We start from the raw sequence: 57,532 nt of genomic DNA, 5'->3' as shown, positions 1-57,532 counted from the left end.
CAAGCAATTGATATAAAATAATTTTATTTAATTTTTCTTTCCTGTAGCCGAATAGATGTTTACCGAGAATGAAATATGTTAATCTTTAATTAATAAATGCTTCATACATATAACAACTGTAAATAAGAGGAATAACATTATGAATTACCAACATATTATTGTACCAGTCGATGGTTCGGAAATTTCTTTAGCGGCAGCAAGACAAGCAGCTCATATTGCCAAGGCATTTGGGAGCAAATTGACCGCTATTAGCTTAGTTGCGGTAGATCCTTTCAGTGGCGTAGATTTTTATTACATCTCACCTGTTGTAAAAGATTATTTTGTTGAAGCACGAGCAAATGCAGAAAAAACACTCGCAACTGTAAAAGCTTTATGTGCCGAAGAAGGTATTGATGCCGAAACTCAAATCATCCAAGGTGAAATTTCTTCAGATGGCATTTTAAAAGCTGTCGAAGGCTTAGGTTCCGATTTGATTGTGATTGGTTCTCATGGTCGTAAAGGCTTCCAAAAACTTATTTTGGGTAGTTTTGCTCAAGATGTTTTAAACAGCACCAAAATTCAGGTATTGGTTGTAAAAGAATAAACTTTTTAGATGCAAAAAAACCCAATCCAAGGATTGGGTTTTTTAATAAAATAGATTGCATAAATTTTACACTAATCAAAAACCCAGCTAGAATAGCCCCTTATTCATCCAATTTCGTGAGTCACGCCAATGAAGTAAGTCTTGTTTTCTCATCAATTTTTCTTTTTTTTGATGTGCAAAATAGACTATTTTTTTGTGATTTAACGTCTCTGCTTAAAACTACTTTTCCTATTTTGTACATCCTGTATTTATGAGGTTTTTTATGACTCAGCAGGCATGTGTAATAGCACAACTCACTTTAGAATTTTCATCTAAAGTCATGTTCCAACAACTAAATTTTAGTCTTGAACCGAATCAAGTCTCTGCTTTAATTGGCCGTAATGGTCAAGGCAAATCTTTGCTTATACAAATGTTAAATCAGACGCTTAAATCAGATTCAATTCTTACATCTGGGCAAATATTTTGGCATGTAAAGCATGCATATTTACCTCAGTTACATCGTTTGACAGCACTGACTATTGCTGACGCATTAGATATCTTAGATGTTTATCAAGCTTTTAAAAGAGTTGAACAAGGTGTTGCGGACTTTGATGATTATGATTTGTTAGAAGGTAAATGGGACCTCCCCACCTTATGGAATAATTTATTGGAGTCTGCGGGTTTACCAACAGATTTAGACCTTCCAGTGAAAAACCTAAGCGAAGGTCAAAAAACTAAATTGGCATTAAGCTGTTTATTTCTAAAATCAGATCATTATTTACTACTTGATGAACCCAGTAATCATCTAGATCAAGAATCGAGAAACTGGTTAATTGATCATTTAAAGAAACACCCAGCAGGTGCGCTTATCATTAGTCATGATCGTAGTTTATTGAATGAAGTAGATCATATTTATCATTTGAATGAACATGGTTTACATCACACAACCGGAAATTATGAGAAATTTAATGAGCAATATCAGATTCATGTTGCAGCTTTAGAGCAATCTGTTCAACAAGGCCAACGCGACGTCAAACACATGAAGCAAAAGCAGCATGAAGTATTAATGAAAGCTCAAAAACGTGAACGTGCTGGAAATAAATTACGCGAATCAAATTCTCAAGCCAAAATTTTGCTCGATTTTAAAAAGGAACAAGCAGGTCAAAGTATTGCTGCCATACAGTCTCAGCACCAACGACAAATTTTGAACAGTCAAAATGATTTAACAGACAAAAAAATGCGTCTTGAAACCGTCAAAGCGCAACAGTTTGTCTTCCCTACCTTTCATAAAAAATCTGGAGAAATTCTTCGAATTAAAGGGCTTAAACTGAAATATGGAACGCAAAGGTCCATAGATTTAGCGGTACAGGCAGCCGAAAAAATCCATATAACTGGCCAAAATGGTATTGGCAAATCGACACTACTTAAAGCAATTCATGCTCAAAACAAACAGCCATGTGACAGCATTCACTTATTTGTAGAGTGCTTTTATCTGGACCAAAATTTTAGCTTTTTATGTGATGAAATGACGGTGATTGACAATCTAACCTACATGAATAGTGAGCTTTCAGAACTAGACTGGAGAAATTTATTAGGTCAACTTCGAATTCGTGGTGATAAAGGTACGCAACTCTTGTCCCAGCTCAGTGGCGGTGAAAAACTCAAAGTAGCCCTATTGGCGCTTAGCCAGATACACCCTACCCCTGAACTGCTGTTATTAGATGAACCAGAAAATCATTTAGATATTGAATCTAGAGAACTATTAGCTACCGCTATTCGAAGCTATGAAGGCGCTGTATTACTCATTTCACATGATCAAACATTTGTTGAAAGCTGCGCTATTCACGAGTCCTTTGCTTTAGCTAAATAATCATTCTTGATGCCTTTTTCAAATGTACTAGTTCTCATCTGAAAGCTAGTACATTTATCAATTATTATCTTTTTACTTTGTTCAATATTTCGATGTCTAAATTATATTTCACAGTTTTATTTTTACGAGCACTATTTCGCATTTGATAAACCTGAACAATATAATCACCATCAACTGGTAAAGTAAGTTCTCCTTTCGACCCTAAAGTTGAACCAATTAATAATGCATTATCTTTACCTGGTTTTTTCCCTGGTGCAAAAATATTAACATAGGCTAAATTACCAAGACTATTAATATTAAATTTTAATATTTGTCCATTCTTTGCATAAACGCTATATCTCACATCATCATAACCCTGAAATTTTCCAGTTAATGTTGTATGTGTGGAGCCTTGTAAAAAATTAACTTTCTTCTCAACATTCTTAGCTAAAACTGAGAATGATGCAGTTGAAATGAGTGTAGATAATAATAAAGTTTTAATGATTTTTTTCAATTCCTAATCCTCAAAATTATTTTTAAATTATTATATTAAAAATAATTTTTATAAAATTTTACTTTATGTATGAGTTTGATAAGTAGTAGTTGCTTTTTATAACCTGTAACAAATAAGCTATCTTAAAAATCCTAAATTACCATTTTACTTACTAAAGAATTTACATCGTATAGCCAATCAATAAATCTGGAAGAATTTTTGATGAATATTATTATTCGTGATGAGCAAGTTGAAGATATTGAAGCCATCGAAAAACTAACGAAAGCAGCTTTTCAAAATGCTGAGCACACGAGTCATACTGAACATTTTATTGTGAATAGTTTAAGAAACCACGGACAACTGACCATTTCTCTAGTAGCAGTTGAAGATAGCTCTATTATTGGACATGTTGCTATTTCTCCAGTTCAAATCAGTTCAGGGGAAAGGGGTTGGTATGGTTTAGGCCCTATTTCTGTTGATCCAAATAAACAAGGGCTTGGTATTGGTTCCCTATTGATGAATAAATCACTAGAAAAATTAAAAAACTTAGGTGCAAAAGGATGTGTTTTATTAGGTGATCCCAACTATTACAGCCGCTTTGGTTTTAAAAACTGTCCTGAGCTAATTTTGCCTAATGTACCGAGTGAGTATTTCCAAGCCTTAAGCTTCTTAGGCCATTTTACTAAAGGCTATGTAAGCTATCATGAAGCATTTAATGCAACGCAATAATAAAATTTATCATCTTTCAAAAAACTCCTAAAAATAGGAGTTTTTTGTTTGCTCTGAGCAATATTTATATTAATGATCTAGTTTTATTTAACACGCTCAATCTTAAAAACTTCAATGTCGGTAGGCTTAATTCGATGTGTATCCACCTCTCCTACAACACGCACTTTATCTCCAGCTTTTAGTTGCAGAGGTTTCCACAAGTCATCATCAATATCAATTACAATTGAACCCGTAGCATCTTTAAACTCAAAATGATCACCAGCAATATGCTTTACGATTGTACCCGTTAAAGTTACTCCAGATTCATCAGCCAAAGTTTTTGCTTTAGACACCGTGACTACATTTTTTGTCGCTTCTTTTATTAAGGTAGCATCAGGTTTAGCCAAGACTACATTACTACCCAATAAAGCCAATCCTGTGAAGGTTGCTAAGAATATTTTTTTCATTACGATGACCTACTTTTAATGTTCTTAGTTATATAAACAAATTCTTTTAAAGTTATAGATTTAGCTTTTGTGATTTTTTGTATCTTATAAGAGAGTTTCTTTAATCATGACATATAGAAACATCAAATAATTTTTTAAGTTTTCTCTTTTAAAAACTATTTCCGGGCCTTTGGTTTGGTCGTGAATTTACTTAAGAAACACTTTTCTTAAGTAAATTAAACTGCGTACTAAAAGATATCACTTAATTGTTAAGCAACCAGTTGTCCTAAATTCAATAAAATATTAATAGCTTCCGCCTCATCCTCTGTTTGCCCAACAATCATTCGGTCATATGAAATTCCGCCAATCTCAATATAAATCTTTGGGTGAGGAAGCTGAGGAATATAAACGTTGAGTGGTTGATAAAGAGCAAGAAGATAGCCAAATGAATCATAAGGATAATGATCATTTTTTAATGTCTTCTTTATCACCATGTAAGTGTTCAATATATCTAGAATAAAACCATATTCATTTTCAGAATGAAATTTAGCATCCATACCTACCTCCTTGATTAATTAATATTTTTATAATCAAATTTAAAGGTTAAATTTCTGATCTGACGACACTTGAATCAATTTACTTTAAATATAGATTTATATTTAAAGTGATTCGTGTTGGATTTAAATATATTTAAAACCAAGCATATTAGTCAACATATTTTGAACAGTACCATTAAAAATAAATTTAGTGAGTTACAAATCACACTTTAAGACAAAAAATAGAAAGATATAAAAAGCCCATCTTTCGATGGGCTTCGGCAGTTATAGATTAAGAATCTTTGTCCATTGAATGTGGAGTGGTCGTTTTATCTTGCTGTTTTGTGTCATTTTCACCTTGGCAAGCACTCAAACTTATAGAAATAATGGCAGCTAAACCCAAGGTAGCCATAATTTTTGTCATATTGCACCTCATGAATTATTTAGATAGTGAGTTAATAAATACTTTTTATTCGTTTTACGATCAGCATAGGTTTCTAGACTTTTTTGTAGATTTAACGCAAAAATGTAAAGCTCTTCAGTTTCACCTTTAAATATCAACTTAAGATTTGGTCATTAAACATTCACTGAGTGTCTGAGCGTTTTAATGAGTAATTCATATAGGTGATCTACAGCTTTTGACTCTAAAGATGCCCTACTCCGATAAACAGCGGCTTCCATGGGTTCTAAAGGTCCAAGGCCGTGATCAGCCCCCAAGATCGTTAAATGTTCAGGTGCACTGCACTGTGTGAACACGGCAATTGCTAACCCACTTTCTACTGCTGCAATTTGCCCAGCTAAACTTGAACTGTTGTATACCACACGATAACGGCGCCCTTGTAATGCCAAAGAATGAATAGCACTCTTCTTGGCTTGGCTGGTACTTTCGTAAACTGCAATTGGTAGCGGATCTTCTCGCCAGAGTTCAAACTGTGGAGAACCTACCCACACCATCGGTTCATGGAATAGCAGTGTTCCTTGACGCGCGTTATCTCTTGAAATTAATGCCAAGTCTATATCCCCACTTTCTACTCGCGGAATTAACGAAGTCGACTGCTCACAGATCAATTCAATTTCAACACCTCCGTAACGTGGCGCAAACCGTTTGAGTACTGGTGTTAAATATTTAGCGGCATAGTCATCAGGTACGCCAAGGCGTATACGGCCCTTTAATTCATCTCCATGAAATGCCATTTGAGCTTCTGCATGTAAGTCAAGAATTCGGCGCGCATAACCTAAAAGTAGCTGTCCTTGCGACGTTAATTCAATTTGTCGATGTGTTCGTATTAAAAGTTGGCAATGCAGCGCTTCTTCTAGTTTTTTCAGTTGCATGCTAACCGCAGACTGAGAGCGATATAACTCGGGTGCTGCATTCGACAATGAGCCTGTATCTACGACTGTGACAAAGCATTTTAGCCAATCAATCTGTAAGTTTTTTATATTCATTACGATTTATCTATTCGATTTTCAAATAGTATATAAAAGAATTATGCGCTTTTCTTTATTTATTCTCTCTTTCATACTGAATTTAGAAGAAGTTAAAACAATTCATTTATCTGAAAGAAACTATCTGTGAATTGATTAATGTCTCAATAACACGTTAATAGCGACACCTACTAACAATTTCATCACTTCGTATTTCTTAGATATACGCACTAGGAGGAGGTTTTATGCGCCTAAATAAACAGATGCTTGCATCACAAAGTGCGACATCTATTTTCGTTTTACTTTGGGGAAGTGCTGCAATTTTTACTCGTTGGGGACTAGATAATGCCTCGCCAATGGCATTATTAATTCTACGCTTTTCTACCGCTTTGATTGTTCTTTCACTACTGGCTATTTTTAGAAAAAGACTCTTACCCAAACATGGAACCCGAAAGCAAGTTCTGCTTACTGGACTGCTTATGATTGCAGGTTATTCAATTTGCTATTTTAAAGCGATGGCTCATGGAGTTACTCCAGGCTTAATGGCTACAATCATGGGAATACAACCCATTTTGACGCTTTGCCTTCTAGAAAAGAATTTACAAAAAGAAAGACTATTCGGTTTATGCATTGCTTTAGCTGGGCTTATTCTTTTAGTCTGGAAAAGCCTGACGATGTCGTTTATAGCTCCAATCGGGATACTCTTTGCTTTGACAGCCCTCATCTGTATAACTTTTGGTGCCATCATGCAAAAGAACATTCAGCAAGCCCCTACAGATGTCTTACCGCTACAATATATAGTTAGTCTTGTGGTCTGCCTGTTTATAGTTCCGTTTGAACATTTTGAAGTAACGTGGAATTCACAACTGATTATTTCAGTCTTATTTCTTGGAATTTTAATTTCTGTAGTTGCGCAGCTTTTACTTTACCGGCTTTTAAGTCAGGGCAATATTGTCAATGTGACAAGCCTATTCTATTTAGTCCCTGTCGTTACTGCACTTCTAGATTTTCTAATTTTAAAAAATAAGTTGCCAGTTGCAGGTTTAATCGGAATGATTGCGATTCTGCTAGGCTTAATGCTTGTATTTAAAAAGAAATAACTCATACAAACAATCTAAAACCCTCGACTGAGGGTCTTAGATTGAGTAAAAATTTAATCTAAATTTTTCCAGTCTGTCCCAATTTGAGCTAATGCTGGAAGTTCATCACTATTAAAAACATTAGAATTTTGGTCAATAGCAAATCGATAGATGGGCATAGAATCAGCTTCAGTTTTCTTAAAAAATCTGAAATTTTCAGTAGGGTGATAATTGCCAGCCTCTGTAGATTTCACTGTTGTTCCTGACGGTATATGAATATAACTTTCACACGCGACTTCAACATTATTTCCAGCAAGATCTTGGTAAGAAAATTTCATGTTTTAATCCTTTTTAAATTTTTATGATTGAGAAAAACTTAACATGCTATCTGGCTAGATTATTGAAACTTTTTTCAACTAATTGTTTAAGTGTGTAGATTTCGTTAAAACTAGAATAAGTGCTAAAGATAAAAATTACGTTTTTCAATATTTCTTACCCAATATTAAGTATCTTCCAAACACTTGGGTTAGGCCATCGAAAGACGATATGAGTAATTAAGATGTTTTAAATAACTATTCGAAATGTTTTCTTCTTTGTTGCTCCAATTTCAGATATACTGAACTTAGTATGAGATGAGCCTTATATAGTTCATTGCTAGATCAATGAACGACTAAGCCCTTCGCTTTCGAGCAAGGGCTTTTTTAATGCCTATAATTTGAGAAAGCTCATACTTATATGAACTGTCTGGTCGACCATTGGTTTGCCTTTATAGAGCAGGTCTGTTAGATTGGTCTTGTTCACCAACTCCTATTGTTGATGAATACTGAAGCCTGATTCGTAGCATCAGGCTTTTTTTATACCTAAAATTTATATAAATGATCCTATGAAAATGGGCACATACGATCTCGGTGTGATCTAAAACACATTAAATAAAACTATAAAACAAACCTCATTATCTTACTTTTAGCCAAGTTCCCACTTCTTTTAGTACATCAACTAAACCATTTAATTTCTTGCCATCTTCCGTTAATGAGTACTCAACTTTAACAGGAACTTCTGCAAAAACTTCTCTGTTAATAAACCCTTCTTCTTCAAGAAAACGTAATTCTAAAGTTAACATTCTTTGAGAAATATTAGGTATTGCGCGTCTTAGCTCATTAAAGCGCATAGGTCTTTCGATGAGAAATGAAATAATTAACATTCTCCAGCGACCACCCAATACTGTCATTGCTTCTTCTACAGAACAGCCAGAAATATTATCTTTCATTGATTAATTAGGTATAAAAAATATACCTATATAACAAAATAGTGCCTAATTTACAATCTATACCTAGTAGTAAATAATAGTTTTTTATCACAAAAAGCTTGGTCTATATTATGGAATATAAAGAAGTTGCTAAAAAAACGATTAATCATTTGTACTCAGCACATGCATCTATTCGTACATCAGGCATCGACCCTCAAATCATTGCTTTAGCTGAGTTATATGTGTCACAAATCAACGGCTGTGCTTACTGCTGCGCTTTTCATGCTCAGGAATTAAGAGATATGGGAGTAAGCCAAGAAGTCATTGATAAAATTCCGGGCTATAAACATTCGAATGCCTTTTCAAAGAAGCAGCTTCTGGCTCTTGAACTTGCGGAGGCAGTCACTTTTCTATCTGACAAAATTGAAACTGTAAAAGCTCATTTAACTGAATATTTTAGTGAAAGAGAGATTGTAGAGTTGACGACCAGCATTTCGCTCATGGGGGCTTTAAACCGACTTAGAATCACTTTAGGCGATAAGAGTTAATCCATTCAACTTGTATATGGAAAAGCCCTGACTATTTGGGGCTTTTCATGATTTTTTGATAAAGTTTAATAAAAATTGAAAGCACTATTTTGACGATAAAAATAATTTCTTTTCGATTGCACGGCGATTCACCAGCCCCTGCAACCGCTTACCACCAGCATTGACCCAGACATCAAACTGGTTTGCAGCCTCTTTGTAATCACCTAAATTTAACTTTTTGAGTAAGGTCGAGTTTTTAAAAGCCCCTACTCCAATGTTATAAGTCAAAGAAACTAATGCATCGAATTGGCTTTGTTTTAAAGGCATCTTTACAGCACTATTTACTGCACGCTCAAATATCTTTAAATCATGCTGCATATAAGCTTTAGCCTGTTCAAGTGTGCATCGGTCTCCTTCACTTACACGCTGGCCATTAGGATATCGTGTCGTGCCATATCCAATAGTCCATACCCCAGTACCATCGTCATAAGCACTAAGTTTTAATCCTTCAAAATTACAAATTAGGTTTACACCTTCTAAACTAAGAGACATCTCATCAACAGCGACACCTATCAATTCATCACCATGATCGATTGCTGTAGCAATCTGATCCGTTGCTGCATCTTGCTGAGGCTTAGCAGTAAAAAATTTGCTGAGATAATCCAATATTTTTTGCATTTAATGCCCTGTTATTTACTTTTTCTCTGTAACCCAAAGCGTAATATACCCTTGAACTACAGGCTGTCCATCAGCTCTATAAGCGTTAATTTTTACTTGCATATCTCCAACTTTCCACTCCTCATCAATTGTTGCTACTAATTTAATATCAGAATCTGCCTTAGCTACGTAATTTACGCTCATACCTTTGGGTAACCATCTTAAGTGTTGAGGTACTGATGCTTCAGCTAACACACCCATCACAAATTCCAATCCATTACATATGGCAATAACGTGTACCGTGCCAATATGATTTTCGATTGATTTATTTTTTTTGATTGAGGCTTCGCACACGTTTAAATCTAATTTTTGAATCATTGGATTTACGGTCTGAAAATATGGAGCAACTCGACTAACAACCTTTGATAATAGCGTTAATCCGCCTGGTAAATTTTTCAAAGTCTTAAACGCGAGCAGAACATCATTGACCGGTGGAACTGCTTTATTTTTGATTTTGTTGGTAAATGTAGAAATATAATGACTCATAGTTTTACTTCAATTCGAGAATAAATCATTCAATAAATATATATGTACCCACTTCTACACTCATTGCTTAGTTTTCAATTTTTTGAGTCATTAATGATAATGATTAAATAACCTCGAACGTACCGTGCTGTTTGACTAGAAATCCCAAATATTAAAAATGCCCAATATTGAATTGGGCTTTAATTTATTCTTCAATTTCGATGGGATCACCATCTTCAGGGCGAATGTGACGCTCACCATCATCGGCAGGATCTACACTCGAACCATCTTTGGTAATGCTGTTATACAACTCATCCTCTTTTTTATCATCGATAAATTCTTCATCGGCAAAATCTAGAGGTTCTTCATCATCGTCAAAATTTAAGGGTTTTTCTTCATCAATCATGAGATTCATCCTTTACTTAACTTGTGTCATTCCATGCTTAAATAATTAACGACTACATTCAACACCAAACAATCATCATTTGTGTAACTGACACTTTAAGATACGTTTTAGTTTTTGTTATTTTCAAGATGGTTCAAAATACTACTCATTTTTAAAAGTAAGTAACCAAACAGTAGCCCATTAAATATAATAAAAAGACCAACTGTAACCATCTCTTTAGACCAGACTTGAATAATGTCTAAATTATCATTTCTTGTTTCAACTTGCCCATATGACAAAATAAAGGCTACTCCTAAAACAACTCCAAATAGAATCACACCCCACGCGACAGTCGAGGTTGCCTTACTTTCACTACGAGGTTTGTTTGCTTCACTCATACTTTTTCTTGTCACATTTAAAGGCTCATGTGAATTTTTTATATTAATTTAATGTCTATTTAAAGTTTTGTTTCTGTTATGTTTTGATAGCAATGTAACTAATTTTTATATTTTGTTTACCTATCCATAAACAGTCTTATTTTTTCTCTAGAATGGTCTGTTACTTTTACTTTTAAAGAAAGTTTTTATACCGATTCAATTGACTACTTCCGCTGTTTTATAAGACTAGAGAGCGAATTTATAGACATCAACAGTTTTTAAATTCGCCTCTCATGCTTAAGAAAAACTTACTTATTTAGCCTGAAATTTCATATTGAATCTTCTTGCTTGCTTTCTTACTTCCGGATTCGAAGGCAAAGCAAATGGGCTTGCACGCCAGATTGCTTTTTCAATACTTGTTTTAAATTTTTGTTCTTCTTTATCTAAAAAGATGATTTGTTCAATTTCTCCAGTGTCTGTTAAAAATACTTTAACGCTTGCACTCATACCTGTAGAAGACTTTGGAATATCCCATATTTTATAAATTTTCTTTTGATATTGTTTTTTATATTTTTCAGCCTCTGAAGTAATTTTATTATCAGCCACTTGAACAGAAGTAACCTGTTTGTGGCCAGTCGCACACCCAACTAACAAAAATAAAGAAGCAATAATAGTGAAATTTTTCATTTAAAATACCTTTTTTCAACAATTAAAATTTAACAGTTTAAATTTCAAAAAACCACCCGAAGGTGGTATTAATCATTGATTATCCCTAGCCAGCAAAGGCAGTAGGCCATCCTGATCTACCTTTATTTAAATTAATATTTATTTTCCCTTAAAAAGGGACTTCGTAACGAAAATTCATATTTGAATTCTCTGGAATATTATGGACATCTTGATCGGTAAAAATTCCGTGTTCAAGTGTTTTAAAACTATTAAATGCTTTATTCACTGGAACATTCGGAGCGTTATTTAAATAATTTTCTTGAGAATTATATGGAGATGAAGTACAGCCAATCAGCCCAAAACCCAATAAAGATATAAGTAGAAATGTCTTCATAAATTTTGACTACCGTTATAAAAGCCACACAACTTAACAAATTGAACAGCTATTGTCACACCAAAACTATTTAGAAATACTTAATAATAAATTTATAAGACCATTATTAATAAAATGAGTAACTCTCTTTAAATCATGTAAAAATTCATACATCTGGACCATATAACTTTTAAAAACTGGATGTATTAGATAAAGCACACTGCTCTTAATCTATCCTCGATTTATAACGAATATCTATCATTTCGAGGACTATCATGCGGCTACATTTTATTGTTCATGAAGATTTTGAAGCACCTGGTGCGTATGAAATATGGGGCAAGAATAATAATTTCAAAATTACCTATTCAAGAGTGTTTTTAAATGAAGCTTTACCATCTTCTGCTGAAGATATAGATTTTCTTATTGTAATGGGTGGCCCACAAGATCCAGATACTACACTAGAGATGTGCCCTCACTTTAATTCATTAGCTGAACAATCAATCATTAGAAAAGCCATTGAAGCAAATAAAGTTGTTATCGGGGTATGTCTAGGATCTCAATTGATAGGTGAAGCCTTAGGTGCCAAATTCGAGCATAGCCCTGAAAGAGAAATTGGAAAATTTCCAATTATGCTTACAGAATATGGCATAACAAACTCTAAGTTTTCACACTTAGGAAAAATGACCGAAGTTGGGCATTGGCATAATGATATGCCGGGTTTAACTCTCAACTCAAAAATTATCGCTTTTAGTGCAGGTTGCCCAAGACAAATTATTGAATATTCAAAATTAGTTTATGGATTACAATGTCACATGGAGTTAACTCCAGAAGTTGTTGAGTTGCTGATTCAACATTCAGAAGCCGAATTAAATCAGGCTCACAATTATAAATTCGTGAATAGTCGTGAAGAATTAAGAAATCACGACTACCAAGAAATGAACCAAAACCTCTTTATTTTTCTGGATAAATTGAAAGAAGAATACTCAAAACAACATTAAAATAATGAGTGTAAAAGCCTTCTTAACTTGGCTTTTACACTCATCTATAGATCTTATTATTTACTAGATGTTCAAATTCACTCAAAATTCAACCTTTAAAAATTAAACTTTAATGTTACAATACAGTAATTTACTCAATTTCAATTGGAATTCAAAAGAAATGAATAGATTGTTATTAATTTTTTTATCTTTAAATATTAGTCTTTTTTCTCCCTTAGCTTTTTCTGAAACAAACACATTTCAAATGAAACAAGAATATAACCAAGGTCAATTTAATCAGCATAAAAGCATGCTTGTAGCAAACGCGAGTTCTCAAGATTATAAATTTAATGGACAACCAAAAGACTTTTCTAATTCTGGCACCAATCATCAAAATGTAGATTTTTTTGAAATTGCAAAACAATATCAAGAAAAGGAAGCTAAGCCGTCCTACTCTACTGAAGAAACAGTAAATATGAGTGATCATGAGCGGAGTCTTTACTACATCAGAAATCATGATAATGTGAATATTCAAAGAGAAATTCATGGTCAGCAGTTTAAATCGCTAAAACAACAGCGAGATAAAGGCGTGATTTCGAATGATGTATATAAAGAAAAGGTCTACAAAATCTTAAGCCAACCTTCTTTTAAATAAGTTAGAAGCCCTCGCTTGAGGGCTTTTTGAATATTACTTAGCAGCTTGTGGAGTATTTCTAAAACTAATTGCCATACGGTTATATGCATTCATCAAGCTAATGGCTATCGTCAAATCAACCAGTTCTTTTTCATCAAATACAGAATGAGCAAGTTGATAAACATCATCAGGTACTCCAGTAGTAGAGACTTTGGTTACTGACTCAGCCCAAGCTAAAGCTGCTCTCTCCCGTTCATCAAAAAGATGTCCACCTTCTTGCCAAGCCTGAACTAAAGCTAGTTTCTCGATGGTAACACCTTTCTTAATTAAGTCTCTGGTATGCATGTCCAGACAGTATGCGCAATTATTAATTTGCGATATACGTAGATAAACCAACTCTACTAATTCTGGTGATAAACCACTTTGCACTACATAGCTATAGACACCACCTAGAGCTTTAACACCCGCTGGAGCGACCTGATTATAATCAATACGTTGAACCATAATAAACACCTATTTACTTTCAATTATTTTACTGGGGTAACTAATTCTTTATCATCAGTATCTACAACAAATACTGCCAATAACTTTGCTGGTTTGGTCTTACTTACATTACGACTAATAGAATGAACTGCTCCTGGCTCTTCAAACCAGCTCTGACCTGCCTGATAAATTTTTGGCTTCTCATTATTCACTTTAGACTCAATACTTCCCTCAACTACATAGGCATATATAAAAGATGATTTCGCATGTGTATGAGGAATAGAAGCACCACCAGGTGGATAATCGACTTCTAATGCAATAAGCGACTTACCCGGTATATTTGGAATTGCGTGTTCAAAATTAGGTTTAACTTTTTCTACTGGCTCATGTGCCATAGACGGTGCAATACATGCAAGCATTAGACCTAAACTTAAAAAGAATCTTTTTTTGATCATTTCCATTCAAATTAAACCTACATAAAGATAGGGAGTTGTTTTTATTTTATAGATCCGTAGTATAAATTCATGAACCAAAAATGCATTAAAAGGCTGTACCACGCATGTACCAGCAGCTCAAAATTAATTTAGATCGCAAATTAAAAACACCATTAACAGAACAAATACGCTTTGGAATTGAACAAGCCATTATTTCTGGAACGCTACAACTCGGTGATCGTTTACCCTCATGGATCGATTTAGCCAGTCAACTCGGTGTTTCTAGAGGTACTGTAAAAGTTGCATATGAAAGGCTTGCCGATGGTCAATTTATCATTGCGTCTAGATCGCAAGGTACACGGGTTGCCTACCAAGCAATTAAACCAATCTCTACTCAAGAAGGTCATCAAAATAGTTCGTTTACACAGATGTATTTAGATATGACATCTATACATGGCATTTTCCAATTAGGTGTTCCCTCAAAAGAAATCTTTCCTGCAAAGTTATTTTCAAAAATTAGATCAAGTTCTGTGCGTAATGAGTCAAGTGGGTGGCCAAGCTACCCTGACGCTCGGGGTGAATATGGTCTTCGCCGAGAAATTGCTGCTTATTTAGCTTTATCGAGAGGAATTCAATGTACTCCTGACCAAGTATTTATTACTTCTGGTTTCTCTGGTGGACTGGGCCTTACATTACATGTTCTGGGATTAAGTGGGAAAAAGGCATGGGTTGAAGATCCGGGCTTCCCTTTTTCCAAACATGCACTTGAGGTTGGAAGAATGCAAACATATCCAATTCCCGTTGATAAAGATGGGATAGATGTTGAGTTTGGAATAAAAAATGTACCGAATGCCTCTCTTGCGTTAGTCACGCCGGGACAGCAAGCACCTTTAGGAATGTCTCTTTCTTTGGCCAGACGATTAAAATTACTTGATTGGGCTAACCAGAATGGAGGCTGGATTATTGAAGATGATTATTTAGGAGAATTACAATTAGATGGTCGAGCAGCGCCTGCCTTATTTTCATTAGATACTGCCGGAAGAGTTATTCATTTGGGAAGCTTTAGCAAAACGATCAGCCCCAAATTGCGAATTGGATTTGCAGTGGTGCCTTTTCACATGATTAATCATTTTGCAGAAACGACAGCAACATTAGCACCAGCTCCGTCTCCATCATTACAACATTCAATTCAAGAGTTTATGCATGAGGGACATTTTTTAAGACATTTAAGACGAACAAAAAGAACTTATAACGCTCAGCGTGATGAATTAATAAAGTGTTTAAAAAGTTTTAATCTTCAAACATATACGGCTGGCTTATCAGTTCTTATTAATTTGCCATCCTCGTTATCTGATCAAAAAATTGCAAATGAAACATTAGCTTTCAATCTGGCTCCCTCTCCATTATCGCTTTGGTATCAAGACCCTCAAAATGCTGTTTCAGGTTTAATGCTAGGGGTTGCAACATCGCCCATATCAAAGGTAAATCAGTCCTGTGAAAAGTTAGTGGAAATCATCGAACAACATAAAGGTCAGGTATAGGAGTTCTATTCTATACTTCTACTTTTAACACCCATTTATTTTAGAAATTGTTTAAAATTCCGAGAAAAAATAGACCAATTTATAAAATTTTGTTACTTTTTCGCTATAATGATTATAATTATCGTTTAGGATTTCGATACATCAACATGGACCGCTCAACCTCTCTTTCACTCCCAAATTTCAAGTTCAAAGTTTCTACGCTGAGCTATGTAATCGGACTAGCTTGTACTTATTTAGCACTTCCTGCATATGCTGAAGATACAACCACTAGCGCATTACCGACCATCACCATTAAGGCACAAGGTAACTGGTTAGAAGAAGCAAATGCTGAAACTGTTCACAAGCATGCTGGTGCTCGAACTATTGTTGACCGCAAACGTTTGGATGAAACTGCTGCAACTTCAATAAGAGAGGCTTTAAAACAAATTCCTGGAGTTCAAGCTCAAGATAGTAGTGGAACAGGTGGTAGTGATGTTTCACTCAATATTGGTGTCCGTGGGTTAGCATCTCGCCTATCACCTCGCTCAACAGTTTTATTAGATGGCGTTCCGCTTTCATTTGCACCTTATGGCCAGCCACAATTATCTTTAGCACCTGTTTCAATTGGTAATATTGAGTCAGTCGACGTAGTGCGTGGTGCTGGATCTGTTCGTTTTGGGCCTCAAAACGTAGGTGGAATTATTAACTTTGCGACCCGATCAATTCCTCAAGATTTTAGTGGAACTGTTAGCCTAACTTCAGAATATGCTTCTGGCACTGACCAAGTAAAGTTCAGCCCTAATCTATTTGTAGGGGGAACTTTAGACAATGGATTAGGCCTTGCCCTCTTGTACTCAGGGAGTAAAGGAAACAACTATCGAGAAGCAAATAACAAAATTGATATCGATGATGTAATGTTAAAGTCTGCTTATCAATTTAATGATAAAGACTCGGTCGCTTTAAATCTGCATCATTATGAAGGTCGAGGCGAAATGCCAGAGGGTTTAACTCAAGCCCAATACGCAGAAAATCCTTATCAATCTTCTGGTGAAAAAAACTATTTTGCAGGTCGACGTACTGATGTCTCTTTACGTTATAACCATAAAGATGAAAAAAATAACTTCGAAGTTCTGAGCTATTACATTGATTCTTTCCGCACAAGTAATCTTGAGACTGTGTTAGCGAGTGGTGACAAGCGCCTCGACTCTGCTCCACGCGACTACAAGGTCTATGCAATTGAACCACGTTACTCTCGTATTTATGAACTTGGTAATACTCAAAATGAAGTAACGGTAGGCTATCGCTACTTAAAAGAAGAAAGTTCTGAGTTTGCCGGTCGTACCGCATCTTATGCAGCAGATTCATCAGCTCCAGATTTTGCTCCACGTAGCAGTAGCGAAGGTGGTACTAAAGCGCATGCGGTATATGTCGACAACCGTATGGAGCTCGGCCGCTGGACGATTACACCGGGCGTTCGATTCGAATCAATTGAAACCCATAATAGCTTCAGTGGCTATGACAAAAATGGGATAGCGAATACAGTTTATCCAAAAATTGATTCAGACGAATTTTTACCAAGCTTGTCTGTGATGTACTCAGCAAATGAAAATTGGAATATATTTGCAAACGCTGGTGTATCTTTTGGTCCACAGCAATACAGCCAATTAGCACGTCTTGAAGGAACAACCGCAACGGCTACAACCGAAGGTTTACATCCTGAAAAATCGAATAACTATGAAATCGGAACCAAATATCTAGGTAATGGTTTAAATGCTGAATTTACTGTGTTCTATCTAGACTTTGATAAAGAACTTTCATTGGTCCGTGATGCCGGTAATAACGGAATCTGGACTGACTTAGGGGCAACCAGCCATAAAGGTATCGAAACTGGTATTAGCTATGATTTCGGTCAATTAACAGATGCATTAGAAGGCTTAAAAGTATATGGCAACTATACTTTCACCAAAGCAGTCGCCGAAGCAGGTCAATTTAAAGATAAAGACTTACCATTTTACTCGCGTCATGTCGGTAATATTGGATTAGGTTATACCGTGGATAAATGGTCATTAAATGCTGATATGTTTGCGCAGTCAAAGCAGCATTCACCAGATCTTCCTGATAGTAATGTCTATCAAACAGAAGAAACTGCTGATGGTAAATATGGCGATATTCCGGGTTATACCACTTTTGCGCTACGTACCTCTTATGACTTAAGTTCACAAGTTAAAGGTTTAAAAATCGCTGGTGGAATCAAAAACGTCTTTGATAAGCAATATTTTACGCGCTCAACAGACTCTACTGGTGGTAAGTATGTAGGACTGCCGCGTACTTTCTATCTACAAACCTCTTTTGACTTTTAAAACTCAATCAAATTAAAGAAAAGCCCTCTTCTGAGGGCTTTTTTATAAGTATTAAACTTCTACTCAACCTAAGCGAGCATCGACATAAAATATTCTAATAACTTATCTCTTTCATCGATCTTATTTGCACTTAAAAGTTGAACCATTGCTCCATCAATCACAAACAAAAACATGTAGGCATCTTCAAGTGTAGCAGTAACTTTTACGGTTAAAATCAGCTTATAAATTTCTTTAATGAACCAATTTCGATAGTCAATCACGAGTTTATAGGCAGTTGGATAAAGCTTTTCAATTTCAAAAATGGCTTTAAATGGCAATCGATAAAAGCCATCTAAGTTCGCATGTAAGAAATAGATTTTCTTGAACTTATCGAACACCATAAGTTCATGGTACGAATGAATAATCAAAAATACCTCATGTTTTAATGCATCTGTTTGAAAAGTTAAGCTCATCTGAATGAGCCTTTCTTTGGAGTGAAAGTAATTATAAAAAGTGGCTTTGGGAATTTTGGCTTCCTCAACAATTCGGTCAACTCCGATGTAAAACCCATGTTGATTAAATAAATCTTTTGCAGCGTGGAGCACGCGTAATGCTCTAAATGAAGATTCTAAATTTGGCATAGATATACCGTTTAAAATAATTTTTTGTTGTATATAAATGAGATAAAAATGCTGTCACTCTTAAAATGAGTGCTAAAAACAGGTATGCAAAAGCGGCACAAAAAAGGTGTGCTCGCCTATCTCAGGTTTATTGTTGCTATGATTTTTAGTCGTAATGATCTAGAGGTTAAAACCTATAGTCGATTAAACCTTTTTAAAGACCGTTTAAATGATATGAATAAAGAAATTTTGGCAAAGGCCAATAAAGAAGAAATAGTACGCATCTGCGAACTCCTAGATGAAATAGAAGTTCTGCCAAATCACTGCTAAATGATTATGGTGGCAGAACGAAGAAGGGTTAGCAGACCAGTCATCTAGGAACCGGCACGCCCGAGGGCGTCCCTCCTCCGTCCTACCGCTACGAAGGGAGACGAACGAGTTCGACACCAAAAAATTGCTTTTTTGATGTCCTAGATGAAAACGGTCTGCTAAAACCGACTGGCAATGTGGCCAGCAGGCAAAGAATAATCGTAGAGGTTTTGAGTGTCAATGTGATATTGGCTAGAAAATGGTTAAATAATTATTGTTTTTCATTGGATTAGAATATTTAATTACTTTGTTAAAAATTCATTATTAGCTCGTCTTTAGTTAATATGAACTACAACTTAATTATATATTTCATCAACTACTTTAAAATAAGGATAATTATGTTAGACCTAGACGAAATGAATGGGAATTTTTTTAATTTTGATCATGTAGATACATTCAAAATAGAACATGATCCTATAATGAATTGCTACAACCTTATTTTAATTCTATCTAAGGATTTACATGATCCTTCAGCCCCAAAACTCAATGTATGCTTTTACTATATTTCAGATTTAAGTCTGAATGATAGTTTTAGAAATAATTTTCAACAATTCCCTTCTTTAATTATCGAAAAGCACAAAAATCAGTGGGATAATGTTAATTATGAAATCAGACAAGTGGAAGATGAAGACTTAAGTTTCAAATGCAAGAGTTTTACTGCTTTCTTAAGTTAATCCCTTATTGGATCCTCAAAGAGCACTGTTTAACCATACTTACTAAAACAGTGCTCTTTACTCTTTTATATATTTACTCTTTTACTTATCTGACATGTTCATCATTTTAGAATGATCCATTTGAGACATATCTGCCATATTGCCATGCTCATGCTGCATATGGCCTTGCTGCATTTTTCCATCATTCTTCATGCTACAAGGTTTTGTGCATTTTTCTTGTGCCTTCAAATTTGTCTTAATTTCCGCATTCACAGACGTTGTTTGTTTTGCATCTTCTGCCCAAGACTGGGTTCCAGTGATTAAAGCACCAACACACATAAGCGTTGTTAAACTACGGCGAAATAGAGTTTTCATTTTTAGATCCAAAAATTAACTTTATCTAAATACCCTATAGGCTTCCAATGGACATCTAAGTGACCTGAAAATGACATTTTTGTAATCTACGCCGAATCATGTATTTATAACGTTATTATATTCTCAGTGAATAATATGAGATTTTTTATAAATGAGAATCTTATTGGTTGAAGATGAAATAAAAACAGGTGATTACCTTAAACAAGGTTTATCTGAAGCTGGATATATTACCGATTGGGTGACTGATGGATTATCAGGTAAGCATCAAGCGCTTGTAGAAGAATATGACTTGATTATTCTGGATGTGATGTTACCTAAGTTAGATGGTTGGAACATCATTAACGATATCCGAAAAAGCGGTAAAACTATGCCCATTCTCTTTCTTTCTGCACGTGATCAAATTGAAGACAGAGTTAAAGGTCTAGAACTCGGGGCCGATGATTATCTAGTAAAACCTTTTGCTTTTGCTGAGCTACTAGCCAGAGTAAAAAGCCTACTCCGCCGCGGGCAGCAAAAAGAAGACAGCAATATTATTACCATTGCCGATCTTGAACTTGATTTACGTAAGCGTCGTGTCACTCGAGCGGGTCAACGTATTGACTTAACAGCTAAAGAATTTGCATTGATGGAATTATTCATGCGTAGACGTGGAGAAATCTTACCTCGCACCCTCATTGCCTCTCAAATATGGGATATGAATTTTGATAGTGATACCAATGTTGTAGAAGTCGCTATTAAACGTTTAAGAAATAAAATAGATAGTAATTTCAGCCCTAAGCTGATCAAGAACATACGAGGAATGGGCTATGTTTTAGAGGTTGAAGATGCCTAATAAACTGTTTAATGCGATCAGCTTTCGTATTGCAATTCTTTTTTCTTTTTCTACGGTTATTATCTTAATGATTATGGGATTGGTCATTCACCAACTCGTCATGCATCATTTTGAAACTCAAGATAGAACTCAATTAGAAGGTAAAATTCAACTTGTAGAGAACCTACTTGAGCAAAATCATCACAATCCTTCTGAATTAAACTTATATTTAAAAGATGCCTTAGTTGGACATCACGACCTGATCGTACAAATAGAGCGCCCGAGCGGTCAAATTATTTTTAGCTCATCGCCAACAGCGCTTAAGAGTAAAACATTAGTAAAATCTAAACATGGTCCATGGCTTGAATGGAAAGTCCAAAATAAAATTTATCATGGCTTAATTTATAAAAAGTCTTTCGATCAAAATAGTGCTATTCCATCGGCTCAAATTATTGTGGGTATTGACACATCTGAGCACCTACATTTCTTAAACGATTTTAGACGTCAGCTCTTATATATCGGTGTTATTGGTACAATTTGTTTGATGCTCTTGGGGTGGTTTGCTGCTTGGCGTGGGCTCCGTCCAGTTCAAAACATGGCAAAGGTTGCAGAAGGCATTTCAGCTCAGCATCTTTCCGAGCGTTTAGAAGTCGACAACACACCAACTGAACTGAAATCGTTAGCTATCGCATTTAACGATATGTTAGATCGACTAGAAACAGCCGTAGGAAAACTCTCAGATTTTTCATCTGATCTTGCTCATGAAATTAGAACACCAATTAACAACTTGATGACTCAAACCCAAGTTTGTCTATCGCGTAGTCGAGATATCGCTACCTATCAGGAAATTCTATTTTCCAACTTGGAAGAGTTTGAACGTTTAGCCCGAATGGTGTCCGATATGCTCTTTCTTGCCAAAGCAGAACATGGCTTATATAGAGCAAACTTACAACAAGTAAATCTAGTCAAAGAAGTCTCGGCATTATTTGATTTTTATGACGCTATTGCTGCTGAAAAAGGCATGTCACTAAAACAAACTGGTCAAGGTTATGTCGAGGGTGATCCTTCAATGTTACGCCGAGCGCTTAGCAATCTTTTATCAAATGCAATCAAATATGGTAAATCAGATTCGATCATCAAAATTAAATGCCAACAGAATAGTGATACAACTGAACTAACCATTGAAAATGAAAGCTTCCCCCTATCACAAGAACAACTCACTCGATTATTTGATCGTTTTTATCGTACAGATGCGTCAAGACAGCGAATTGAAGAAGGCACAGGGTTAGGGTTAGCAATTACCAAATCTATTCTTGATGTACATGGAGCTACTATTCAGGCGAACTATGATGACGGGCGTATTACTTTTAAAATTATCTTTCAAAATTAAGTGTATTTCTGATCTCTCATATTCATTTATTAGTTAAATTGCTCTAACTGAGAAATATTACCAAAACAGAAAAATTCTTTGGCACTGATGAATTCTCGATTTTTTTAAAATGACAAAAATGTAATTTTGAAGTCATCAACACGTTTCTCTCTATCTTGAATAATAGACATATCAAGAGTGTGACCAATAAAGTACGCCCTTTATTTTAATTCGGTTATTACCTAGTCAAATATTCAGTTTAAGAGGATCAAAACATGAAGCTTGTTCACAACAAAATGACTGTTCTACGCAATGTTTTAGTTGGAGCAACTATGATTGTTGCTGCTTCAAACGTATTTGCACATGTCAGCCTAGAAAGTGCAAACCCCGGCATTAATGCTTCGGTAGTAAGTCAACCTAAAAATATAACGCTTAATTTTGGCGGCGAAGTCATGTTAATGAACGTTAAATTGCTTGATGCTCAACGTACAGATATTCCTTTAAATTACCAAGTGAGCCATGATTTAAAAAAATCATTTGAAGTCGCTGTGCCAAAGCTAAAAAAAGGAAAATATACCGTAGTATGGACCACAATGGGCTCTGATGGTCACAACATGAGTGGCGAATATACTTTCACTATTAAATAAACCAGAAAAATAAAAAAGTATCACTAGTCCATGCCAGCAATGAGCTGGCATATTGTATAGAGAGAAGAATATGGCGCCTGAAACTTGGATATATACGACTTGGCTTGTTAAAGTTTTTTTATATTTGGGAACCGCATTTGTTATTGGAGGTGCCTTCTATTATTTCTTGCTTGGACCCTATGCAGAAATTAAAAAAATTATTATCAAATACATCACTGTTGGTGCAGGTTTAGGACTAATCTCAAGTGGTTTGGGTTTCTTTATTCTGATCGGAAGTTTTGCCAATATTGGCCTATTAGGTATGTGGGATAGTAACTATATAAATCTACTCATTAATACGCCGATTGGTCACGTCCACATCATTCGATCAATGAGCTTTCTGCTTTTATTGCTCTTTATGCTCGTAAAATTAAGCAGTGGAAATAGTCAGATTTCTAAATTTGAAGGATCGATTTTCGCTCTACTATTAATACCCATTGTTTTCAGTTTTTCTCAATTAGGCCATGTCACGAATTTATCCTTATTTGCGCAAATCTTACTGGCAACACATGTACTCGCAATGTCTTTATGGATGGGCTCACTCTATCCCTTATGGAAAACAAGCAGAATAATTCATGGTCTACCGTTAAAAGAACGTATGCATCTTTTTGGAAAAATTGCAGCCTTTATTGTCGGAGTTTTACTTGTCTGTGGTGTTACTATTGCCCTGTTATTGCTTAAAGATTTCAATACGCTAGTCAATACCCCTTATGGGCATGGATTCATTATAAAACTACTCTTTGTGCTATGTATTTTATTGCTAGCAGCCTTTAACAAATGGTATTTCACTCCTCGTTTACAACATTCAAAATTTGCAAACCAGTTGGGTTACGCCATTTTATTTGAAATGTCATTAAGCCTAGCCATTCTTTTAACAACGAGCTACATCACGACTGTTGTTGGTGTCGAATAAAAAAGGATAAAAAACTCAAGATAGACTGAGTTCTTGGCTCCATGCCGAATCAGGCTGCTCATAGATGTGTTGACATATTTGCTTAACAGATGAAATAAAGTGCTGGTTTTGTCCATCCCATTTTTCAACCATACAATAGGTGATATGAATGCCTTTAGGCTGGAACTCTCTTGCCAATGACTGCGCTAAAGCACGAATGCCCGCGAACATGCTTTGACTCAATACATCGTAATGAGTCGAGTTGCTAAATGGGGCTCCAAGAAAAATAACTGTGCCCCTTTGCTGTTTTAGCATAGGCTTAATCACAGCTTGCGCTACATTCACTGCACTTAAACCTGTGGTCTGCCAATTGTGTTCAATCTCTTCTAAAGATAAAGCCTCAATATTGGGCGAAGATGAAAAGTTTGGCTGAAATACACAAAGCTCAATTGTATGTCTTTGACTAGAGATATAACGCACCAAGTTTTTTAAATGATCTGCATTCACTAAGTTCAAATGGACTGCTGTCACACCATCGTTTATAGAATGAACTTGAATATTTTGCACAGCCGAATCATGCACAACTTGATAAAGATGTAGTGGAAATTGTGCCGTTTTATCTAGAATTACAAAATCACGCTCGATTAAGTGTAAGTCATGACCAGCAACGACAACACAGCCCTGTTTTTTTTGAAATCTCTGACATATTTTTTTTAGCATTTTAGTCTCTCAAAATTTTTCTTGATAAGGGCGTAAATCCAACTCATGTGTCCAAAGTTGTGACGTTTGTTGGTAAAGCATCCAATAGTTTTCTGCAATTGCATCAATATTGAGGCCACCCGTTCCACGTGTAAGACGGGCTAAACGCCCTAGGCCAAATAATGCTTTATTCACTCTATCGCCATCGACCATGCCATCAATAATCACATGAGCAATATGTATACCTTGTGATTTATAAATTTGAGCTAGATTGAGTGCATAAGCCCGCAAAGCAGATTTACCCATCGTAAAAGCTGCGAAAAAAGGTTTTCCTCGTAAAGAAGCACTCGCCCCAGTAAAAATAAGCGTACCGTGATTTTGATCTTTAAAGATTTTTAGACAGCTTTGAGAAACTAAATAAGCCGATAAAAAAGTGGATTGCCACATTTGCGTAAAAAACGATAACGGACTGCGTAAAAAGATTGAGGGAATATTTCCTCCCACATTATGAATGACAGCAGTAATGCGTTCATTTTGGCTGGTGATTGTGTCAAATAAAGCTTGTACTTGTTTTACATCTTCTGCATCCAGACGAAATGCGACAGCGTCCCCACCTTGCGAATGAATTTCGGCAGCCACTACTTCAATTTTCTGGAAAGTGCGCCCAGCGACATAAACTTTTAAACCTTCTTTTGCAAAACGATGGCACACGGCTGCGCCAATACCTTGTGATGCCCCAACGCCAATAACAACTGCACAATCTAATTTTTTATCTGGTGTTGCTAATGTCATGGTCATTTCACCCTGTTTGTTTTTTATACCATAAAGCAATAAACGGACGATCCAAAATTTCTTTACCAAATTTTTTGCTTGTGCGAACCACTTCACCAAGTTGAGCAACCACAGCAATGTCGGCAATTGTCTGAGAGTCTCCAACTAGCCATTCACTTTGCGATAAAATTTGTTCGATACGGTCGAGGTGTCTTCTAAACTCTGCTTCAACATTTTCAGCTTTCATTCGGCCTAGACCTTGAAAGAAAAGCTGTGTTTTTAACTCGGCTAAAATAAATCCTTTTACCATTGGTCTTTCATACGCTGGGCGGCCAATACTGCTAATGCGAATTGCTTCCTGTAGCGCATCTGGGTCATTGATTCGTAAATAGACTTCATAAAAATAGAGAGCTTCATCTGCCCAATCTTCCCACAACTCTGCAAGTGCTTTTTGATTTGGATCTTCTGGATAAAGCCGTGGTGTATCTGGATAAGTTTCTTCTAGGTAACGAGCAATTCGAGTACTGTCTTGTATTCGCTGTCCATTATGGTCAATTACAGGTACTTTACCCACTTTACTGAGCAAAGGAACTTTAGCCCCCAAAATGCCGTTATAGTTCACTGTTTTAAATGAAATTCCTTTAAATTTCAAAATTCTTGAAACTTTCTGACAAAATGGGGAAATTTCCCATTGATGCAAAATAATATCCGACATTTGTTCACCTTTATTTTTAATTGCCTTTTTCTCTAGTTCTCTTTTAGAACCAATCAATAAATATACAGTATGCATTTTTAAGTCAAACTGTTTTTGATGACGAATAAGTTTTTAAAAACACAAATTATTTGATTTATATCTTTTTATGTTCAGCCATTTTTAATGAATATGATTAAAATTACGCGGAACCATGCGACTAAAATAGAACAGCGTATATTTGATAAATTAATAAGTCACTGTAACAACAACACTATCAGAATAATTACCTGGTGTACTTGCAATGGAAGTACCTTGCGGAATTTTTCCATACACTGGAGTAGTTTGAGCGCTACCTGTACCAGTTTTTGAGACTCCTCCTGCCCCCCCAACATTGGTTACGCCTCCTGTGGCATCCCACACCGTACTATAGTTAGAATCTTTATATAATTGATAGGGAATATAATCATTATTACCATTGGTCATACGCCTAAATCCACCAGCAATACGGTTGTTTCCATCTCCTAAATAAATGCTATATGGCGTTCCATAATTACAGGTCGAATTTACAGCCCCTTGCGCTGTGTAATCACGACTCGTCGTACCAATATCATTAATATTGCCGAAATCTACAGTTGAGGTTGAGTTTAATTGGCACAAACTTGGTACCACAAAGTTCGCTGTTAAAGTTACATTTCCAGAGTCCCAGCTGAGTAAATCACCTAAACATAATAGCGCTAGAAGATCCATATCCCAAAATAGTTGAACCGTAGCTGTATAGGTTCCTTTAGGATAGGCAATGAGCGACCCCGTTCGGGCTGGTACTTTCACATTTACTGAGTAATTAAGAATATTATTTGAAGCGAGTGTTACCACTGGACCATACCAAACATTCGAAGTTTGGTTGGTGGTAGAAGAACCTGCACCACCTAAAGTTGCCGTGACTGTATACGGTAGCGATACACTATTATTCGCGTTGGTCGTTCCCGTAAATACAGTCTTCATGCACATAAACGGAGAGATCTGAGGTATTAGTCCTCCATTCGTGCAAGTAATTGTTCCTGAAAGGTTTACAGTTGCATCACTATTAATATTTGCGGCTGTGTAGGTAAACGTATTATTTGTGGTTCCAGCTACCGTACAAGCCGCATGTGCCGGACTAAAAAAGGCATAAACGAGATAAAATAAGCAAATACCTATAAAGTATTTTAAAGACAATGAAAATTTCTTATAGCTCTCTATTTGAGCCTTATTCATAATATTTAATGACATACATAAGGTCCCAATTTTTTAGTTGAGTACTGATTACTGTTATATGTGAAGTCAACTTGGCATGAACCATGATCCAGAAGATCGACTTCAAGCTTGTTTTGTTTTAACAGGTTTGGAATAAATACTTCACCGTCATAGCCAACTACACCATCTTGCTGACCATTAATTCGAACCGTATAACCTGGTAATAAAGGTGAGTTACTCGAGTCAACAAGTTTCACTAATCCTGAAATGACCTGATGAGCACCAAAATCAATAAGGCCACCTTGGCGATAACCCACCACTGTTTTTTGGTCTGTAGATTTAACACTCCAATTCAAAGGAAGATACGATGGATCTAGATAGATATGATTCTCTTTATATGGCATGAGACTAGGAATCAGAAATCTTCCAGAATTATCAGTTACACCCAAGTTGATTCCGCCATTTATAATTTGGCTTTGTGGTCCAGCATTGGTCACAACTGCATAGCCATCTCCAATTTCATTGGCTGCAAACACTCGTCCTGCCGCCGCAACCAATGAACCTGTCGCTGAAAGTGCAACTTGGTCGTTATCCCCAATTCGGTTGTATCGACCTGTCAGGTAAGCCGCCCGAGCACGGTAAGAGCCATAAATTGAAGCATTGTTTTGATTCGCATCCTGATCACGTTCAACATAGCCACCCCATCCAAATGAACCGATTTGTGGTTCTGATAAGCCGAATATTTCTTGTCGGTAACTCAGTCTGCCACCATCATTAGATACACTCGTAATCGCATTGACTCGGCTAGATGGTGTATAACGCAGTGCAAAGTAAATGCCATAGTCTTTTTGGTTTTCATAATCTTTATACGCCGAGGTATAAAATCCCCAGTTCTTGTTCAAACTTCCGCTTAAATTGGCAGACACTAACTTGTAAGAGTTGTCACTATATTTGATCTGGTTATAGCCCAGATAGGCGCTATACCCTTCGTAAAAGTTATAGCTCATCCCTGCCCTAAAAATCTCATCTGCCAGTGCACTGTAGCTCAGATAGTTCTGCAGCTCAGAAGTAATCTGGTTATCTTTTAAATATCGAATTTGAGACACACGGGCAAGGTCGAAGTAATTATCAAATACTTTGCGGTAACTGGTATTAAACGAAATATTCTTGCTAATACGCCCTTCTAAACCGACTAGAGCAGTATAACCGTTTTCATCTTTATACTGACTCGCGGCGATGTCAGCATTGATCACCCCAAAACCAAACAGGTTCTTGGCAAAACCAGTGCCGAGGTTCGATAAACCATCTGTTGAAGCCTCTGCACCACCGCTTAAGGTCAGTGAGTTGCTGTAGCCATAGCGAATCGCACCCGAAGCAAAAGTGGCATCGTCGTAATCGTTTGAATAAAGTCCATAGTTGTAGCGTGGAACCCCAACATCTACTGAAAATTCATTAATGCCTTTTGCCAGAATTTTAGATGAAAAATAGTAAGCCTGCTTGGTAATGCTTTGCTGACCCGTTGCATCGGTCGTCACAAGCGTGACTTCATTTCCCGAAATAAACGGGAGCTGTTTAATGTCAAATGGGCCTGAAGGCACCAGCCCTGAATAAATCTTTTGCTGGTTAACGTATAAATCTAAAGTTGAAGGAAGTGCAGCCGAGCCTGAAAATTGTGGGAGTGCTGAGGTGACAAGATCACCTCGTTGAGTATAAGCACTTGACCACTGGAAACCAGCCAGACGTACACTATTCCCCCAGTCCGAACTATTGGAGATGAAATCCCCTAAGGTATATATCCTGACTTTTTCTGGGTCTACGTACTGCCACTTACTCTCCAAGCGCACCCATTTTTCATGGCTATAACTAGTTTCATTACTGCCGCTGTATAAAACACCTGAAGAAAAATTACCGATTGCGCTGTTAAAGATTCCTTCTGCTGAACCTGAGAAAACATTCTCGTCATTGGTTATGGTGTTATACAAACTATAGTTCAGAATAGCCGCGTTTAAGGGCTTCATTTTGAGTAAATGAGGGCTAGTAATCTGCTGACCATTTAAGTCAACTGAATAATCCGTCAACATGCTCGACGGAACTTGTAAATTTAGAGCCTGCTCATTCTCTAGATATTTAAAACGGATTCCTTTTAGCTCGTTAATACACACCCATTGGCTATCAGGAATCTGCTCATCCATTTTCACTCTTAAAGTATTTAAGGCACTAGAGCGGATATATAGCTTTCCATCCTTAGATTGCTTCACAGCAACCAAGTCTTCAGCAGTATTAGAATTCATAGAAACAACTAAAAAAAGCTGAGTAAAATTAAGATTTTGCTCATCTCCATTTGCATTCCCCTGTGCATATTTATTATTGCTATCTATAGATTTAGGAACACTGGGAATTGGAGTGTTGGTATTATCTTGTAGTTGCTCGGCAAAAGAATACGCCGGAAGATATGCCACACATAAGACACCTATAATATATTTCATATAAGCCTCTTAAAGTGTGGTTTTCTTACCATTAACTGTCAGAGATACGCTGTATTTATGATTTGGCTGATATGTAAAATTATTAAGAGAATAGCTTCGTGCCTGTTCCGCAAGGATATAACCATTTACGGTATTTACTTTAATCGGGTAACTTTTATTCGCTGTTGTATCAACAAGCATTAAATTATTTAAAAGTGCATGCTGGTTTCCAATATTACTAATATTTAAGGAAGCTGCTTCCTGATTTGTATCAATTTTCCAACTAAGTTTGGTAATTGCATCTTTATTGACTACAAATACGGGTAATGATGAGCGAAGTAACACATTTACGCCTTGAGCGGCTTTACGGCTATCAATGGGTTTTGGTAGTTCATCAATAATAATACGATAAGTTTTTTCACCAGAAATAGGTGTTGGATTAATTCTAACTACACGTAAGTTATAAGAATCATTAGACTGTAATTTTAAAAATGGTGGGCTAATGGCAATCTCATCTGTAGGTGTTAACTGATCTTGTCCATTTTTTTGAGTCCATTCAAATACGCGAATCTGCAAATCAGTACTTTCATTTGACTGATTAAATAAACTAATTGAAGACGCATTTTGATGACTTAATATTTCCACATTCACAGGTGAAAGGCGGATTGTAGCGGCGTTAATAGTGCTAGATAAAGTTAAGAATAATCCCGTAATAATAAAGATATTTTTTTTCATGATTTACTCAAATATAACTTTTTTAATGTGTTAGCCCTTTCAAAAGGGCTAACAATATTTATAATTTATAAGAATTAATAAGTTACTGTTATTGTTACCGTATCAAGATAGCTACCCGCACTCGGCAGTGTAGACCCAGCTGGAATACGGCCATACACGTTAACGGTTTGGACATTACCGGTTCCAGTTCCACTATAGGCAGTCGTTGCAATGCCAATTGCCGTACCATGTGCAGTATCTGAGAAGAGGTTATAAGGAATATATTCGTTGCTTGTTGCACCACCAATCATACGGCGTTGAGTCGTTTGAGCATTCTGCCCAGCATCAAAAGCCAAGGTCCATGGCACTGTGTTGTTACATAGAACTTTGATTGAAGTACCACCTGTCGTTGTGGTGTCTGCATCTACGTTGCTCGTAAGAGAGCTTAAAGTACCAAAGTCTAAAACTGCATTTGTTGTAGTCCCAGTTGCAGAGGTATTTAATACACAACTGTTCGTTACTGTTGCCTTAACAGTTAATGTGCCTGTTGCTGTTGCTGCATTTGCTGTATTGAGAGAAAATAATCCTACAGCAATCAGTGATAAATGAAAAAAAGTCTTTTTCATAGTCAAAACCTTTTAAATTAAGTTATAAAAACTAATAGATATAAAAAATTTAACATTTATTTTTACAATCATTTTTTATTTGACTGCTCCTTTTTAAAGTTTATTTTTCACCCTATTTTAGACATCATACATAAAAACAATTCAAAATCATGCGAGCATTATTATTTTCATTTCAATAAATAACACATAGATACAAATATTAACAATTAAAACACAACTCACCAACATTATTGAAATTCAAATATTTGATTTAAAACAATTTAATAAAAAATTAATAAAATTTAATAAGTAAAATTTAAATAAATATGTCAAAAATTGAGATAATTTTATGAGATCAAATGCTACCAATTAAAGAATTACTTAATTTAGCTCTAATATTATCAAGTCTATCTAATTTTAAACTTTATACTATTACTTAAAGATATATTTAAAATAAATTATAAATTAAAAAAATATAAAATAATGAGCAGTAGAGCTAAAGATACCTCCCCATAAGGAAAACATTATTTCTTTTAAGTGTTAGCCCCTGTAAAAATATAAAAAAATAAAGGCCTCTTACGAGACCTTTATTTAGTTTATTTAAATCTAATTAAACGCTTAACATACTATTTAAAGTTTCAGAGACGTTTTTCGATTTCACTTTAGGCTGTAATTCTTGTAAAGCTTGTTGCACTTGAGTTCGCTGAGGTTCCGCAAGTGTGTACCAACGTGACAATACCTGTAACAGGCGTGAACCTAAAATTGGGTTCTTTTCATCAAGATATTGTGCAAGATTAATAAAGTGAGCTACACCAAAGCCCCACGTGTTTTCAGGGTTATTTGATACCCCTCCACTCACCGCACGAATACGGTTTGGAGTTGTTAAATCATAGTCAGGATGATGAGTAAGGTACTCGATTGTTTCTGCTGTCGCATTTGGATTTGCTGCCTGAATCATGAACCATTGATCTAAAGATAAAGCCTCATCTTTGAAACGGTCATAAAAATCAGCAAGCGCACCTTGAGCTTGAGGCGCATTTTGCCAAACCAATACACGTAACGCCCCTAAGCGTTCAGACATATTTCCGGTGTTTTGGTATTGCACGTGTGCAAGTTCAAATGCAGTTTGATCACCCTGACGAGCCATCATCATCAGCATAATGTTCTTTAACGCACGTACACCCATAGCTAAAGAAAATTCTTTTTGCAGGTCTGGGTCAAGCGTAAGGTAAGTATCTTTCCAGAATGCGCCTAACTCTTGTGCTAAACGATTAAGTAAAGCTTCACGTTTTACATGAATATCAGCTGGTGCATAGTTCTGATCGATACGACTACCCAAATAACCTTCACTTGGTACATCAAATAAACGCGATGCTAAAAGCGGGTCACGGCCAACTAGTTCAGGTAAAGTGCTTTGAATGGCTTGAATGTAAGCATCTGCTGAATGGTCTTCTAGCAAAATACGTTCAAGCAAAGTTTGCGTTGCTTGCCATTGGTTAAAACCATTCGTTTCGTGCTGAATTAAGAATGCTAATTCTTCATCGGTATAATCAAATACAAGATTCACAGGCGCAGAGAAATTACGAAGTAGCGACACCACTGGTTGCTCAGTCACGCCAGTAAATTCAATGGTTGCTTCATCTTGGTCAAACAAGTACACGCCATCTTTAACATCGTTTGCGAATAGGCTGTCACTGTGCAAGGTATATTGCTCACCTGTTTTGGCATTAAAGAGTGCTAAAGCCACAGGAATCGGAACAGCTTTTAAATTTGGGTATTTAGGATGTGCTTTTAGGCTTTGTTTAAAGCTTAAACGGTAAGTTTGTGCTGCTGCATCATATTCACCTTTTGCTTCAAGCTTTGGCGTTCCCGGCTGGTTATACCAAGTTAAGAATGCAGATAAATCGACACCTGAACCCGCAGTTAAAGCAGCAACCCAATCTTCTACAGTTACAGCTTGTCCATCATGACGGCGGAAATATTCATCGGTTCCTTGACGGTATTTTTCTTTACCGAGTAAGGTCGACATCATGCGGTTAATTTCCGCACCTTTTTCATAGACTGTCGCTGTATAGAAGTTATTAATTTCTACAAAGTGGTCTGGACGTGGTGGATGCGACAATGGACCTGCATCTTCAGGGAACTGGTGTGATTTAAGCACAGCCACATCATCAATACGTTGAACCGCAGCAGATTGTAAATCTTCAGAGAAAGATTGATCACGGAATACCGTTAAGCCTTCTTTTAAGCAAAGTTGGAACCAGTCACGGCAAGTAATACGGTTCCCTGTCCAGTTATGAAAATATTCATGGGCAATCACAGACTGTACACGCATAATCGCTGCGTCAGTTGTGTATTCTTCATCAGCAAGCACGCATGACGTATTAAAGATATTTAAACCTTTATTTTCCATTGCACCCATGTTGAACTGACTCACCGCAACAATCATATAGTTGTCGAGGTCATAGGCACGACCATAGTGTTCTTCATCCCAACGCATAGAATGCTTTAATGCTTCCATCGCGATATGGCATTTTGGAATGTCTTTCTCTATTGCATAAATTTCTAAAGCGACATCACGCCCTTCAGATGTCGTATAACGATCTTTAAGTACAGCTAAATCACCAATGACACAAGCAAACAAATAGCTTGGTTTTTTAGTCGGGTCTTGCCAAATTGCAAAGTGGCGATTTTCACCAACCTCACCTGTTTCAAGCAAATTACCATTAGCAAGTAAAACTGGATATTTTTTGTCTGCTTCTACACGTGTAGTAAAAACTGAAAGTACATCTGGACGGTCTGGATAGAACGTAATTTTGCGGAAACCTTCAGGTTCATTTTGGGTTACAAATAAGTCATCGGCTTTATATAAACCTTCTAATTGAGTATTCGTTTCTGGATGAATAATCACTTGTGTTTGTAAAATGACTTCAGCTGGTGCATTAGCGATCACCAATTGCTCACTATCGAGTGAATATTGTGCAGAAGTAAGAATTTGTCCATTTAACTGAACAGATTGCAACTCAAGATCACGACCTAGCAAAACCAAATCGCCCTCAGTTTGGCGCTTCATAACAAGTGTTGAATCAACAATCGTTTTATCATCATATACTTGAATATCAAGATTAATTGATTCAACCAAGAACGCAGGTTTTTGATAATCTTTTAAATAAACTGTTTGATCTGCCTGAACTGGAGGCTGCGCCGCAATATTCATCTTTATTCCTTATATACTCGTCTGAAACGGCAGTATGAGTCGCCATGAAATATCATACGCCAAGTCATACATACTGTATTTGCTTACCTTTATAAAATTAATGGGACTTCATTGGTACATTTCAAATTAGAATCTGGTTTTATTAGCACAGATTAGACCAAATTTACGATAATCGTTGTTTATATAAGCAATCTATACAATAAAAATAAAACACCTTTAGCTTTTAACATTTTTTAGAGTCAGCTTACATTTTGGGCATGGTTCTTGCCTAATTAAATAGACCAATATGGGTATTTCAATAAGAGCAAGAGGTGTCAATATGGAATTAAAAGCACATTTTCATCGTTTAGAAAATATTAAAGCGATTCATGATTTACATGCAGCAGGACTCGATCATCATGTGATTGCCGTGTTCTTATCTGCGGAAGGTATTTCTATAACGACTCAGGAGGTTAGCTCCATTGTTAATACGTACGATGCACTGGGTAAAGTAAAATTACCAAGTAAAAAAGTACAGGCACTTATTAATGCCAAAAAACTTGGACAGAATGATGAGAACTTGCCGTGCCCTGTTTAATCAATAATTTAACTCGCAAAAAAGACCTAAAATCCCAACATAAATTTTAGGTCTTTTTTATTTTAGCAACAAACGGAACTAGCAATCTCAGCCATCGACAGTGCGGCTGTGTATAATAGCCCCATCATTTTTTATTTTATGTTCGGAGCAAAATGGCCTTACAAATTCTACAGAAACAACTGGATGAAAGTAGCCATTGTCCTCTCTGCCAAGCTTCAATGTACTGGGTAGATGCCGAGCAATTTGAACAAGACATTCAATTTCATGAATGCAGTCATTGTCAGCACCGCATATTTAAAGATGAAAAAATGACGTGCCACTGTGAACAGTGTACAAAACAGCGTAAAAAGCTTTTACAGCAAACTCGCTTACAAGAACAACGCCAATTTAAATCAAAAGAACAGCCTCAACGCAGTCTAGAACAACTTAGTTTTTTGCATAAGCTTTTCTTGCTGAGTCTTTTAGATGAATATGCGCGTGAAGAAATCACTCATGATGAATATATTCATTGGGACAAAATTAAGTATCATCACATCACCCCTAACTGGATGTTTCAGAGCTATTTAATTAAACAGTTGCATAAAGATGGCATTTTGAATGCAAATGATCAAACTGAAGATCCGCAATGTTTTTATTTAAATATTCGTTTAGATGGCTACAGCGATCCAAGTTTATTTAGTGTGGCTCAACAATTACGTAATTGGTTTTATGAAAATTTAAGTTTCGGCGTTCCCTTTCGTAGTTCTGATGAAGTTAAAGATGTACTTTTTCAGGTGCTCTATCAAGAAATTATCCAGTTCATGCAGTTTTATTGCCGAACTTGGGGCATCCAGATTGCTGGAAGTTCAAATTTTCAAAGCTTTTGCTACCGCTTAATGGAATCATTAGCAATTGGACAGATCTATTATCTGATTCAGACAGCACTCGAATATCTTTATAAACAAAAAGCTTTGCAGCCTCGCAATGAGAAATTTATTAACACCAATTTGTTAAAGAAAACGTTAGAGCAATACCGTGAGAGAGCCTTAACTGAAAAGTGGGAAACCTCTATGCTGCCGCGTCCTCATAATATTCCTTATAGTAAAATGAGTTATATTTTGCTTAACCGTTTCTTAGGTTATGACGAACAGATATTCGTACAACCTGTATGGAAAGCATGGCGAAAAATTGAACCACGTTTAAATTTTTATTCTGTCAAACGTTGTATGCATTGTGGTTCAAATGATTTAACTGTTGATTATGATGCAGCAGATTATGTCTCTTTGATTTGCCAAAAATGTAAGCATCAAGATCACTATTTTACCCACTAAACCTATCATCACTTTAGCTTACTAGGGATCATAATATGACATCGACATCTAGTTTGATTGAACAGGTCATTGAAGCTTGGCAGAACATGCAGGCAAAAACGCCTCTTGTGCAATGTATTACCAATAGCGTTGCGGCTAACTATACAGCCAATGTATTACTCGCTTCTGGTGCTTCACCTGCGATGATTGATAATCCTTATGAAGCAGAAAGTTTTACCAAAATTTCATCGGCTTTAAGCATTAATTTAGGCACCCCGACTTCAGAGCAAATGCAGGCCATGCAAATCTCTGCAAAAACAGCACAGCTTAGTCATATTCCGTGGGTACTTGATCCGGTGGGCTATGGGCCAGTTTTAGCTTGGCGCAGTCAAATGACAGATGAACTTTTACAGTTTAAGCCTAGTGTTATTCGTGGTAATGCTTCAGAAATCAGTACACTTGCAGGTAATCAAGTTCAATCCAAAGGTGTAGATAGTACCCTAAGTAGTGATGATGCCTATTGGCAGGCTTACGCGCTATTAGTACATACAGGCTGTATCGCAATTTCAGGCGAGTCCGATTACATTTTATCTAAAGATCTAGATGTCGTTATCCAAGTTAACGGCGGCAGCCCCTTACAACCCAAAATTACAGCAACTGGCTGTGCTTTGGGTGCATTAATCGCTGCATACAGTGCGGTAACTACGCCAACCATTGCAGCGCTTTCAGCCCATGTGCATTTTGCAATTGCGGGTAAACTTGCTGCGAATCAGGCACAAACTATGGGAAGTTTTAGTACCATTTTTATGGACTATATCCATATGTTAGATGCCAACCTAATTGAGCAATATGCAAATATTAAGCTGTTTGGTTTAAAGGCATAACCGCAAGTTATGCCTTTATCACACTACACTCACTTTAAAAGTAAGTAGATATCTGTAATAAGGTCACATTCTTTCACATCATGCACAAAGTTGTGATAGTGAAAGAAAACTGGATATTCCCCTGCTTCTTCAGGTTGCTCAGGTAACCAGTTTCTAAAGATGTAATAGACACTATCTTTAATCTGGTCATGGCTACCCAAATGTCTTACGGTCGCATAACGACCCGCAGGAATTTCCCCTGTTTCTACGCCGTAACTATTTTCAGTTACAGCCTTTTCAATTGACCCAGCAATGTCAAATCGAAACTCGTCAGACGGAGTCTGCTCAGGGTCAGCAAACGGAATACCATAAGTTCTAGACTTGGTCACAGGCGATAAACCTGTTTCTTTGCGCCAAGCAATAAAACGTGCAGCCGTTTCAAAGACTTTATCAGGACTACCTAAATGCGATAGATAGGCAATCTTTTCAGCAGGACGCTCAACAATATTTACATTCATTTTTAGCTCACTTTTTGGAATCGTAAAAACAAACTTCTGGTGCCAAGATTCCCAGTCTGGTTTATCTCTAAAAGCCCGAGGAGTTTGATCAAATGAACGCTTAAATGCACGAGTAAATGCCTCAGGACTATCAAACCCAGCTTGTAATGCAATCTCAATAATCTTGAGTTCAGGTTCAAAAGCCAATTGAAAAGAGGCCCGCTTTAAACGAGAAAGTTGAATAAATTTCATCATATTTAGGCCAATATGAATGGCAAAAATACGATGAAAATGAAACTTAGATAAGGCCGCAATCTGGCTTAATTGGTCAACATCTAAATCTTCATCTAAATGTCTTTGAATATAATCGCAAACCAGTTGCAGCTTTTGTGTATATACAGCCATACATTCATGTCTGTTCATTCGATAGCACTACTTTTACATAGTGCTGATCTCTATTCTTGATCGAAATTGCGCTTTTTATAGTTATACAACTTGCTTGAAATAATCTTCTCTTGGCATGTCAATGAGCTCAACACACAACTGGATTGGCTGATTAACGTCTTCTTGCAAATAATTTTTCTGACTAATTACAGTTAATACCTGATCACCAATAAGCTGTTTTTGTTCAGCAGTTCTTCCTGACAAAATATAGGCTTTTACATGAATATAAGCTTGATCAGTCCCTAAGCCAATGAGAAAAACATCATCTTTACGCGCACGGCTTTTGATGTCTTCTGGACTAAATAGCTCTGTCTCAATCAGTATGGTATTAATTTCTTCAAGTAATTGTTTTGCGTTTAATCCAGTTAAATTATCTGAATAATCAACTACAACGTGCGGCATAGCCACCTCAATTTATGTAATAAGTAATTAAGCTAATTAAACTTTACTCAATAAATAATAAAGCTAATCGAACCTGATCATATCCCATTCGAGGACTGGTTGCTTCAACAATTGGTCTTAGTTTGATTGAACCGTCATCAGAAAAATGATCTGGATTTTGACGCTTTTTCAGTTTTTTATAAATTTTACGAATCTCTTCGACCACTTCTTCACCCGGATGGGCAACCGAAATATCTAGTTTTTGTTCTTTATGAAGTCGAGCCAAATGATTAATGATCGTTGCTGGTGTCAGACCACGCTCATGCGCGATATCTTCAATTTCGTAGCCTTCTTCAAACAACGCACGTGTCTCGTCTAGCGTTGCCGTAGCGTAATTTTGCTTTCCACCTTTTGCGATTTTTTTCTCATTACGAGAAATCTCAGTTTCATTTAAAGTGCCGCCACAGTGACGAATAAAGGCTTTATGCTGAGCAGTTAAATCTACATTTGCAAAGTTGTCTTCAGCTTCTTTAGAAAGCTCTTGAAAACGACGATCGGCTTTTACAGCTAGACTATCTAACTCTAAAGCTTGCTCATTAATCCCTAATAACTTTAGACCAGTTAAAGATTTTAAGCGCGACAATGCTACATAACCCTGACCTTTTTCAAAGGTATTCATCAGGTTAATTTCAGCAGCTTCTAAAGTCATGCCTTGGCTTTTATGAATGGTAATCGCCCATGCCAAACGAAGTGGAATTTGTTGAAAACTTGCAATCACTTTGCCTGCTTCATTTTCAACTGACCATGTTTCAGGGGCAACGAGCAATGTCGTGCCATCGGTTAGTTTTACTTTTGGTAATAAGCCATTTTCATCATCTTCCTCAAAGCCAATAACTTCACCTAAACTCCCGTTGATATATCCCATATCAAAGTTGTTTTTGACAAACATGACTTTTGCATGTTTCTTTAAAGTGAGCTCTTCTGGTGCGCGTACCGAAGATTTTAAAGTTTCTACTAGTTTTTCATTACCATCTAAAACTGCATTAAATTGATGCCCTTCATTATCAATTTCATTTAAGTGCTGATAATTGATATTGTCGACATCCATATTGTGCGTATAAAGACGAGTAAAAGTCTCACCAATATCATGAGAGCGTGATTGACGTAAGGCGTGTAAATGATCTGATTGAATATTCTGCGCACGAATGGCATTTAAAATCTGGTTAAGAATTTCATCATCTTGGCGGTGCTGTTCTGTTAAATAACATACGCGAAATTTGGCTTCGACCCATGCATCAGACATAAAACAGAACTTGTCACGATTGGCTTCACTATTACGCCCAACGGGTGGCAACTGAAAGAAATCTCCAGCAACAATAACTTGAATACCGCCAAAAGCTTCATCACTTTCTTTAAAATATTTTAAAACCTGATTGACCAGATTAAGCTGCTTCGCATGCAACATCGAAATTTCATCGATGACGAGAACTTGCGCGTTTTCAAGATGTTCCTTGAGATATTTACGCTCTTTCATGCGTTTTAGGTCATCGTCAGTTAACTGATCTTTAATACCGATGCCAGCCCATGTATGAATGGTCATACCGTTCATATGCGTTGCAGCAATACCTGTAGATGCCGTAATTGCTACTGGCACTTTACGTGCTTTTAGATATTGGATGTACTGATTAAGTGTATAGGTTTTCCCTGCACCAGCCGAACCGGTTAAAAAGACATTTTCACCTGCTTTAAGCAGTTTAAGCGCAGTTTCCTGTTTCATAATCTCATAAGTACATCTTCAACAGCCCATAGCTTAACGACTTTCCCGAAAAAATTAAATGAATGTGCCAGAATTTCTGTAAAATCATTATAAATCAATAATTAATAATAAAATGATATTTGGTAGGTTTTTGGTAGGTAGGAAAATAATCTTCACATCACAATACTAAGGCCATGGTGAGGCTCACCTGTAATAACAAACAATGGATTTATGGAAGAAGGAATCACTCCATGGCTTTTAAAAATATTGCAGATCAAACAAACGGTTTTTATATTCCCTGTGTATCACTCTTTGGACCAGGATGTGCCAAAGAAATTGGTACAAAGGCACAAAACCTCGGCGCAAAAAAAGCATTAATTGTGACCGATGCAGGCTTATTTAAATTTGGTGTCGCAGATCTTATCGCAAACTATTTAACTGAAGCAGGCGTTGCTAGCCATATTTTCCCGGGTGCTGAACCAAACCCAACCGATATTAATGTTCATAATGGTGTAAATGCCTATAACGATAATGGATGTGACTTTATTGTCTCTCTAGGTGGCGGTTCATCTCATGACTGTGCAAAAGGGATTGGTTTAGTCACTGCTGGTGGTGGTCATATTCGTGACTACGAAGGTATTGATAAAAGCAAAGTTCCAATGACGCCGCTGATTGCAATTAACACAACGGCCGGTACTGCATCTGAAATGACTCGTTTCTGTATTATTACCAACACAGACACTCACGTAAAAATGGCAATTGTCGACTGGCGTTGTACCCCACTCATTGCAATTGATGACCCAAAACTCATGATTGCAAAACCTGCGGGTCTAACAGCTGCAACGGGTATGGATGCGTTAACTCATGCTGTTGAAGCATATGTGTCTACGGCAGCAAACCCAATTACCGATGCCTGTGCAGAAAAAGCCATCACCATGATTAGTCAGTGGTTACAACCTGCTGTCGCGAATGGTGAAAATATCGAAGCGCGCGATGCAATGAGCTATGCACAGTATTTGGCTGGTATGGCATTTAACAACGCATCTTTAGGTTATGTTCATGCAATGGCTCACCAGTTGGGTGGTTTCTACAACCTACCTCACGGCGTGTGTAACGCAATCTTGTTACCACACGTATGCGAATTTAACTTAATTGCTTGCCCAGATCGTTACGCAAAAATTGCGGAGTTAATGGGTATAAAAACTCATGGACTAACCGTGATGGAAGCTGCATATGCTGCTATTGATGCCATTCGTAAACTGTCTTCATCAATTGGTATTCCATCAGGTTTAACAGAGCTAGGTGTAAAAACTGAAGACCTTGCAGTCATGGCAGATAACGCTCAGAAAGATGCGTGTATGTTGACCAACCCTCGTAAAGCAAATCATGCACAAGTTGTGGAGATTTTTAAAGCAGCACTTTAATACTGATGTAATGGCACATCCCTCAAGTAAGTCAAACCCCTCCGACCGTTGACTTACTTTTTTGGGGAATACTTAGCTCCAGCGGTATTCCCTTTTTTTAGAAACTATATTCCAACCTTCTCCAAACCTGATTGACAATTCGCCCATTTCATTGAAGGATACTCAGCATGTCTTAATTACAATAGCTCGATAAAAATGAATACATCTTCAGCTACTCAAAATTATGTTCCAGATATTTTAGGTACTGGCTACGAACAGCTCATACTCAACTTTCCTGATGATTACGAAGGTAAAGTTGTAGCGACACTGGTTCGTAAAAAGGCCGCTCAATCGACTCAAAAAGCTGTGCTGTATATTCATGGTTTTTTAGATTATTTCTTTCAAACCGAAATGGCTGAACAATTCAATGCGCATGGTTATAACTTCTATGCCTTGGATTTAAGAAAATATGGCCGTTCAAAGCTACCTCATCAAATTTTCTATAATGTGCTTGATTTAAATGAATATGATGCTGAAATTACGCAAGCATTAGAGATTATTGGCAAAGAACAGCACACCCAAGTCTTGCTTGCAGGGCATTCGACTGGTGGTTTGACAGCAACGCTTTATGCTGCCCATAACCCAAACCACCCTCTGATTAAAGCACTTTGGGCGAATAGTCCATTTTATGACTTTAATTTAAGCTTAGTTGAAAAGAAATTTGGTATTCCAATGCTCAGTCGAGTAGGAAAATATCTGCCAAAAGTTAAATTTCCCAGTCAATTAAACAAATGGTACACCGCGAGCCTTCACAAACAACTTAAAGGCGAATGGGACTTTAATCTGGACTGGAAACCGACCTCTGCCCCGACAGTCCAACTCAGCTTTGTACATGCAATTCATACGGCGCAAAAAGAGATTCACCACGGAGTGAAGTTGAATATTCCCGCACTGATTATGCATTCCCATCAGACTAAAAACCCACGAAAATGGGGAGCAGATGCGACTCAAAGTGATGTAATTTTAGACGTTAAAGATATTGCTAAATTTGGTAAAAAAATCAAAGGTGATGTCTCTGTTGTCTCTATTCACAATGGGTTGCATGATTTAGTCCTTTCGGCCCAGCCAGTACGAGAACAAGTCTATCAACAAGTGTTCCAGTGGCTGGATCAAAAAATCACTTAACTGAGCTTAGGTGAGTCAAGGTATTTAATCAGCAATTGATGCGCGGGATGTTCGCTCGGTACTAACTCCATAAGGCGTTCTACCGCATCAATTGCTTCAGGAAAATGAGCTAAATGCTTAAGTAATAAATCTGTTTCTTGTGTTTTAAAAATTGCATCGCTTAAACGTGATTCAAGGCAGTCACGCCATGCACATAAAAACGGACTTTCAGTTTTTGCCAGAAATACGCCTGTGTAAAGCTGCAAAGCCGAGGCTGCATATCCCGCATCGAGCGCTTGTTCAGCTTGTAAAAAATCAGCTTCAACATGAACCAGCAAACGATATGGACGTGAACCAAGTAAACCACCCAAAATATCTCGTAGTTGAGACATTTCAGCTTTAAGCGTACCCATACTGACTTTACGTTCGCCATAAAGTGCCTGATAAAGATGCTCTAAAGTTAAACCATGTGGACATAACGCCAATATGGTTAAAATTTCAATTTGACGTGGTGTTAATAATAAACTTTTGCCATTAAATTTAACTTGCGCTGTCGAAAAAGCACGAATATGTAATTGCTGGCGCTGCTGCTCTAGCAAAGCAGACTGAATAATGGATGCACAACGTTCAGCTGCCAATATTCCTAAACTATTATGGTTCTTCCACGTAGTTGATAAATCAACAACGCCTAGGGTTTGTTTTGAGTATGGATCGATAATCGGTGCGGCATAGCACACCCATTCATGAATCGATTCCATGTAATGTTCATTTGAAAAAACACAGCTTGATTGTTGAGTTTTTAAAGATAAAGCCAAGGCATTTGTGCCCACAAATTCTTCACGCCATTGACCACCCTGCACAAAATGTACACGTTCAGCAGCACTTTGCATTTGAGCACTGGGTGCAGTCCAGATAATGGTACTACCGATATCACCGACAGCAATCACCATTGAAGACTGCTCTGCAATATGACGTAAATCGTCAGCACACTGACTTAAAGCCATATCTAAAGCATTTTGTGAAGCAGATTTTTTTTCGACTAAGGGAGCCGCAAAACGCTCTTTAGGAATCGCAGCAGAAGCTGATCGTTCCCACGAGCTTGCAATACTTTGGCCGAGTTTGGCAGCATTCTGAGGAGATAGACTATTTTGCGTGCGCAGTTGATCAATCAACGTCCGTTGCTGCAATAAATCCTTTTTTGTGAACATTTGTAAATTCCTTATATATCCACATTTCTATTCCAACCTTTCTCCAACCTTCTTCTTTATATCCTAATTATACAAAGTACGAAAGTACCTACTGACAGGGTTCTTGTTAGTCTTTAGTCCTAAAAAGCAAAGGAATATTTATATGCGCTATATCGATCCAAATCAACCAGGCTCAAAAGTTCAATTTAAATCACAATACGAAAATTTTATTGGCGGTGAATGGGTAGCACCTGTAAAGGGTGCATATTTTGACAATATATCTCCTGTTGATGGAAAAGCTTTTACACGTATTCCACGCTCTAGTGCCGAAGATATCGAACTCGCGCTAGATGCAGCGCACAAAGCAAAAGCAACATGGAATAAAGCTTCACCAACAGTACGCTCAAATATCCTTTTAAAAATTGCTGACCGTTTAGAAGCAAATCTTGAAATGCTCGCTGTTGCAGAAACTTGGGATAACGGTAAAGCAGTACGTGAAACTTTAGCAGCTGATCTTCCGCTTGCGATTGACCATTTCCGTTATTTCGCTGGATGTATTCGTGCTCAAGAAGGTGGCATCTCTGAAATTGATGAAGATACCATTGCCTATCATTTCCATGAACCACTCGGTGTGGTTGGCCAAATCATTCCATGGAACTTCCCAATTTTGATGGCAGCATGGAAACTTGCACCTGCTTTAGCAGCTGGTAACTGTGTCGTGATTAAACCAGCTGAGCAAACTCCAGTAGGTATTTTGTTGGTGGCTGAACTCATCCAAGACATTTTACCGCCAGGTGTACTTAATATTGTCAATGGTTTCGGTTCAGAAGTCGGCCGTCCTTTAGCGACAAACCCACGTATTGCAAAAATCGCGTTCACAGGTTCAACTCAAACTGGACAAATGGTGATGCAATATGCGACTGAAAATATTATTCCAGTTACCTTAGAACTTGGCGGTAAGTCACCAAACCTTTTCTTTGAAGATATCATGGATAAAGAAGATGACTTCTTAGAAAAAACGCTTGAAGGTTTTGCGATGTTTGCCCTAAACCAAGGTGAAGTATGTACTTGCCCTTCTCGTGCTTTAGTACAAGAAAGTATTGCTGATCAGTTCTTAGAGATGGCTGTTGAACGCGTAAAACGTATTAAAACTGGTCATCCACTTGATACTGAAACCATGATTGGTGCTCAAGCATCTCTACAACAACAAGAGAAAATCTTACGTTGTATTAACACTGGTCGTGAAGAAGGTGCAGAACTCTTACTTGGTGGTAGTGGCCGTAAAGAAGTAGGCGATGGTTACTATGTTGATCCGACTATTTTTAAAGGTCACAACAGCATGCAAGTTTTCCAAGAAGAGATTTTTGGACCTGTACTTGCTGTGACAACGTTCAAAGACTTTGACGATGCAATTAAAATTGCTAATGACACCATGTATGGTTTAGGCGCAGGTGTTTGGTCACGTTCAGCTCACATTTCTTACCGTGCAGGTCGTGCTATTGAAGCGGGCCGTGTTTGGACAAACTGCTACAACATCTACCCTGCACATGCTGCATTCGGTGGCTACAAAAAGTCTGGTATTGGCCGTGAAAACCATAAGATGATGCTAGATCACTATCAACAAACTAAAAACTTGTTGGTGAGTTATTCAACTAAACCAATGGGCTTCTTCTAAGTTTCGCACCAAGTTGATACCAAGCTATCAACACTAGAAAGAAGTAAGATCATTAATTATATAAAAAGCCAGTAATTTAGATTGCTGGCTTCTTTATTTACGGTTGTTAAGCTTGAATTTTTATCATTTAGAATAAAAAAGCTCTATTTACTCTCTAAAGTGCTTCATTTAGGCATTGCTTTTGCATTGATTCATACAAACCCACTCGCAGGAGTATTGTATGAATCAACCAGAAACGGCTTCCGTCATTTCTTCAGGCACAGAAGTCTCATCAGCAGAATATTTTGCTCAGCGTCAACTCAAACAAGGTACGGTTGGTTGGTTACTCCTGATTGGTTTAGGCGTAGCTTATGTGATATCGGGTGATTTTGCTGGCTGGAACTTCGGCATTGCTCAAGGTGGTTGGGGTGGCATGTTTATTGCCACTGCCCTCGCTGCAATCATGTATCTGTGCCTATGTCTTTCTATGTCAGAAATGTCCACCATGATGCCAACAGCAGGTGGCGGTTATAGTTTTGCGCGTGCTGCTTTTGGTCCTTTTGGGGGCTATTTAACAGGAACAGCCATTTTAATTGAATACGCGATTGCCCCTGCTGCTATTGCTGTCTTTATTGGTGGTTATTGCGAATCTCTATTTGGCATAAATGGCTGGATGATTTACCTCGCCTGCTACGCCATTTTTATGGGCATACATCTCAAGGGTGCCGGCGAAGCCTTAAAAATTATGTTCGCAATTACACTTGTCGCAGCTGTTGCTCTAGTTGTGTTTATTGTCGCAATGATTCCACATTTTAATACACAAAACCTGTTAGATATTCCTGTTGGCACAGCAGCTGGCGCAAGTCGTTTTCTACCTCATGGCTATTTAGGCATCTGGGCCGCAGTTCCCTTTGCAATCTGGTTTTTCCTTGCAGTTGAAGGTGTGCCTTTAGCAGCCGAAGAAGCAAAAGATCCAGCCAAATCTCTCCCACGCGGTTTAATCGGTGCAATGCTCATATTAACGGCGTTTGCCATGCTCATATTATTCTTGGGTGCGGGCGCAGCAGGTGCAAGTACTTTGCAAAACTCAGGCGCTCCCCTCGTCGATGCTCTGGTTAAAGTTTATGGCACCAATACTTGGCTTGCGACTTTTGTAAATTTTGTTGGGTTAGCAGGTTTAATCGCGAGTTTCTTTTCAATTATCTATGCCTATTCACGTCAAATTTTTGCACTCTCTCGTGCTGGCTACTTACCTACTTCACTCTCTTTAACCAATAAAAATAAAGCCCCTTATCTTGCGATTATTATTCCGGGCATTATTGGATTCTTGCTTTCACTTACCAAAGAAGGCGATTCACTGATTTTAATCGCGGTTTTTGGTGCCACCATTTCCTATGTGTTGATTCTTTTATCCCACATCAAACTACGCCTATCTAAACCCGACATGCCTCGTCCTTATAAAACTCCTGGAGGAGTCGTTACTTCAAGCATTGCACTGGTTCTAGCAGTCGCTGCTGTAGTTGCGGGCTTTGTTGTTAATCCGAAAGTTTGGTTTATTGCTGCCGCTATTTATGTCGTATTTATTGCTTACTTTTTATTCTATAGCCGTTATCATTTAGTGAAAGGTACACCAGAAGAAGAGTTTGCAAATATTAAAGCCGCAGAACAAGAACTATAAAATAGGACGCAACTATGAGTTATCGCAATATTGTCGCCAATCAACAGTATCACTTTGCTGACTTGAAGACCTTGATGGCAAAAGCAACGCCGTTACGTTCAGGTGATGAATTAGCAGGTGTAGCCGCCAGAGACGCAACCGAACATGTTGCGGCACAAATGACTTTGGCCGATGTACCGCTTAAAACATTTTTGAATGAAGTTGTGGTCGATTACGAAACTGATGAAATTACACGACTGATTATTGATGAACATGATCTGGCAGCTTTTGCCCCTATTTCACACTTTACAGTAGGCGATTTCCGAAATTGGTTACTTGGAGAAGAAGCTACTGCCCAAAGCTTAAAAGCATTAGCGTCAGGTTTAACTCCAGAAATGGTGGCTGCTGTCAGCAAAATTATGCGTAATCAAGATTTGATTTATGTCGCCAGCAAATGTGAGGTGATAACCCAGTTTCGCAACACGATTGGTTTAAAAGGCCATCTTTCTACCCGTTTACAACCGAACCACCCTACCGATGATGTACTGGGTATTTCTGCGAGTATTTTAGATGGTTTGATGTATGGCAATGGTGATGCAGTGATTGGCATTAACCCCGCCACAGATAACCTACATAATTTGTCAGAGCTACTGAAATTGCTTGATCATGTCATTCAGGAATATCAAATTCCGACGCAATCTTGTGTACTCACACATATCAGCTCAGGCATTCAACTGGCTGAAAAAAATGTGCCTATTGATTTAATGTTTCAATCAATCGCTGGCACCCAACTGGCAAACGAAGGATTTGGAATTTCACTCGATTTACTACAAGAGGGATATGAAGCCACGCTCGCACTTAAACGCGGAACTATTGGACAAAATGTTATGTACTTTGAAACGGGTCAAGGCAGTGCCTTATCCAGTAATGCACATCATGGCGTTGATCAGCAAACATTAGAAACACGTGCTTATGCAGTGGCCCGTAAATACAATCCACTGTTAGTGAATACAGTCGTTGGCTTTATTGGCCCTGAATATCTTTTTAATGGCAAACAAATTATACGTGCGGGACTAGAAGACCACTTTTGCGGTAAGTTGCTTGGTGTGCCAATGGGCTGCGACATTTGTTACACCAACCATGCCGATGCTGACCAAAATGATATGGATGTTCTCCTTACTCTATTTGGGGCCGCGGGCATTAACTTTATTATGGGAATTCCGGGTTCAGACGATGTCATGCTCAATTATCAAACGACCTCGTTCCATGATGCCCTCTATTTAAGACAACTCCTCGGTTTAAAACCAGCTCCAGAGTTTTCAACTTGGCTTGAACAGCAAGGTATTTTTAAACAACAAAACTCTCAAATCTGTTGGGCAGACCAAATGCCTGACCAATTCTCTCGTCTGCTCATGAACTAGGGAGAACATCATGAAACTGAACCGTGATATTCAATATCCATCAAGCACCCATCAAGATCAGTGGGAAAAACTTAAACAGTTTACTGATGCTCGTATTGCTCTGGGTCGTGCAGGTTGTAGCATCCCAACACAAGCCTTACTTGAGTTCCAGTTGTCGCATGCACAAGCAAAAGATGCGGTTTATCAAGACATGGATGTTTCCTATTTATCTGAGCAATTAGTGCAAAGACGGCTGCAAAGTCTTCATGTCCAAAGCAACGCCCCTAATAAGGAAATCTATCTTAAACGTCCGGATTTAGGACGTCAGCTTTCAGATCAATCAAAAGATGTCTTAATTAAGAAGTATGCAGAAGACCTTCAACAATACGATATTTGTATTGTGGTCGGTGATGGACTCTCTGCAAGAGCGATTGAAGCGAATGCCATCCCATTCATTACAGCGCTAAGTGAACAAATTCAGCAAGAAAACTGGAATCTTGCACCAATTACACTGGCAACAGGCAGTCGGGTTGCTTTAGGTGATGAAGTTGCTGAAATATTTAAGGCACCCATGCTTGTAATGCTGATTGGTGAGCGCCCAGGTTTAAGCTCTCCTGATAGTATGGGAATTTACTATACGTGGAATGCATATTCAGGCTGTATTGATGCTAAGCGTAATTGTATTTCTAATGTCCGTTCTGCAGGCTTAAGTATTCCAGTTGCGGTACAACGTTTAATGACATTAATGGAAAAATCAAAACAGCTCGGCTTTTCAGGAGTTAATTTAAAAGATGAACATCAACTTTCAGATATAGGTCTTGAGGCAACTCAAAAGCTATTATTTTAAACAGTAGAATATGTTTAAGGATTTATTCATGAATAAGATAATCCTTTGCATAACAACATCATTTTAACGAAAAATATCAATTTTCAGGTATTGACGATTTATACAGATATTTTCTTCCTTTTATTTATCGCTATACTCCACCTATTGATCTTCTATGAATCATTTGTATGAGCACAACAAACGCCTTCCCAAAAACTATTTATGCCATTCAGCATCTCGCTTTCGAAGACTTAGGTTCATTAGAAGATGTCTTTTATCAACTCGGATTTCGTGTCCGTTATTTTGAGGCAGGTGTAGATGATTTAACCCCTGCTTTTGCACATGAAGGTTTAACCGTTATTTTAGGTGGTCCAATTGGTGTTTATGAAACTGATGATTATCCATTCTTAAAAGATGAAATCGCTTTACTCAAACAACGTTTGGCAGCTGACAAGCCTACGCTTGGTATTTGCCTAGGCGCACAGCTTATTGCTCATGCACTTGGTGCAAAAGTATATGCAGGTCATCAAAAAGAAATTGGCTGGGGTCCACTAAGCTTAAGCCTACGTGCTAATCAGGTTTTATCTGGTTTGCTTAACAATGTTCATGTTCTACATTGGCACGGTGACACTTTCGATCTTCCTGAAAATGCGGTGCTCTTAGCAAGCTCAGATATTTATACCAATCAGGCATTTGAAGTCGGCAATAATATTCTTGCTTTGCAGTTCCATATTGAAACCACTGAAGAACATTTTGAAAAATGGCTCATCGGTCATACATGTGAACTTCGCCATGCCAATATTTCAATTCCAAAACTTCGCGAAGAAAATCAGCAATATGCTCAAAACCTCGAACATGCTGCCTTTGACGTTATTCAAAAATTTCTTAAACGAATTGGATATAGTGGTTAATCGCTTTTTTATTACTACAAATAAGTTTAAATGCTTTTTTATTAACCAAAAGGTAGAATAATAATCTATCTTTTGGAACATTTTATATTAAATTAAGTGTACTGCTTCACCATACTTTTCTTCACAAATATAAATAGTTAATCATTATGGAAATCCTGAAATTTATCAAAAGCTTTAATACGGTTAATACCTATTTATCGCTAGCGTTTATTCTTCTTATCATCCTTGTTCTTTATTTTTATGTGGTTAACCCGGCTTAGCTTATTTGCCAAAGCATCATATAAAATAATATATGTAGGAAAATAAATAAAAAGCCCAACTGAGTTGGGCTTTTTTTATATCTGCTATTTACTCAAAAACATTTTACGCGTCTTACTTTTTCTCAGGCTTAAAGCTATCTTTCAAATCGAGAATGCGGTTAAACACTGGTTTTTCAGATGAATGATCATGTTGATCAGCAACAAAATAACCTTCACGTTCAAACTGGAAACGATCTTCAGGACTCGCTTGTGCCAAAGCAGGCTCAATGACAGCTTCTAATACTTTCATCGAATCTGGATTTAAATTTGCCAAGAAATCATCACCTGTTTCAGGATCTGCTTCTGTGAACAAACGATCGTAAATACGTACTTCAGCAGGAATACCTTTAGTCGCAGATACCCAGTGAATTACACCTTTCACTTTACGGCCTTCAGGGTTTTTACCTAAGGTTTCAGGGTCAATCGAACATTTCAACTCAATGACTTCACCATTAGCATCCTTAATAACTTCATCACATTTAATGACGTAAGCATGGCGTAAACGCACTTCACCATCAGGAATTAAACGTTTAAAGCCTTTTGGTGGTACTTCTTCAAAGTCTTTACGGTCAATATAGATTTCCTTAGTTAAAGGAATCACACGGTCACCCATATACACGTTTGGATGGCGAGCATGGTTAAGATCCATATCTTCTGGCAAATTGGTTAAAGTCACTTTAAGTGGACTTAAAACAGCCATACCACGTGCAGCTGTATTTTCTAAAGATTGGCGAATACAGAACTCAAGCATTGCAACATCTACAATACCGTCAGTTTTTGACACGCCCACACGCTTACAGAAATCACGCAAACCTTCTGGCGTAAAACCTCGACGACGCATACCCACGACTGTTGGCATACGAGGGTCATCCCAACCATTCACATGGCCACCTTCCACCAATTTACGTAATTTACGTTTTGATGTAATGGTGTAATCCACGTTTAAACGTGAAGATTCATACTGATGTGGAACCGCTTGAGATTTTACTTTTTCTACAATCCAGTCATAAAACGGACGGTGATCTTGGAACTCTAATGTACAAAGCGAATGAGTAATTCCCTCGATCGCATCAGACAATGGATGAGCATAGTCATACATTGGATAGATTTTCCACTTATCACCTGTTTGATGATGCTCTGAATGCAATACGCGATATAAAATTGGGTCACGCATGTGTACATTTGGGCTTGCCATATCAATTTTGGCACGTAAAACAGCTTCGCCCTCTTTAAATTCACCACTACGCATTTTTTCAAAGCGCGCAAGGTTCTCTTCAACAGAAGCATCACGGTATGGTGAATTTTTACCAGGCTCAACAAAATTACCGCGGTTTAGCTTAATTTCTTCTGGAGATTGCAAATCAACATAAGCATCGCCTTGCTCAATCAGTTGAACAGCCCATACATATAATTGATCAAAATAACCTGATGCATAGCGTGGCTCACCATTCCAGTTAAAACCAAGCCATTTCACATCGTTAGCAATACCGTCAACATACTCTTGCTCTTCAGCATCAGGGTTTGTATCGTCAAAACGTAAATTACATAATCCATCAAACTCTTCAGCCACACCAAAGTTTAGACAAATTGCTTTTACATGACCAATATGTAAATAGCCATTTGGTTCTGGTGGAAAACGCGTTACGATCTGCTTTGCACGACCAGCAGCTAAATCTTCAGTAATAACTTGGCGAACAAAATCTAAGCCAGCCTGTTGTTCTTGCTGCGTAGAATCGACAGAGGCATGAGTATTCGGTGTCGGGTTATTTGGCAGGCTCGAGACAACATCATTAGGCTTCATAGTGTATCAATCACTTCTTTGTAGATAAAATTTCGAAAAATTTAAACGCTATCTTCATTTTTCACAAAGATTTTAACGTTTTTTACTTGCCTTGTAGTTTACAGTTTGCTTATGCTTCTCTCAACCAAAAACCCATGGTCATAAGCCCATGTTTAGGAGATTAATGTAATGAGTTTTCCTCAAGTCGAATTAAACACCAATAAAGGTCGTATTGTTCTTGAACTGAATGCTGAAAAAGCGCCTAAAACAGTAGCAAACTTTTTAGAATATGTACGTGACGGTTTTTATGACGGCGTTATTTTCCACCGCGTCATTGATGGTTTCATGATCCAAGGTGGCGGTATGGATGAAAACTTCAAAGAAAAAGCGACACGTGATTCAATTGAAAATGAAGCTGATAACGGTTTAAGTAACGACGAAGGTACCGTTGCAATGGCACGTACTCAAGCTCCTCACTCAGCGTCTGCTCAATTCTTTATCAACGTGAAAAATAACTCTTTCTTGAACCATACCTCTAAAACTGCTCAAGGTTGGGGCTATGCCGTATTTGGTAAAGTTGTTGAAGGTTTAGACATTGTTGAAGCGATCAAAGGTGTTCGCACTGGCAACCGCGGTTATCACGCTGACGTTCCTTTAGAAAATGTTGTAATCGAATCTGCTAAAATTATTTCTGAATAATTTTAGGATAAAGCTGTGACTTATCTGTTTATCTCAGATTTACATTTGTCACCTGAACACCCTCGACTCGTTCGAGGGTTTTTAGACTTATTGGTGCATTACCAAGATAAAAATACTCAACTCTACATCTTAGGCGACTGGTTTAATGCCTGGATTGGAGATGACTATTCAGCACCATGGCTTGATGAAATTGTTGAGGCCTTAAAAGACTTTAGCAAAAAAGGGAATCAGGTTTATTTTCAAGTCGGTAACCGTGATTTTGCGCTTAATCAAGTTTTTCTCAATAAATTTAATGGCGTCTTACTCCCTGACATTTATTCTCTCAATATCGCAGGACATCAATATCGCTTAGAACACGGCGATGCATTATGTACAGATGACATTTCCTATCAAAGATTTAAAAAAATTATTCGAAATCCTCTCTTAGTCGCTCTTTTACGCCGCACTCCACTCAGTTTTCGTACTAAGCTTGTTAGTGGCTTTCGCAAAAGAAGCTCAGTTGATAAACAGCAAAAAAGCTATGAAATCATGGACGTGAATGAGCAAGCGGTTATTTCCGCTTTAGCAAATGTCGACATATTGATTCATGGGCATACTCACCGTCCTTCAATTCATCAAGTACAAGCTAAACAACGAATTGTTCTTGGCGATTGGCGTGAGGATCAGGCTTACATTTTAGAAATTGATCCATCTTCAAATACGCAACAGCTAGAATTGATTGTCTGGAATTATTAGCTAGAAATTAGTCACTTTTTATTTGAACTTTCAATTCTTTAATTTTTTTATTTAAATCAAAATCGTAAATTACACATGTACTGGCAATAAATATAAATTTCCAGCTTATATGCGCATATTTTTGATACTCAATGTATAAAATAAGAAGACTCAATACAAAGGCAAAAATTATAAAGACTTTAACAATTCTAATTTCTCGCAACTTACTCTTTGCATCTGCGGGCATTAAATCAATCATTTTCAATAGATTACTAAAACCTTATATAAGCATTATATTTCTTTATCAAATTACATAGGAAATGTTTTTGAATAAAATAGCGTATGATGACAAAGATTAAATTCTCTCAATTGCCATAAGATTGATATGGAGCACACCTATGGACCTATTGAATTCTGTTAAAAGCCGCTATACCACAAAAGCGTATGATTCTGAAAAGAAAATTCCCCAAGAAAAAATTAATAAATTATTAGAAATTTTACGTTTTTCCCCTTCTTCAGTGAATATACAGCCTTGGCATTTCCTAGTTGCAGACAATCTTGCAGCCAAAGAACGAATTGCAAAAGCCTTAACTGGAAAATATGCCTACAATGCTCCTAAAGTGCTTGAGTCATCACACACACTTATATTTTGCACAAGAACAGATATTTCAGCTGAATACTTAAATCAACTACTTGAACAAGATGATTTAAGTGGTCGTTTTAAAGATGAAAAAGCAAAGCTCGGCCAAAAAGATACTCGCCATGGCTATGTTGAGTTTTATCGAAATGAGCAGAAAAATTTATTTGGATGGATGGAAAACCAAACATTCATTGCTCTGGGCCAACTACTTTTTGCTGCGGGTTTAGAAGGAATTGATGCAACACCAATGGGTGGTTTTGATGAAGAAATTTTAAATACTGAGTTAGGTTTAACTGAAAAAGGCCTGCGTAGTTCAGTCATTGTTTCTCTAGGTTACCGCAGTGAAAATGATTTCAATGCCAAACTACCTAAATCACGCCTACCAGATGAAGTTATTTTTACCTATTTATAAAATTAGAATAGTTCAAGAGATTCAACTCTCTTGAACTATAAACTCATTGCACGAGCTAAACAAAGTACACCACTTATCCCGAATAAAATACCCAAAGTGGTAGGCCATTTTAATTTTTCTTTATATAGAATAACGCCACTTGCAATTCCTAATAACACAACGAGAATATTCATACTTGCAAAAACAATTGCAGGCGAATCCTTTAAAAGAATATGAGCCTTCACATATAAAGCAATATTTGAAAAATTAAGAACACCTAGTATTAATCCAGCTATAGCGCTTTTAAGCTGCCATTTTTGGGTTTTCTGCACCAATAAATATGAAATTGATAATATAAAAGATGTAATAAAAATAAGATTCAAAGTCAGTGTAAATTGAAGACCTAAGCTACTCGTATATTTTAAGAGAATATCTACTGCGGCGTATCCACACCAAACACTTAATAAAGCAAAAATTGCTTTTCGAGATTGATGATTTGAAGAAGTATTCATTTGTCCAAAAAGAACAAGTAGAACAGCAAAAATTCCTAAACCTATTCCCCATAGTTTTAATGCATTAAATTGTTCATTAAAAAAGAAATAAGCTGCGAGTAAAGAAAGTACCACGGAAAGTCGTTGTGCAACCTCAGTTTTAACAATTCCAGCATATTCTAGTGATTTAGCTAAACACAGAAAAATACTAGGCAAAATCAATCCTAATGCAACAATTAACCACCAAGGCGTCTTTTGTATTGAAATATGTTGGATATCAGGCTGAAACCACCAAAAACAAAGAATACTCGCACTCGCATAGTTCCATGCAATCATTTGTAGCGCCTGGTAGCCTTTTTTCTTGAAGTTTTTTAATAGAATGGACACCAAAACACTGCTTAAAGCAGCAGCTAATATTAATATCATCGATAAAAACTCTATTTATTTAAATATATGAGGCACCATAGTCAAATCATGACCTTTGATGAGTTTAATATTGTGAATTAGCTTTTAAATAAGCATAAAAAAACCAGTCATTATCTGACTGGTTTCTTTTTAGATTTCAATTAACGATTATTTTCGTCTTCTTGACCATCTTCAAATTTAGTGTCGTTGTCAAAACCACCTTGATGACCACCGAAGCCGCCTTGACCACCGAAACCACCGCCTTGACCGCCGAAGCCACCTTGACCGCCGAAGCCGCCACCTTGACCACCGCCGAAGCCGCCTTGACCACCGAAGCCGCCTTGAGCGCCACCGAAGCCACCTTGAGAACCACCAAAGCCACCACCTTGACCGCCACCGAAGCCACCAGTAGGTTGACCACCGAAGCCGCCTTGTGTGCCACCTTGTGCAGGGAAGCCTGTACCTTGTGCGCCTGCTGGGCGTGGGTTACGTGCTGGAACAACAGTTGAAATCGCGTGTTTGTAAACCATTTGACTTACAGTATTTTTTAATAAAACAACATATTGGTCAAATGATTCAATATGACCCTGTAATTTAATACCGTTCACAAGGAAAATAGAAACAGGGATACGTTCTTTACGGAGAGAATTTAAGAACGGATCTTGTAAAGTTTGACCTTTAGACATTTTTAACTCCAAAAAAAAATTTTTAAATCAGCGCAAAAAAACTATCTTTATTTTTCAACTAAAAATTATAAAAAGACAGTGTGCAAATTTTGCTTTATCCATAAGAGTTTCGCAAGTCTTCTTTCGCCTGCTTTATCGTCAAGTAAGTTTTAAAATCGTGTATTTCTTGCAAAGAACGTAACCACGTATATTGACGTTTGGCAAGTTGTCGTGTTGCAAATAAAGCTTTATCCTCCATTTCACGTTTACTTTTGAGACTTAAGTCACTTTTTAATAGAAATTCTAGTGCTTGTCGATAACCCACTGAACGCATTGAGGGTAAATTTTCATCTAAATCGTATTTTTCAATTAGAGATTCAACTTCACTCAAAAAACCGATATCCCACATTTTGCTTAATCTTTGCTCAATGCGTTGATGTAATTCTACCCGATCTGGAAGTAAAGCATAATTATGAAATATGTATCGATATGGTACGTTTTTTGGTTGTTCTGCCTGCAATTTAGTAATTGGTTCACCTGTAAGCTTATAAACTTCTAGTGCTCGAATAATCCTTTGCTTATCAGTCACATTAAATTTTATAGCCGCAGCAGGATCGACAGAAACTAATTCATCATAAACAGCCTGCCACCCTTCATTTAAACCTTTTTCTTCGATTGCCGCCCGAACTTGAGCATCTGCGCTCGGCAAATTACTCGATAGACCTTCTAATAATGCCTTAAAGTACAACATTGTACCTCCTACCAAGATAGGAGTCTTTCCACGTGAATGCATGTCATCAATTAACTTACATGCATCTTCAACAAATTGAGCAGCTGAATAAACTTCAAGAGGAGTAATAATATCAATTAAATGATGCGGATATAGCGCTTGCTCTTCACGAGTTGGTTTAGCCGTGCCGATATCCATATCTTTATAAACGAGTGCAGAATCAACAGAAATCAGCTCAAAATTTCCACGTTCGTATAATTCACATGCCAAAGCGGTTTTTCCGCTCGCAGTTGGT

The 57,532-nt window shown here is 37.2% G+C and carries 62 protein-coding genes and 1 pseudogene (1 of these 63 cut by a window edge); 28 read left to right on the top strand and 35 right to left on the bottom strand.

Annotated features, from left to right (window positions below; translation table 11 throughout):
• Nucleotides 1-139: 139 nt before the first annotated feature.
• Nucleotides 140-583, top strand: a complete 444-nt coding sequence (locus MMY79_RS07015) for a universal stress protein (RefSeq protein WP_004791681.1) — start codon at nt 140-142, stop codon at nt 581-583.
• Nucleotides 584-845: 262 nt separating this feature from the next.
• On the top strand, nt 846-2,432 hold the full coding sequence (locus MMY79_RS07010; RefSeq protein ID WP_252612680.1) for an ATP-binding cassette domain-containing protein: 1,587 nt from the start codon (nt 846-848) through the stop codon (nt 2,430-2,432).
• A gap of 64 nt (nt 2,433-2,496) precedes the next feature.
• On the opposite strand, the gene MMY79_RS07005 is transcribed toward MMY79_RS07010, so the two are convergent.
• Nucleotides 2,497-2,925 (bottom strand): DNA breaking-rejoining protein, encoded by a 429-nt coding sequence (locus tag MMY79_RS07005; RefSeq protein ID WP_252612679.1) that lies wholly within the window; start codon nt 2,923-2,925, stop codon nt 2,497-2,499.
• Between the two features lie 35 nt (nt 2,926-2,960).
• Nucleotides 2,961-3,056: pseudogene (locus MMY79_RS07000) on the bottom strand (hypothetical protein); the annotation flags it as partial.
• 70 nt (nt 3,057-3,126) lie between these two features.
• Here MMY79_RS07000 and MMY79_RS06995 point away from each other — a divergent pair.
• A complete protein-coding gene (locus MMY79_RS06995) occupies nt 3,127-3,633 on the top strand; it encodes an N-acetyltransferase (RefSeq protein WP_252612678.1) in 507 nt (168 codons plus the stop codon).
• Between the two features lie 83 nt (nt 3,634-3,716).
• On the opposite strand, the gene MMY79_RS06990 is transcribed toward MMY79_RS06995, so the two are convergent.
• The 4 genes from MMY79_RS06990 to MMY79_RS06975 form a co-directional block, all read right to left on the bottom strand.
• Complete coding sequence (locus MMY79_RS06990; protein ID WP_252612677.1) at nt 3,717-4,079, bottom strand: NirD/YgiW/YdeI family stress tolerance protein; 363 nt, start codon at nt 4,077-4,079, stop codon at nt 3,717-3,719.
• A 248-nt stretch (nt 4,080-4,327) separates the two neighbouring features.
• Nucleotides 4,328-4,615, bottom strand: coding sequence for a hypothetical protein (locus MMY79_RS06985; RefSeq protein WP_252612676.1), 288 nt, complete (start codon nt 4,613-4,615; stop codon nt 4,328-4,330).
• A 271-nt stretch (nt 4,616-4,886) separates the two neighbouring features.
• Nucleotides 4,887-5,018: a hypothetical protein gene (locus tag MMY79_RS06980; RefSeq protein WP_252612675.1), complete on the bottom strand. Its 132-nt coding sequence runs from the start codon at nt 5,016-5,018 to the stop codon at nt 4,887-4,889.
• 152 nt (nt 5,019-5,170) lie between these two features.
• Complete coding sequence (locus MMY79_RS06975; RefSeq protein WP_252612674.1) at nt 5,171-6,040, bottom strand: LysR family transcriptional regulator; 870 nt, start codon at nt 6,038-6,040, stop codon at nt 5,171-5,173.
• A 224-nt stretch (nt 6,041-6,264) separates the two neighbouring features.
• Between MMY79_RS06975 and MMY79_RS06970 the strand changes: the two genes are divergently transcribed.
• The gene (locus MMY79_RS06970; protein WP_252612673.1) at nt 6,265-7,119 is read left to right on the top strand and encodes a DMT family transporter; all 855 of its coding nucleotides are present in this window, start codon (nt 6,265-6,267) and stop codon (nt 7,117-7,119) included.
• 53 nt (nt 7,120-7,172) lie between these two features.
• Here the strand turns inward: MMY79_RS06970 and MMY79_RS06965 are convergent, their stop codons facing one another.
• Nucleotides 7,173-7,436 (bottom strand): hypothetical protein, encoded by a 264-nt coding sequence (locus tag MMY79_RS06965; protein WP_252612672.1) that lies wholly within the window; start codon nt 7,434-7,436, stop codon nt 7,173-7,175.
• A gap of 614 nt (nt 7,437-8,050) precedes the next feature.
• Nucleotides 8,051-8,365, bottom strand: coding sequence for a helix-turn-helix domain-containing protein (locus MMY79_RS06960; RefSeq protein ID WP_004791654.1), 315 nt, complete (start codon nt 8,363-8,365; stop codon nt 8,051-8,053).
• 110 nt (nt 8,366-8,475) lie between these two features.
• On the opposite strand from MMY79_RS06960, the gene MMY79_RS06955 reads away from it, so the two are divergent.
• Complete coding sequence (locus MMY79_RS06955) at nt 8,476-8,892, top strand: carboxymuconolactone decarboxylase family protein (protein ID WP_004791652.1); 417 nt, start codon at nt 8,476-8,478, stop codon at nt 8,890-8,892.
• Nucleotides 8,893-8,976: 84 nt separating this feature from the next.
• Here the strand turns inward: MMY79_RS06955 and MMY79_RS06950 are convergent, their stop codons facing one another.
• The 6 genes from MMY79_RS06950 to MMY79_RS06925 form a co-directional block, all read right to left on the bottom strand.
• Nucleotides 8,977-9,549 (bottom strand): lysozyme, encoded by a 573-nt coding sequence (locus MMY79_RS06950; protein WP_252612671.1) that lies wholly within the window; start codon nt 9,547-9,549, stop codon nt 8,977-8,979.
• Between the two features lie 15 nt (nt 9,550-9,564).
• Nucleotides 9,565-10,074 carry a hotdog fold domain-containing protein gene (locus MMY79_RS06945; RefSeq protein ID WP_252612670.1) on the bottom strand — a complete coding sequence of 170 codons (510 nt, stop codon included), beginning with the start codon at nt 10,072-10,074 and terminating at the stop codon, nt 9,565-9,567.
• A gap of 184 nt (nt 10,075-10,258) precedes the next feature.
• Nucleotides 10,259-10,459: a hypothetical protein gene (locus MMY79_RS06940; RefSeq protein ID WP_004791647.1), complete on the bottom strand. Its 201-nt coding sequence runs from the start codon at nt 10,457-10,459 to the stop codon at nt 10,259-10,261.
• A 107-nt stretch (nt 10,460-10,566) separates the two neighbouring features.
• Complete coding sequence (locus MMY79_RS06935; protein ID WP_252612669.1) at nt 10,567-10,836, bottom strand: hypothetical protein; 270 nt, start codon at nt 10,834-10,836, stop codon at nt 10,567-10,569.
• Nucleotides 10,837-11,127: 291 nt separating this feature from the next.
• The gene (locus MMY79_RS06930) at nt 11,128-11,502 is read right to left on the bottom strand and encodes a TonB C-terminal domain-containing protein (RefSeq protein ID WP_252612668.1); all 375 of its coding nucleotides are present in this window, start codon (nt 11,500-11,502) and stop codon (nt 11,128-11,130) included.
• 148 nt (nt 11,503-11,650) lie between these two features.
• Complete coding sequence (locus MMY79_RS06925; RefSeq protein WP_252612667.1) at nt 11,651-11,875, bottom strand: hypothetical protein; 225 nt, start codon at nt 11,873-11,875, stop codon at nt 11,651-11,653.
• A 254-nt stretch (nt 11,876-12,129) separates the two neighbouring features.
• Between MMY79_RS06925 and MMY79_RS06920 the strand changes: the two genes are divergently transcribed.
• Nucleotides 12,130-12,852: a type 1 glutamine amidotransferase gene (locus MMY79_RS06920; RefSeq protein ID WP_252612666.1), complete on the top strand. Its 723-nt coding sequence runs from the start codon at nt 12,130-12,132 to the stop codon at nt 12,850-12,852.
• Nucleotides 12,853-12,964: 112 nt separating this feature from the next.
• Nucleotides 12,965-13,486, top strand: a complete 522-nt coding sequence (locus MMY79_RS06915; protein WP_252612665.1) for a hypothetical protein — start codon at nt 12,965-12,967, stop codon at nt 13,484-13,486.
• A gap of 33 nt (nt 13,487-13,519) precedes the next feature.
• On the opposite strand, the gene MMY79_RS06910 is transcribed toward MMY79_RS06915, so the two are convergent.
• Both MMY79_RS06910 and MMY79_RS06905 read right to left on the bottom strand, forming a co-directional pair.
• A complete protein-coding gene (locus MMY79_RS06910) occupies nt 13,520-13,969 on the bottom strand; it encodes a carboxymuconolactone decarboxylase family protein (protein ID WP_252612664.1) in 450 nt (149 codons plus the stop codon).
• A gap of 23 nt (nt 13,970-13,992) precedes the next feature.
• Nucleotides 13,993-14,409, bottom strand: a complete 417-nt coding sequence (locus MMY79_RS06905; RefSeq protein WP_252612663.1) for a cupin domain-containing protein — start codon at nt 14,407-14,409, stop codon at nt 13,993-13,995.
• A 98-nt stretch (nt 14,410-14,507) separates the two neighbouring features.
• Here MMY79_RS06905 and MMY79_RS06900 point away from each other — a divergent pair, with 98 nt between their 5' ends.
• Complete coding sequence (locus tag MMY79_RS06900) at nt 14,508-15,923, top strand: PLP-dependent aminotransferase family protein (RefSeq protein ID WP_252612662.1); 1,416 nt, start codon at nt 14,508-14,510, stop codon at nt 15,921-15,923.
• A 146-nt stretch (nt 15,924-16,069) separates the two neighbouring features.
• Nucleotides 16,070-18,262 carry a TonB-dependent siderophore receptor gene (locus tag MMY79_RS06895; RefSeq protein WP_252612661.1) on the top strand — a complete coding sequence of 731 codons (2,193 nt, stop codon included), beginning with the start codon at nt 16,070-16,072 and terminating at the stop codon, nt 18,260-18,262.
• 68 nt (nt 18,263-18,330) lie between these two features.
• Here the strand turns inward: MMY79_RS06895 and MMY79_RS06890 are convergent, their stop codons facing one another.
• Nucleotides 18,331-18,882 (bottom strand): TetR/AcrR family transcriptional regulator, encoded by a 552-nt coding sequence (locus MMY79_RS06890; protein WP_252612660.1) that lies wholly within the window; start codon nt 18,880-18,882, stop codon nt 18,331-18,333.
• 686 nt (nt 18,883-19,568) lie between these two features.
• On the opposite strand from MMY79_RS06890, the gene MMY79_RS06885 reads away from it, so the two are divergent.
• Complete coding sequence (locus MMY79_RS06885) at nt 19,569-19,904, top strand: hypothetical protein (RefSeq protein ID WP_252612659.1); 336 nt, start codon at nt 19,569-19,571, stop codon at nt 19,902-19,904.
• A gap of 81 nt (nt 19,905-19,985) precedes the next feature.
• On the opposite strand, the gene MMY79_RS06880 is transcribed toward MMY79_RS06885, so the two are convergent.
• Complete coding sequence (locus MMY79_RS06880; protein WP_252612658.1) at nt 19,986-20,258, bottom strand: hypothetical protein; 273 nt, start codon at nt 20,256-20,258, stop codon at nt 19,986-19,988.
• A gap of 151 nt (nt 20,259-20,409) precedes the next feature.
• Between MMY79_RS06880 and MMY79_RS06875 the strand changes: the two genes are divergently transcribed.
• The 4 genes from MMY79_RS06875 to MMY79_RS06860 all read left to right on the top strand — a co-directional run bounded on the left by MMY79_RS06875 (nt 20,410) and on the right by MMY79_RS06860 (nt 24,037).
• Complete coding sequence (locus MMY79_RS06875; protein WP_252612657.1) at nt 20,410-21,090, top strand: heavy metal response regulator transcription factor; 681 nt, start codon at nt 20,410-20,412, stop codon at nt 21,088-21,090.
• Nucleotides 21,083-22,459, top strand: coding sequence for a heavy metal sensor histidine kinase (locus MMY79_RS06870; protein ID WP_252612656.1), 1,377 nt, complete (start codon nt 21,083-21,085; stop codon nt 22,457-22,459). The genes MMY79_RS06875 and MMY79_RS06870 overlap by 8 nt, the downstream gene beginning before the upstream one ends.
• A 254-nt stretch (nt 22,460-22,713) precedes the next feature.
• Nucleotides 22,714-23,085, top strand: a complete 372-nt coding sequence (locus MMY79_RS06865) for a copper resistance protein CopC (RefSeq protein WP_252612655.1) — start codon at nt 22,714-22,716, stop codon at nt 23,083-23,085.
• Nucleotides 23,086-23,155: 70 nt separating this feature from the next.
• On the top strand, nt 23,156-24,037 hold the full coding sequence (locus MMY79_RS06860) for a CopD family protein (RefSeq protein ID WP_252612654.1): 882 nt from the start codon (nt 23,156-23,158) through the stop codon (nt 24,035-24,037).
• A 15-nt stretch (nt 24,038-24,052) separates the two neighbouring features.
• On the opposite strand, the gene MMY79_RS06855 is transcribed toward MMY79_RS06860, so the two are convergent.
• The 8 genes from MMY79_RS06855 to pepN form a co-directional block, all read right to left on the bottom strand.
• Nucleotides 24,053-24,736 (bottom strand): SDR family NAD(P)-dependent oxidoreductase, encoded by a 684-nt coding sequence (locus tag MMY79_RS06855; RefSeq protein WP_252612653.1) that lies wholly within the window; start codon nt 24,734-24,736, stop codon nt 24,053-24,055.
• A 9-nt stretch (nt 24,737-24,745) separates the two neighbouring features.
• Nucleotides 24,746-25,507 (bottom strand): SDR family NAD(P)-dependent oxidoreductase, encoded by a 762-nt coding sequence (locus tag MMY79_RS06850; protein WP_252612652.1) that lies wholly within the window; start codon nt 25,505-25,507, stop codon nt 24,746-24,748.
• 7 nt (nt 25,508-25,514) lie between these two features.
• Nucleotides 25,515-26,201 carry a glutathione S-transferase family protein gene (locus MMY79_RS06845; protein ID WP_252612651.1) on the bottom strand — a complete coding sequence of 229 codons (687 nt, stop codon included), beginning with the start codon at nt 26,199-26,201 and terminating at the stop codon, nt 25,515-25,517.
• A 225-nt stretch (nt 26,202-26,426) separates the two neighbouring features.
• Entirely contained in the window at nt 26,427-27,449 is a 1,023-nt protein-coding gene (locus MMY79_RS06840) for a spore coat U domain-containing protein (protein WP_252612650.1), read from the bottom strand.
• Complete coding sequence (locus MMY79_RS06835; protein WP_252612649.1) at nt 27,440-29,899, bottom strand: fimbria/pilus outer membrane usher protein; 2,460 nt, start codon at nt 29,897-29,899, stop codon at nt 27,440-27,442. The genes MMY79_RS06840 and MMY79_RS06835 overlap by 10 nt, the downstream gene beginning before the upstream one ends.
• A 9-nt stretch (nt 29,900-29,908) precedes the next feature.
• Nucleotides 29,909-30,613 (bottom strand): fimbria/pilus periplasmic chaperone, encoded by a 705-nt coding sequence (locus MMY79_RS06830; RefSeq protein WP_252612648.1) that lies wholly within the window; start codon nt 30,611-30,613, stop codon nt 29,909-29,911.
• 74 nt (nt 30,614-30,687) lie between these two features.
• Entirely contained in the window at nt 30,688-31,224 is a 537-nt protein-coding gene (locus MMY79_RS06825; RefSeq protein ID WP_252612647.1) for a spore coat U domain-containing protein, read from the bottom strand.
• Between the two features lie 583 nt (nt 31,225-31,807).
• Entirely contained in the window at nt 31,808-34,414 is a 2,607-nt protein-coding gene (gene pepN / locus MMY79_RS06820) for an aminopeptidase N (RefSeq protein WP_252612646.1), read from the bottom strand.
• Nucleotides 34,415-34,733: 319 nt separating this feature from the next.
• On the opposite strand from pepN, the gene MMY79_RS06815 reads away from it, so the two are divergent.
• The 3 genes from MMY79_RS06815 (at nt 34,734) to thiM (ending at nt 37,164) form a co-directional block, all read left to right on the top strand.
• The gene (locus MMY79_RS06815) at nt 34,734-34,991 is read left to right on the top strand and encodes a hypothetical protein (protein ID WP_252612645.1); all 258 of its coding nucleotides are present in this window, start codon (nt 34,734-34,736) and stop codon (nt 34,989-34,991) included.
• 152 nt (nt 34,992-35,143) lie between these two features.
• On the top strand, nt 35,144-36,301 hold the full coding sequence (locus MMY79_RS06810) for a hypothetical protein (RefSeq protein ID WP_252612644.1): 1,158 nt from the start codon (nt 35,144-35,146) through the stop codon (nt 36,299-36,301).
• A 35-nt stretch (nt 36,302-36,336) separates the two neighbouring features.
• Nucleotides 36,337-37,164 carry a hydroxyethylthiazole kinase gene (gene thiM, locus MMY79_RS06805; protein ID WP_252612643.1) on the top strand — a complete coding sequence of 276 codons (828 nt, stop codon included), beginning with the start codon at nt 36,337-36,339 and terminating at the stop codon, nt 37,162-37,164.
• Between the two features lie 29 nt (nt 37,165-37,193).
• Here the strand turns inward: thiM and MMY79_RS06800 are convergent, their stop codons facing one another.
• The 3 genes from MMY79_RS06800 to MMY79_RS06790 form a co-directional block, all read right to left on the bottom strand.
• Entirely contained in the window at nt 37,194-38,045 is an 852-nt protein-coding gene (locus MMY79_RS06800) for an AraC family transcriptional regulator (RefSeq protein WP_252613459.1), read from the bottom strand.
• A gap of 81 nt (nt 38,046-38,126) precedes the next feature.
• Nucleotides 38,127-38,486, bottom strand: coding sequence for a 5-carboxymethyl-2-hydroxymuconate Delta-isomerase (locus MMY79_RS06795; RefSeq protein ID WP_252612642.1), 360 nt, complete (start codon nt 38,484-38,486; stop codon nt 38,127-38,129).
• A 43-nt stretch (nt 38,487-38,529) separates the two neighbouring features.
• Nucleotides 38,530-40,242, bottom strand: coding sequence for a helix-turn-helix domain-containing protein (locus MMY79_RS06790; protein WP_252612641.1), 1,713 nt, complete (start codon nt 40,240-40,242; stop codon nt 38,530-38,532).
• A gap of 230 nt (nt 40,243-40,472) precedes the next feature.
• On the opposite strand from MMY79_RS06790, the gene MMY79_RS06785 reads away from it, so the two are divergent.
• Nucleotides 40,473-41,645, top strand: coding sequence for an iron-containing alcohol dehydrogenase (locus MMY79_RS06785; protein ID WP_252612640.1), 1,173 nt, complete (start codon nt 40,473-40,475; stop codon nt 41,643-41,645).
• A 195-nt stretch (nt 41,646-41,840) separates the two neighbouring features.
• A complete protein-coding gene (locus tag MMY79_RS06780) occupies nt 41,841-42,809 on the top strand; it encodes an alpha/beta hydrolase (protein ID WP_252612639.1) in 969 nt (322 codons plus the stop codon).
• Here MMY79_RS06780 and MMY79_RS06775 read toward each other — a convergent pair.
• A complete protein-coding gene (locus MMY79_RS06775; RefSeq protein ID WP_252612638.1) occupies nt 42,806-43,996 on the bottom strand; it encodes a helix-turn-helix domain-containing protein in 1,191 nt (396 codons plus the stop codon). The genes MMY79_RS06780 and MMY79_RS06775 overlap by 4 nt on opposite strands.
• A 142-nt stretch (nt 43,997-44,138) precedes the next feature.
• Between MMY79_RS06775 and MMY79_RS06770 the strand changes: the two genes are divergently transcribed.
• The 6 genes from MMY79_RS06770 (at nt 44,139) to MMY79_RS06745 (ending at nt 50,683) form a co-directional block, all read left to right on the top strand.
• Complete coding sequence (locus tag MMY79_RS06770; protein ID WP_252612637.1) at nt 44,139-45,650, top strand: aldehyde dehydrogenase family protein; 1,512 nt, start codon at nt 44,139-44,141, stop codon at nt 45,648-45,650.
• 220 nt (nt 45,651-45,870) lie between these two features.
• A complete protein-coding gene (gene eat, locus MMY79_RS06765; protein ID WP_252612636.1) occupies nt 45,871-47,307 on the top strand; it encodes an ethanolamine permease in 1,437 nt (478 codons plus the stop codon).
• A gap of 14 nt (nt 47,308-47,321) precedes the next feature.
• The gene (locus tag MMY79_RS06760; protein WP_252612635.1) at nt 47,322-48,707 is read left to right on the top strand and encodes an ethanolamine ammonia-lyase subunit EutB; all 1,386 of its coding nucleotides are present in this window, start codon (nt 47,322-47,324) and stop codon (nt 48,705-48,707) included.
• A gap of 10 nt (nt 48,708-48,717) precedes the next feature.
• On the top strand, nt 48,718-49,533 hold the full coding sequence (eutC, locus tag MMY79_RS06755; RefSeq protein ID WP_252612634.1) for an ethanolamine ammonia-lyase subunit EutC: 816 nt from the start codon (nt 48,718-48,720) through the stop codon (nt 49,531-49,533).
• Nucleotides 49,534-49,700: 167 nt separating this feature from the next.
• Nucleotides 49,701-50,423 (top strand): glutamine amidotransferase, encoded by a 723-nt coding sequence (locus tag MMY79_RS06750; RefSeq protein WP_252612633.1) that lies wholly within the window; start codon nt 49,701-49,703, stop codon nt 50,421-50,423.
• A 146-nt stretch (nt 50,424-50,569) separates the two neighbouring features.
• Nucleotides 50,570-50,683, top strand: a complete 114-nt coding sequence (locus MMY79_RS06745) for a hypothetical protein (RefSeq protein WP_228156315.1) — start codon at nt 50,570-50,572, stop codon at nt 50,681-50,683.
• A gap of 112 nt (nt 50,684-50,795) precedes the next feature.
• On the opposite strand, the gene MMY79_RS06740 is transcribed toward MMY79_RS06745, so the two are convergent.
• Nucleotides 50,796-52,523 carry a glutamine--tRNA ligase/YqeY domain fusion protein gene (locus MMY79_RS06740; protein WP_252612632.1) on the bottom strand — a complete coding sequence of 576 codons (1,728 nt, stop codon included), beginning with the start codon at nt 52,521-52,523 and terminating at the stop codon, nt 50,796-50,798.
• A gap of 168 nt (nt 52,524-52,691) precedes the next feature.
• Here MMY79_RS06740 and MMY79_RS06735 point away from each other — a divergent pair, with 168 nt between their 5' ends.
• Nucleotides 52,692-53,201, top strand: coding sequence for a peptidylprolyl isomerase (locus tag MMY79_RS06735; RefSeq protein WP_016137752.1), 510 nt, complete (start codon nt 52,692-52,694; stop codon nt 53,199-53,201).
• 15 nt (nt 53,202-53,216) lie between these two features.
• Nucleotides 53,217-53,936, top strand: coding sequence for a UDP-2,3-diacylglucosamine diphosphatase (locus MMY79_RS06730; protein WP_252612631.1), 720 nt, complete (start codon nt 53,217-53,219; stop codon nt 53,934-53,936).
• Between the two features lie 7 nt (nt 53,937-53,943).
• Here MMY79_RS06730 and MMY79_RS06725 read toward each other — a convergent pair whose 3' ends face one another.
• Entirely contained in the window at nt 53,944-54,174 is a 231-nt protein-coding gene (locus MMY79_RS06725) for a hypothetical protein (RefSeq protein ID WP_252613457.1), read from the bottom strand.
• Nucleotides 54,175-54,313: 139 nt separating this feature from the next.
• Here MMY79_RS06725 and nfsB point away from each other — a divergent pair, with 139 nt between their 5' ends.
• Nucleotides 54,314-54,967: an oxygen-insensitive NAD(P)H nitroreductase gene (gene nfsB, locus MMY79_RS06720; RefSeq protein WP_252612630.1), complete on the top strand. Its 654-nt coding sequence runs from the start codon at nt 54,314-54,316 to the stop codon at nt 54,965-54,967.
• A gap of 35 nt (nt 54,968-55,002) precedes the next feature.
• Here nfsB and MMY79_RS06715 read toward each other — a convergent pair whose 3' ends face one another.
• From MMY79_RS06715 to miaA, 3 genes are all read right to left on the bottom strand, one after another.
• Nucleotides 55,003-55,863: a DMT family transporter gene (locus MMY79_RS06715; protein ID WP_252612629.1), complete on the bottom strand. Its 861-nt coding sequence runs from the start codon at nt 55,861-55,863 to the stop codon at nt 55,003-55,005.
• 140 nt (nt 55,864-56,003) lie between these two features.
• Nucleotides 56,004-56,528, bottom strand: a complete 525-nt coding sequence (gene hfq / locus MMY79_RS06710; RefSeq protein WP_252612628.1) for an RNA chaperone Hfq — start codon at nt 56,526-56,528, stop codon at nt 56,004-56,006.
• Nucleotides 56,529-56,622: 94 nt separating this feature from the next.
• Nucleotides 56,623-57,532, bottom strand: the 3' portion of a protein-coding gene (miaA, locus tag MMY79_RS06705; RefSeq protein ID WP_252612627.1) for a tRNA (adenosine(37)-N6)-dimethylallyltransferase MiaA. 35 nt of this gene lie beyond the right edge of the window; the window shows 910 of its 945 coding nt (coding positions 36-945); its start codon lies off the right edge, out of view — the gene reads right to left on this strand; its stop codon occupies nt 56,623-56,625.

It is taken from the genome of Acinetobacter sp. XS-4, from assembly GCF_023920705.1.
GTDB lineage: Bacteria > Pseudomonadota > Gammaproteobacteria > Pseudomonadales > Moraxellaceae > Acinetobacter.
Note: the sequence above shows the minus strand (reverse complement) of the source record. Positions and strands in the feature narration are given on the sequence as shown.

Coding starts and splice junctions, on each gene's coding strand:
- MMY79_RS06780 (WP_252612639.1), top strand. CDS start 41,841: ATGAATACATCTTCAGCTACTCAAAATTATGTTCCAGATATTTTAGGT.
- MMY79_RS06725 (WP_252613457.1), bottom strand. CDS start 54,174: ATGATTGATTTAATGCCCGCAGATGCAAAGAGTAAGTTGCGAGAAATT.
- MMY79_RS06835 (WP_252612649.1), bottom strand. CDS start 29,899: ATGAAATATATTATAGGTGTCTTATGTGTGGCATATCTTCCGGCGTAT.
- eutC (WP_252612634.1), top strand. CDS start 48,718: ATGAAACTGAACCGTGATATTCAATATCCATCAAGCACCCATCAAGAT.
- MMY79_RS06845 (WP_252612651.1), bottom strand. CDS start 26,201: ATGTCGGATATTATTTTGCATCAATGGGAAATTTCCCCATTTTGTCAG.
- MMY79_RS06875 (WP_252612657.1), top strand. CDS start 20,410: ATGAGAATCTTATTGGTTGAAGATGAAATAAAAACAGGTGATTACCTT.
- MMY79_RS06995 (WP_252612678.1), top strand. CDS start 3,127: ATGAATATTATTATTCGTGATGAGCAAGTTGAAGATATTGAAGCCATC.
- MMY79_RS06770 (WP_252612637.1), top strand. CDS start 44,139: ATGCGCTATATCGATCCAAATCAACCAGGCTCAAAAGTTCAATTTAAA.
- MMY79_RS06945 (WP_252612670.1), bottom strand. CDS start 10,074: ATGAGTCATTATATTTCTACATTTACCAACAAAATCAAAAATAAAGCA.
- MMY79_RS06975 (WP_252612674.1), bottom strand. CDS start 6,040: ATGAATATAAAAAACTTACAGATTGATTGGCTAAAATGCTTTGTCACA.
- MMY79_RS06800 (WP_252613459.1), bottom strand. CDS start 38,045: ATGGCTGTATATACACAAAAGCTGCAACTGGTTTGCGATTATATTCAA.
- MMY79_RS06900 (WP_252612662.1), top strand. CDS start 14,508: ATGTACCAGCAGCTCAAAATTAATTTAGATCGCAAATTAAAAACACCA.
- MMY79_RS06735 (WP_016137752.1), top strand. CDS start 52,692: ATGAGTTTTCCTCAAGTCGAATTAAACACCAATAAAGGTCGTATTGTT.
- MMY79_RS06715 (WP_252612629.1), bottom strand. CDS start 55,863: ATGATATTAATATTAGCTGCTGCTTTAAGCAGTGTTTTGGTGTCCATT.
- MMY79_RS06810 (WP_252612644.1), top strand. CDS start 35,144: ATGGCCTTACAAATTCTACAGAAACAACTGGATGAAAGTAGCCATTGT.
- MMY79_RS06795 (WP_252612642.1), bottom strand. CDS start 38,486: ATGCCGCACGTTGTAGTTGATTATTCAGATAATTTAACTGGATTAAAC.
- MMY79_RS06880 (WP_252612658.1), bottom strand. CDS start 20,258: ATGAAAACTCTATTTCGCCGTAGTTTAACAACGCTTATGTGTGTTGGT.
- MMY79_RS06815 (WP_252612645.1), top strand. CDS start 34,734: ATGGAATTAAAAGCACATTTTCATCGTTTAGAAAATATTAAAGCGATT.
- MMY79_RS06775 (WP_252612638.1), bottom strand. CDS start 43,996: ATGTTCACAAAAAAGGATTTATTGCAGCAACGGACGTTGATTGATCAA.
- MMY79_RS06855 (WP_252612653.1), bottom strand. CDS start 24,736: ATGCTAAAAAAAATATGTCAGAGATTTCAAAAAAAACAGGGCTGTGTT.
- MMY79_RS06990 (WP_252612677.1), bottom strand. CDS start 4,079: ATGAAAAAAATATTCTTAGCAACCTTCACAGGATTGGCTTTATTGGGT.
- MMY79_RS06865 (WP_252612655.1), top strand. CDS start 22,714: ATGAAGCTTGTTCACAACAAAATGACTGTTCTACGCAATGTTTTAGTT.
- MMY79_RS06935 (WP_252612669.1), bottom strand. CDS start 10,836: ATGAGTGAAGCAAACAAACCTCGTAGTGAAAGTAAGGCAACCTCGACT.
- MMY79_RS06930 (WP_252612668.1), bottom strand. CDS start 11,502: ATGAAAAATTTCACTATTATTGCTTCTTTATTTTTGTTAGTTGGGTGT.
- MMY79_RS06925 (WP_252612667.1), bottom strand. CDS start 11,875: ATGAAGACATTTCTACTTATATCTTTATTGGGTTTTGGGCTGATTGGC.
- MMY79_RS06850 (WP_252612652.1), bottom strand. CDS start 25,507: ATGACATTAGCAACACCAGATAAAAAATTAGATTGTGCAGTTGTTATT.
- MMY79_RS06980 (WP_252612675.1), bottom strand. CDS start 5,018: ATGACAAAAATTATGGCTACCTTGGGTTTAGCTGCCATTATTTCTATA.
- MMY79_RS06830 (WP_252612648.1), bottom strand. CDS start 30,613: ATGAAAAAAAATATCTTTATTATTACGGGATTATTCTTAACTTTATCT.
- MMY79_RS06785 (WP_252612640.1), top strand. CDS start 40,473: ATGGCTTTTAAAAATATTGCAGATCAAACAAACGGTTTTTATATTCCC.
- MMY79_RS06940 (WP_004791647.1), bottom strand. CDS start 10,459: ATGATTGATGAAGAAAAACCCTTAAATTTTGACGATGATGAAGAACCT.
- pepN (WP_252612646.1), bottom strand. CDS start 34,414: ATGAATATTGCGGCGCAGCCTCCAGTTCAGGCAGATCAAACAGTTTAT.
- eat (WP_252612636.1), top strand. CDS start 45,871: ATGAATCAACCAGAAACGGCTTCCGTCATTTCTTCAGGCACAGAAGTC.
- MMY79_RS06915 (WP_252612665.1), top strand. CDS start 12,965: ATGTTACAATACAGTAATTTACTCAATTTCAATTGGAATTCAAAAGAA.
- MMY79_RS06740 (WP_252612632.1), bottom strand. CDS start 52,523: ATGAAGCCTAATGATGTTGTCTCGAGCCTGCCAAATAACCCGACACCG.
- nfsB (WP_252612630.1), top strand. CDS start 54,314: ATGGACCTATTGAATTCTGTTAAAAGCCGCTATACCACAAAAGCGTAT.
- MMY79_RS06895 (WP_252612661.1), top strand. CDS start 16,070: ATGGACCGCTCAACCTCTCTTTCACTCCCAAATTTCAAGTTCAAAGTT.
- MMY79_RS06745 (WP_228156315.1), top strand. CDS start 50,570: ATGGAAATCCTGAAATTTATCAAAAGCTTTAATACGGTTAATACCTAT.
- MMY79_RS06905 (WP_252612663.1), bottom strand. CDS start 14,409: ATGGAAATGATCAAAAAAAGATTCTTTTTAAGTTTAGGTCTAATGCTT.
- MMY79_RS06910 (WP_252612664.1), bottom strand. CDS start 13,969: ATGGTTCAACGTATTGATTATAATCAGGTCGCTCCAGCGGGTGTTAAA.
- MMY79_RS06960 (WP_004791654.1), bottom strand. CDS start 8,365: ATGAAAGATAATATTTCTGGCTGTTCTGTAGAAGAAGCAATGACAGTA.
- MMY79_RS06750 (WP_252612633.1), top strand. CDS start 49,701: ATGAGCACAACAAACGCCTTCCCAAAAACTATTTATGCCATTCAGCAT.
- hfq (WP_252612628.1), bottom strand. CDS start 56,528: ATGTCTAAAGGTCAAACTTTACAAGATCCGTTCTTAAATTCTCTCCGT.
- MMY79_RS06885 (WP_252612659.1), top strand. CDS start 19,569: ATGTTAGACCTAGACGAAATGAATGGGAATTTTTTTAATTTTGATCAT.
- MMY79_RS07010 (WP_252612680.1), top strand. CDS start 846: ATGACTCAGCAGGCATGTGTAATAGCACAACTCACTTTAGAATTTTCA.
- MMY79_RS06950 (WP_252612671.1), bottom strand. CDS start 9,549: ATGCAAAAAATATTGGATTATCTCAGCAAATTTTTTACTGCTAAGCCT.
- MMY79_RS06860 (WP_252612654.1), top strand. CDS start 23,156: ATGGCGCCTGAAACTTGGATATATACGACTTGGCTTGTTAAAGTTTTT.
- MMY79_RS06790 (WP_252612641.1), bottom strand. CDS start 40,242: ATGAAACAGGAAACTGCGCTTAAACTGCTTAAAGCAGGTGAAAATGTC.
- thiM (WP_252612643.1), top strand. CDS start 36,337: ATGACATCGACATCTAGTTTGATTGAACAGGTCATTGAAGCTTGGCAG.
- MMY79_RS06955 (WP_004791652.1), top strand. CDS start 8,476: ATGGAATATAAAGAAGTTGCTAAAAAAACGATTAATCATTTGTACTCA.
- MMY79_RS06870 (WP_252612656.1), top strand. CDS start 21,083: ATGCCTAATAAACTGTTTAATGCGATCAGCTTTCGTATTGCAATTCTT.
- MMY79_RS07015 (WP_004791681.1), top strand. CDS start 140: ATGAATTACCAACATATTATTGTACCAGTCGATGGTTCGGAAATTTCT.
- MMY79_RS06970 (WP_252612673.1), top strand. CDS start 6,265: ATGCGCCTAAATAAACAGATGCTTGCATCACAAAGTGCGACATCTATT.
- MMY79_RS06985 (WP_252612676.1), bottom strand. CDS start 4,615: ATGGATGCTAAATTTCATTCTGAAAATGAATATGGTTTTATTCTAGAT.
- MMY79_RS06920 (WP_252612666.1), top strand. CDS start 12,130: ATGCGGCTACATTTTATTGTTCATGAAGATTTTGAAGCACCTGGTGCG.
- MMY79_RS06965 (WP_252612672.1), bottom strand. CDS start 7,436: ATGAAATTTTCTTACCAAGATCTTGCTGGAAATAATGTTGAAGTCGCG.
- MMY79_RS06890 (WP_252612660.1), bottom strand. CDS start 18,882: ATGCCAAATTTAGAATCTTCATTTAGAGCATTACGCGTGCTCCACGCT.
- MMY79_RS06760 (WP_252612635.1), top strand. CDS start 47,322: ATGAGTTATCGCAATATTGTCGCCAATCAACAGTATCACTTTGCTGAC.
- MMY79_RS06840 (WP_252612650.1), bottom strand. CDS start 27,449: ATGTCATTAAATATTATGAATAAGGCTCAAATAGAGAGCTATAAGAAA.